Source organism: Arthrobacter sp. B0490, assembly GCF_002929355.1.
Classification (GTDB): Bacteria; Actinomycetota; Actinomycetes; order Actinomycetales; family Micrococcaceae; genus Arthrobacter_D.
Genome location: NZ_PJIR01000010.1, coordinates 1 through 54,993, shown reverse-complemented (window position 1 = coordinate 54,993; position 54,993 = coordinate 1). Strand labels below are relative to the sequence as shown.

Sequence of the window (54,993 nt, the reverse complement as noted above, 5' to 3'; positions counted from 1 at the left end):
GCGGCCACCCGCCTCGTGCAGGGCATCGAGACGATCGGTCAGGCGCGGTCGCGGGACCTCGCGCTCGTCGCGCTCCGGGACCCTGGTCTTGCGCCCCACCACGCTGGTCACATCCATCCACCCCTCCCCGCGATGTCGTCGTGCACCGGGTCGGCATCAACCCCGATGCGAGGGTGCATCAAGTGTGATCCCGATGCCGGGGGTTGGCCAGAGGGGTCGGCCGAGGAGGACGACCGGATGCCTCACCCCGCATGGGCCCGGTTGCTTCTCATTCGGGCGCGAAGGCCGCGCGCAGCGCGTCCTCGTCGTCGCGGCTCAGGTTGGTCTCGAGCAGTTCGGCCCGCACGCCCTGGAACGCCTCCGCGACGCGATCCGGCACGGCATCGGAGCTCAGGAGGAACAGTGCCGAGGTCCCGGGCGTGACCTTCTCCCGGATCCGCTTGATGAACGAGTCGTCGATCCCGACGTCGGCCAGGGAGCCGCTGAGGGCGCCCACCGCCGCGCCGATCGCGACGCCGAGCAGCGGGACGAAGAAGAGGATGCCGAACAGGAAGCCCCAGAAGGATCCGCCGAGCGCGCCCACCCCGGTGAGGTTGTGGAGTTGCCGCGTCTTCGGCTTCTTGGCGTCCGAGGGCCAGGACACGACCGCGGCGTCGTGCACGCGGATGAGTTCCTTGCTCTGCAGTTCGAGCAGCACCTGCTCTGCCCCGCTCGCGCCGTCGGCGTCGTCGAACTTCCACACGGAAAGGGTTGCCATCGTTCTTCCTCCTCGAGGCGTGCCGGAGCTTTTCCGACCCGCTGACCAACCTGCCCCCTTCCCGAGCGGGGAGTATCACCCGTAGGGGGTGAGACCCGCGGGCGGCCCGCCTGATGCTGCCGCAAGCCCCGACCGGCGCCCGTCGGTCCGGCCGGCCGGACCACCCGGTGGGGGTGAGGATCCGGCGGAGCGGACGAGCCGATGATGGAGGGATCACCCCACGGAGCAGGAGGTACAGGCAGCATGAGGGTTGGACCCGTCGACGTCTTCGTCTACACCTTCCCGGGTGCCGACGTAGCACCGGCCGTGCTCGAATCCTTCGGTGATGCCGTGCGCGTGGGTGCCGTGGCCCTGATCGACGTGGTGGTGCTCAGCAGGGCCCCCGACGGGGTGCTCACCGTCTCCGACCTCGACTCGGGGCTCCGGGAGGAATGGAAGGACCTCGTGGTCGACGGGGAGGCCATGACCCTGCTGAGCGAGGCGGACATCACGCTCGCGTCAGGGCATGTGGGCGCAGGCGAAGTGGGCCTGATGGCTGCCGTCGAGTACCGCTGGGCCGAACGCGTCGCCGAGCAGGTGCGCCACAGTGGCGGAACCACAGCGCTCCACACCCGGGTCCCCCACGAATCCGTGATCCAGGCCTTCCTCGCCGACGGCGCCGCGGCCACCTGACCCATCCCGATCCGGAGGCACAGATGTCCGCCAGTCGCCGCCATCGCCCTGGGCTGCTCGCCCCGGCGTCCTCGGGTGCGCCCGTGTGGCCGCCGGCGGTCCCCGACCCCGCGACGTCCCCGCTGCACGAGCCCGGTGGGGGCGACAGAGCAGGATCGACGATCCCGCTCCTCGAAAGTCTCGCCCGGCTGGCCGACCTCCGGGACCGCGGATTGCTCACGGACGCGGAATTCGCGGCCGCGACGGCATATCTCCTGCAGTGACCCTGCTTTTGTGTGTAAGAACACATCCGTCGTCCACCGTCACGGCTTTATGTCGAAATACCGGCGGGTAAGCGATAAGGTCGGAATCTGGGGCCAACGAATTCGTCCGGACAATACAGGAGAATGAGATGTCACAGCGGGTACAGGTCCATCTGGTGGATGACCTGAATGGTGAAGAAGCACAGGAAACGGTTCGATTCAGCCTCGACGGCACGAACTACGAAATAGACCTCACGGAACAGAATGCGGAGTCGCTGCGCTCTGCCCTCTCCGGGTATGTCGACAAGGGGCGGAAGGCGGGCTCGGGCAAGCAGCCGTCCGCGAGCCCGAAGGCGTCCTCGCGTGCGAAGCGGGAGGACACCCAGCAGATCCGCCGGTGGGCGCAGGACAACGGCTACAACCCGAGTTCCCGCGGTCGCATCACCCAGTCGATCATCGACGCCTACAACGAGAGCCGCTGACCGAGGGGGAGCCCGATGGTCACCGTCCACCTCCGCTACGAGATCGACCCCGACAAACTCGCCGACTTCGAGGAATACGGCAGGCGCTGGATCCGGCTCGTGGGGAGACTGGGCGGTAATCACCACGGATATTTCCTTCCGAGCGAGGGCGACAGCGATATCGCCTATGCCCTGTTCACGTTTCCCTCGCTCGCCGATTACGAGCGGTACCGCGAGGAAGCGGCGACGGACCCTGAGTGCATCGGCGCCTATCGCCTGGCGCAGGACAGCAAATGCATCCGCCGGTACGAGCGCCGTTTCCTCGCGCCGATGTTCGGCTAGGCCGGCACTAGGGGGACCGCGCCCACGCCATCGCCTCCGGGGCGCTCTCGAAATACTGCGTCTCCGACAGGGCCTGCTCCAGGAACCCCGCGATGACCTGGTCCACCGGTCCGGTCCCCACGAGCGCGATGCGTGAGGCCAGGGACGCTTCGAGGAGGAGGGAGCGGGCCTGTGGGGCGATCCCGACCAGTCCCTGCAGATGCACGACGAGGGGCATCCGGTGGCCGTCGGACAGGTCACGGACCCCGTCGTAGGAGCCGAGGACGTCCGTCGGGGCGAGCAGTGAGCCGGGAGCCCACCACAGGACGAGCAGCCCTCCCCGGTCCTCCACGCAGTGCTTGCCCGCACAGTGCCGGCGCGAGCCGGGCCGGTGCGGTGGGCCGGGGCAGAGCCGCGACAGCGCGGCACTCCCGAGAACTGTGTCACTCACGTCATGCCTCCAGGGACGAACGGATCCTCGCTCCCAGCGACCGAATGTCTTCACTCTGGCACGGCCGAATCGCCCGCCCGGCGATTACGGACAGAAGCGGGTAGTCGACCCTGTACAAATCGAGTGGTCGGTGACATCATCCCGAGTGATCCGCACCACACCGCCGGTCAGGAACCGGGTCGACGCCAACGGGGGCCACCATGCCAGCATCAGGAACAATCGTCCTCGCCATCGGCACGAAGAAGGGCCTCTGGCTCGCGTCGAGCCCCGACCGGGAGACCTGGACGCTCTCCGAACCGAAGTTCCTGATGGAGGAGATCCCGAGCGTCGGGATCGACACCCGCGGCGGGCGCACCCGACTGTTCGCCGGCCGCATGTCGTGGCACTTCGGGCCCTGCATCGCCCACTCGGACGACCTCGGCGAGACCTGGGCCGAGCCGCAGGAAGGCGGCATCCGCTTCGACGCGGACGAGGGCGTGGCACTGGAACGCATCTGGCAGATCCAGCCCGACGCCGATCACCGCCCCGGCGTCGTCTGGGCCGGCTGCCAGCCCATCTCGGTCTGGAAATCGACCGACCACGGCGAGACCTTCGAGCTCAACCGCGGCCTGTGGGACCACCCGCACCGGAGCGAGTGGGGCGCCGGCTTCGGCGGGGCCGCCGCCCATACGGTGCTGCCCAGCCCGGCCGACGAGACGCTCCACGTCGCGATGAGTACCGGCGGCGTGTACCGTTCCGACGACGGCGGCACCTCCTGGCAACCGCGGAACAAGGGCATCAGCGCCTACTTCATGCCCGACCCGAACCCGGAGTTCGGCCAGTGCGTGCACAAGGTGGCCCGTGACGCCGTGGACCCCGACCGCCTCTTCGCCCAGAACCACCACGGCGTGTACGCGAGCACCGACCGCGGGGACTCGTGGCAGTCCATCGCCGAGGGGCTGCCGGCGGACTTCGGCTTCGTGATGCTCACCCACCCCCGCCGCACCGGCACCGCGTGGGTCATACCCTTGAAGGCCGACGGCGAGCGCATCCCGCCCGGGGGCCACCTGCAGGTGCACCGGACGGACGACGGCGGCTCCACCTGGCAGGCCGGCGACGCCGGCCTGCCCCGGGCGGAGTACAACGCGGTGCTCCGCGATGCCGCGTGCGTCGATACGGCGGACATCCCCGGCGTCTACTTCGGGACACGCGGCGGCACCGTCTATGCGAGCGCCGACGAGGGCCGCACCTTCCGGGAGGTGGCGAGGAACCTGCCGGACGTGCTCTCGGTCCGCGCCGCCGTCGTCCCGGCCTGAACGGCATCCCGTGACCGCGACGAGCCCCGTGACCGTCCTGATCCCGACGCTTCTCCGCCCCTACCTCGGCGGGCTGAGCGAGGTCAGCATGAGCCTGCCCGGCCCCGGCGACGTGGCCTCGCTGCTGGACAGCCTGGGTGAGGGGCGTCCCCTGCTCGAGCAGCGCATCCGCGAGGAGACCGGTGCGCTGAGGCGCTACGTGAACATCTACGTGGACGGTGAGGACGTGCGTCGGCTGGACGGTCTCGGCACGCCGGTCCCGGCGGGCGCGACCGTCATGATCATCCAGTCCGTCGCCGGGGGCTAGGGCTGGGACACCGCGTAACCCAGAGTTAACGGCGCCCGCCGGATGCCGAAACGTGGCGCTGCCTACCATGACTCAGCGCTGCGTGCCATACCCGGTCCAGCACCCCACCAGGTGCAGCCCCGGCTCAGTCCCGTCCGGCACGCGCAGGCGCCATCACGGAAAAGGACTTCCCATGGACTCTGGAAACGTCGCCTGGATTCTCGCCAGCTCCGCGCTCGTCTGTCTGATGATCCCGGCCCTGGCCCTGTTCTACGGAGGAATGGTGGGCTCCCGCCGCATCCTCAACATGATGATGATGTGCTTCGGCGGTGCAAGCCTCGTCGCGGTGTTGTGGGCCATGTTCGGCTACTCGATGGCCTTCGGCAACTCGGTGGGCGGGCTCGGGCTGATCGGGAATGTCGCCGAATACGCCGGCATGGGCCAGCTGCTCGCCGAGGACCAGGCCGCCTCGATCCCGCCCATCCTCTTCGCGGGCTTCCAGCTCTTCTTCGCCTGCGTCACGACGGCACTCGTGGCCGGCGCCGCGGCGGGCCGGATGAAGTTCGGTGCATGGATGATCTTCGCGGGCGTCTGGGCCACCCTGGTGTACTTCCCGGTCGCCCACTGGGTCTTCGCCTTCACCTCCGAGGACGGGTCGGTGGTCGGCGGGTGGATCGTCAACAACCTGGGTGCCGTCGACTTCGCCGGTGGCCTGGCCGTGCACATGAACGCCGGCATCGCAGCACTCGCCCTCTCCCTCGTGCTCGGTCGCAGCCACGGCTGGCCCAAGGTGGACCACGCCAAACCCCACAGCCGGCCGCTCGTCCTCGTCGGTGCGGGCCTGCTGTGGGTGGGCTGGTTCGGCTTCAACGCAGGGTCGGCCCTGTCCGCAGGGCAGGCCGCGTCCGTGGTGTTCCTCAACACCGCGGTGGCCGCCGCGGCCGGACTGCTCGCCTGGGCCCTCGTGGAGCGGGTCCGCAACGGGGCCGCCACGAGCATGGGTGCGGCCTCCGGCCTCATCTCAGCACTCGTCGCCATCACCCCGGCCTGCGGGGCCGTCAGTCCCATGGGCGCCCTGGCCATCGGCGCGATCGCCGGAGCCGTCTGCTCGCTGGCGATCGAACTCAAGTTCCGGCTCGGCTTCGACGATTCGCTCGACGTCGTCGGCGTCCACCTGATCGGCGGCATCCTGGGCACACTGCTCATCGGTTTCTTCGCCACGCCGGACGCACCGAACGGCGTGGCAGGCCTGTTCTACGGCGGCGGGTTCGAACTGCTCGGCATCCAGTCGCTCGCGACGGTCGCCGTGCTCGCGTACTCCTTCGTGGTCACCTGGGTGATCGCCCAGGTCATCCAGCGGACCATCGGCCTCCGGATCGAAGAGGAGGACGAACTGCGCGGTATCGACATCGCCGCCCACTCCGAGTTCGCCTACCTGACCGACGAGGACCCCGTGGACCTCGGAGCGCCCCGCAAGTAGCCCTCAGCGCTCCCCCAGAGGACCGCCCGACGTCCGGAGACGTCGGGCGGTCTTCTGCGTCCGGGTGCGGGCCTCCGGCCCGTCCCGTGCTAGAGCCGCAGGGCGCCCAGCCGCTCGAGGGCGCCACTCGGACCCACCGCGGCGATGCCGTGCGCCCGTGCCCAGGACGCCAGCTCCTCCGTGATGGCCTGTGAGACGCCGGACCAACGGGCGTACGGCAGGACATAGACGGAGTCGACGTCGGCGCGGGTCGCATCGAGGAGTCGCAGGCCGCCACAGCCGACGGGCTGTCCCGTGGCCAGCTCGTAGGCGATGAGGAAGACGGCGATACCGGCTCCGTCGTCGGCCGCTGCCGGCAGGGGTGCGGGCGACTGGCCGCGGTCGGTCTCCGCACGCAGCGCCTCACGCAGCCCGACGGCCACCGGATTGGTCCAGGGGACGTATCTGACCCTCAGCGTCTGCATCGCAGCCTCCTATGGAAGTGGTCTGCTGGTCCACGTTACGCAGCGGCGGTTTCGGCAGCATTTCCGCCCGCGAAACTTCAGGTGCACTGCTCTCCCGGATCAGGGCGTTCTAGACTGGCCCGCAGAAGCCCCACTACCGACATCGACGGGACCGGCAGTGACCTCGCGCACGTCCTTCGTGGAGAACGAGCTCCTCGCCCTGGAGGAGCGGGAGCGACGCGCGCTCCGGATCCTGGACGCCTTCCCCTCGGCACGGGCGCGTGAACAGTACCGGCGCGCCGCCTTCGACGTACTGCTGTACCGGCTCGGGCACCAGGCGATCGGGCGCTAGGGTCCGACGCGGAACCGCACCGTGGATCCCGGTGCGAGCTGCGCTGCCCTGTCGAGGTCCGCGGCTACCACGACGGCGATCACCGGGTACCCACCCGTGACCGGATGATCGGCGAGGAACAGCACCGGCAGGCCCGACGGCGGGACCTGCAGCGCGCCGCGCACCGTACCTTCGCTCGGAAGCTCACCGTCCCGGGCCCGGACGAGGGCCGGCCCGTCGAGGCGGAGGCCGATCCTGTTGGACCGGGCCGTCACCGTCCAGTCCGTCCCGTACAGGCGGGCCGGTCCGTCGTCGAACCAGTCGTCGCGCGGACCGGGGATGACGCGCAGCACCTCGGGCCCCGCGGTCGGCCTCGGCTCCTCGGGGTTCCCGACCGTCGATCCCCGCGCCGGCCGGCCCACTGCCAGATGCGTGCCGGCCGTGAGGGCGGGCGGCCCGAGCCCCGACATCGAATCGGTGGACCGGCTGCCCAGCACCTCCCCGGCCTCGAACCCGCCGCGCACGGCCGTGTAGGTGCGCAGCCCCGACACCGGGGGCGACTGCCGCAGCACCTCACCGGCCCGCAGGAGGAACGGAGCGCAGAGGGCGGGCCCGCGCTCCCCGCCGTCGGGTGGGGAGACGGTCAGCCCGACGTCGGCGCCGGTGACCGCCAGCACCTGGTCCTCCTCCGCGGCGAGCACCAGACCGCCGTTGAGGCTCTCGATCACGGCGCATCCGGGTGCGTTGCCCACCAGCCTGTTGGCCTGCCGCAGGGCTGCGCGGTCCAGCGCACCCGCCCCCGCGACGCCCAGGGCCATGAGGCCGGGCCGGCCCAGGTCCTGCAGCGTGCTGTAGAGGCCGGGCCGGACGACGGTCAGCCCCGGGGGCGTCGGCGTCACACCCCTTCCAGGGAGCAGGGGAGCGGGCACGGGAACTGTCACGGGAGCGGGAGCGGCAGGCGGACCGGGGAGCGTGCGTGGTGGGATGTCGACGAGCTCGCGCACCGCGGTGAAGCGGACCCTGTTGCCGGGACCGATCAGCGCGGGCCCGCTCCGGCGGATGTCCCACAGGACCGCGTCGGTCCGCCCGATCAGCTGCCAGCCTCCGGGTGACTGCCGCGGGTAGACCGCCGAGAACGGCCCCGCAAGTGCCACGGACCCGGCCGGGACGGCCGTGCGGGGGGAGTCGCGCCGGGGGACAGCGAGGCGCGGATCGCCACCCGTCAGGTAGGTGAAGCCCGGCGCGAAGCCCCCGAAGGCGGCGACCCAGGGCGTGCCCGTGTGGGCCGCGACCACGGCGTCCCCACTCATCCCCGTCCGCTCCGCGACCTCGGCCAGGTCGGCGCCGTCGTACTGCACCTCGATGGTGATGAGCGTGTCGTCCTGCCCGGCGGGCTCGGACAGGTCGATCGTGCGGAGCCGGGCAGCGAGGGCGGGGAGCCGGCGGGCGTCCTCGACCGTGACGAGGACCGTCGTCGCGGCCGGCACCACGTCCACCTGCCCGTCGACCGGGTGCTCCCGCAGCTGTGCCTGCAGGCTGAGCACTTCCGGCAGGCCGGGCAGCTCGACGAGCAGGGCACGATCGCCGACCGGCCGCAGCGGGATGCCACCCGGGGCGTGCCTGCCGCCCGGAGCGGCGGCGTCAGGCGAAGGCACCGACGTCCACGCCGGCGGACGCCAGGGCCCGGCGCACCGCCGCAGCCATTCCGACAGCCCCCGGGGTGTCGCCGTGCACGCAGATGCTCTCGGCGGCGATGCGGATGCGGGACCCGTCGACCGCCACCACCTCTCCGGCCGTCGCGATGCGCAGGACGTGCTCGACGACGTCGGACTCCGCGTGCAGGACGGCGCCGGGCTCCCGCCGCGGCACGAGGGCGCCGTCGGGCTGGTAGGCGCGGTCGGCGAAGGCCTCCACCACGGTCCGGAGCCCTGTGGCGCGCGCCTCGGCCTCGATCACGGTGCCGGGCAGCACCAGCAGCGGCAGTGTGCCGTCGACCTCGTGGACCGCCCGGACGACGGCGCGGGCCTGGCGCTCGTGGACCGCGATCGTGTTGTACAGCGCGCCGTGGGGCTTCACGTACTTCACGGTCGTTCCCGCCGCGCGGGCCAGGGCCTGGAGTGCGCCGATCTGGTAGACGACGTCGTCGGTAAGCTCGCCGGGCTCGATGTCGATGAACCGCCGGCCGAATCCCGCAAGGTCCCGGTACCCGGGGTGCGCGCCGACCGTGACGCCGGCGGCCGCGGCTGCGGCGCAGGTTGCGCGGATGCCCGCCGGATCACCCGCGTGGAACCCGCAGGCCACGTTCGCGCTCGAGACCGAGGCGATGATGCCCGCGTCGTCGCCGAAGGTCCAGTTGCCGAAGGACTCCCCTACGTCGCTGTTGAGGTCGATTGCCATGTGGTCTCCTGGTTCGCCGGAGTGCCCGGGAAGGTGTCGCCCGCCGTCGTCGTGTCCTCAGGGGTCCGAGCGGAACCCGATGAGCTTGTGCGAGCCGTCGCAGTACGGTTTCAGGACCGACGCTCCGCAGCGGCACAGGGCCACGGTGCGGCGCGTGCGGGGCAGTTCGCTGCCGTCGGCGCCGACGAGCTGGAAGTCTCCGCGGATCAGCAGCGGGCCGTCGGGGCAGGCGACGACGGAGACGGGAGCGGCGTCGCCCGAGTTCAGCGGGTGCGCCGGGACGGGAGCTGCTCCGCCGCCCACCCCGTCGAGGGCATCGGCACTCACGAGGCCATCGCCCCGGCGGTGCGCAGGGACGAGCGATCCTCTTCCCACGCATCCATGATGTGGACCGTCATGAGGGAGCCGACGGCGAGGGCCGCCGCCGCGCCGAACAGGACGTCCCCCAGGAGGTGCGGATCGGACTCGACGAGCCCGCCCGCCATGTCGCGGCCGGCGATCTGCTCGTGGACGGCGTCGGCCTCGACGTGCTCGTCGAAGTATCCGGTGGCGTCCTCGCCGTACCCGTGACGCGTGAAGCCCCGCGAGTACAGCCGGTTGGGCTGGGAGGACGTCATCTCGTAGGCGGCGAGGTGCCCCACGATCGCACCGCGCAGCCGGCGGTTGAGCCCGAAGAGGGACATCAGGTTGTTGGAGGCGAGCGTGATGGCCGGCGCAGCGTCGAGATAGGCGCCATAGGTGTCGTCCATCCCCAGCTCGCGCATCGTGCGGGCGAAGAGGACCGAATGCATGCGCGGCAGCAGGCCGTTGCCGTACTCGTCGGCCTGGATCTCCACCAGCGCCGCCTTCGCCCTCCCCGTCAGGCGGGGGATGGCCCAGGTATGGGGATCGGCCTCCCTGAGCTGGGAGACGGATCTGTGCACGAGGAACTCGCGCAGCTGGTCGTGCGATGCCGACTTCGCCACGAAGCGGGACATGCTCGGACCGGAGTCCTCACCGGTCAGGCGGAACAACTCGGCGCAGACCGCCTCGCTGGTGGCGGCCGGCAGCGTCCCGACGACCGTTGCGGCGCGAACCCCGGCCTCGAAGGCCGCCTCGATGCGCTGCCGCACACCCAGCAGGTGGGGATTCCACTCCCAGTCGTCGCCCGCCTCGTCGATTCCGCTGTAGTGCAGCTCGTACAGGCAGAACAGGGTGAGCTGGAGGTCCTCGTCGTGCAGGATGTCCGGCGTGCGGGCCAGCGATGCCTCGACGACGGCATCGAGCCGGGAGAGGGATTCCTCCTGCGACGCGACGGTCTCGCCGATCACGGCCAGGAGCAGTGCGCTGGCGTCGCCGCGCGGTGAGGGTTGCTTCATCAGGGACCTCTTCTGTCGGTTCGACCCGCTGGGCCGGGCATCGAAACCAAGCGTACTTCCCTTCTCCGACATGACGCGGACCGGGACGGCACGACGACGCCGGCCCGCTCGTACCCGGGGGGCCTGCGGTCCGGCATCGTCGGCGATGCTCCCGGAATGGGGGTCCGGGACGGGATCCAGCGTCCGGGAGCGTGCCGCGCCTAGGCGCGTCCGGCCCTGTCGCGGGCGCCGCGGCTCAGTGCCAGGGCGAGCCCGATCATGCCGACGCCGAGGACGAGGTGCAGCCAGTTGTCGGCGCTGTTCACCGGGACGACGTTGGCAGCCGAGTCCTGGCCGATGACGAGGCCGTAGATCCACAGGACGAGGTAGATGACGCCTCCGCCCAGGAGGTATGTGCGCGACCCCGACACGGTCTTCGCCATCGCGAGGCCGGCGATGCCGAACAGCAGGTGGACGATATTGTGCAGGATCGAGACCTGGAAGATACCCAGGAGCTTCGCCTCCGACTCGTGTCCGGCGAACTTCATCGTGTCGTAGTCCGAGGTGATCCCGGGGATGAACCCCAGGATCCCGACGAGCAGGAACACGACGCCCACCGCCTGCGCGGCGCGCTGCAGGGTCGTCCGGCGGCCATCCGCCGTCCGATCGTCCGTATCTGCCATCAGACTCTCCTTCTTTCCGGGCCGCTATTCGCGGTTCAGTTTGTCCTGCACGGTACCGGCGAGCTTCTCGACGGTGTTGGGGATCTCCGTGGTCCCGTAGAACCGGGAATCCGGATGCGTGGGCGGGCCCATCGGCGCGGACGTCGTGGGCCCCTCGTGGTAGGTGAATTCGCCCTTGCCGTCCGGCGTGGGACCGGATGCCCAGCTGCCCTCGGATGCCGCCTTGCCGTCCGAGAAGTTGAGGTACTGGTAGGAGACCGCGCGGAGTTCCTTCTTGATCGGGAAGTTGCTCGGCACCGGCATCTCCTCCATCGTCGACTCCTGCAGCTCACGCGCCGCCGCGGTCCACTGGTTCTGGTGCATGGTGTCCCGGGCCAGGAGGAAGGACAGCATGTCCCTCACCCCGTGGTCATCGGTCATGTGGTAGAGCCGGGCGACCTGCAGGCGGCCCTGCATCTCGGCGTTGGCATTGGCGGTGAAATCCGCCAGGAGGTTACCGCTGGCGGTCAGGTAGCTGCCCTGCCAGGGGTTGCCGTTGCTGTCCACGGCGCGCGCACCGGCACCGGCGACGATGGCCTGCTGCATGTCGGTGCCGCCGATGACGGCCGCGACGGCCGGGTCGGCCTGGAGGGAGTCCTCCGTGATGCCCAGCGGCGCCTTCTCCAGCAGCCGGGCGATCATGATGGCGAGCATCTCGACGTGGCCCATCTCCTCGGCGCCGATCCCGAACAGCAGGTCACGGTACTTGCCCGGGATATGGGCGTTCCAGGCCTGGAAGCTGTACTGCAGCGCAACCGTGATCTCGCCGTACTGGCCCCCGAGGACCTCCTGCAGCTTCCGCGCGTAGATCGCGTCGGGCCTGTCGGGGGTCGCCTTGTACTGAAGCTCCTGCTTGTGAAAAAACACGGGTGGTTCCTCCCCACATCGGGTCCGCCCGGGTGAGGCCCCGCTTCTTCCGGAAGCGGCCGCGTGCGGTCCTCTTGCTTCGACGGTAGAAGCCCGCCTAGGATTTTCGGAAGATACTAAGTCTACTTATTTAGAAGTTGCGGAATCTTGCGAAAGAGCTTGCATCAATGAAGGTAAGCATGCTTAGCTTCAGTGATAAGTCCAGCACGAGATGCCGGACCATCGCATCGAGAACACGATGGACCGTCCGCTTTAACGGCAATATCAACGTTAGGAAGACCATGACTACGCAGAATTGGCCGAAGGATCCCCTGGTTCCCTCCACGACCGGCAACGAGTCGTCCACATCGAACCTCGGAGCCACCGAGCTCGGCACCACGGGAACCACCGGCGGCACCTCCGGTTCGGGCGACTCCAAGAAGTCCGTCGCCAAGGATCAGGCCAAGCAGGTCGGGCAGGACGGCAAGGAAGCGGCGAAGAACGTCGCCGGAACCGCCGCTACGGAGGCGAAGACCGTGGCCGCCGAGGCCGGGACGCAGGCCAAGAACCTGCTCGGCACCGTGACCTCCGAGGTCAAGAACCAGGCGGGCTCGCAGCAGCAGAAGATCACCGAGGGCATCCGGAGCATCTCGGACGAGCTCAAGTCGATGGCCGAGAAGTCCGACAACCACATGGTCTCCAACCTCGTGCAGCAGGCCTCCCAGCGCACCGGCTCGGCTGCCGGTTGGCTCGAGGGCCGCGATGCCTCCGACATCCTCGAGGACGTCAAGGCCTTCGCCCGCCGCAAGCCCGGCACCTTCCTCGCCATCGCCGCCGGGTCCGGCCTCGTCGTCGGCCGCCTCACCCGCGGCCTGACGGGCAACCCTTCGTCCGGTAACACCTCGGGCGGTCAGGGCCGCACCTCGACAGGCACGCCGACGGGCACCTACGCCGGGTACACCGAGGTCGGTTCCGACGCCTACAGCGGCACCCCCGCCTCCGCCGGCTTCGGCGAGTCCACGCGTGGACAGCACGTCGCCCAGTCCAGCCCTGCCTTCGTCGATCCGACGGACGACTACCCCACCATCCCGCCGGGAACCCCTCCCGTGGGCACCCTCCCGAATGACGGGAGCCTTCGCTGATGACTGAGGCATACACGGGCGGCGCCCACCAGGCCGCCGCACCCCTGCCGACGGAGGCCGAGCAACGCTCCGCCAACGCCTCGGTGGGCGAGCTCCTCGGGGAGGTGACGAAGGACCTCTCCAAGCTCATGCGCCAGGAGGTGGCCCTGGCGAAGGCCGAGGCGACCGAGTCGGCGAAGGACGCCGGAAAGGGCGCGGGCATGTTCGCCGGCGCCGCCGTCGGCGGCCACTTCGTACTCCTCTTCCTGTCCCTCGCGCTCATGTGGGGTCTCGGTGCCCTCATGCCGCTGGGATGGGCCGCCGTCATCGTGGCCGTCCTCTGGGGCATCATCGCCGCGGTACTGGCCTCCCGGGGCAAGAAGGAAATGAAGAAGGTCAAGGGTCTCCCGCTGACAGCGGAGACCGTCAAAGAGATCCCGCCGACACTGAAACCAGGTGAGCAGACACGATGAGCCAGACGCCAGATGAGATCCGCGCAGACATCGAGCGCACCCGCCAGGAGCTGGGGACCGACGTCGACGCCGTCGCGGACAAGGTCAACCCGGCCAACATCGCGCATCGCCAGACCGAGAAGGTCAAGCACAGCTTCAGCAACGTGAAGGAGACCGTCATGGGCAAGGCCGAGGACGTCAAGGATTCAGTGCTCGGAAAGGCCGAGGACGTGAAGGGAACCGTCGCCGACAAGGCCGGTTCCGTCAAGGACAGGGCAGGAAGCGGTGTGGGCAGCGCCCAGTCCGCCACCGGCTCGGCCAAGGACAAGGCGCACCATGCAGGCCAGGTCGTCCAGGGGGCGCCCCGCCAGCTGAGCAACAAGGCTGCGGGCAACCCGCTGGCCGCGGGCCTCATCGCGTTCGGCCTCGGCCTGCTCGTCGCCAGCGTCATCCCGGCCAGCGAGAAAGAGCAGCAGGCAGCATCGCAGCTCAAGGAGCAGGTCGCTCCCCTGAAGGACAAGGTGACCGAAGCGGCCAAGCAGGTCGTCGAGGACGTCAAGGAGCCCGTGCAGGAGGCCGTGCAGTCCGTCAAGGAGACGGCCGCGGACTCCGTGCAGACCGTGAAGGACGAGGGCCAGCACGCCGCCAGCGACGTGAAGGGCAGCGCGCAGGACGCGAAGTCGAACGTCCAGCACAGCTGATCCCCGTGCAATGAACGGAAGGCCACCGGTTCCCGGTGGCCTTCCGTCGTTCCCCGGCCCACACGGCGGAGGGGGCCCTCCGCGGGCCGGTCCTGCCCACGCCGCCCGACCGGTCAGGCGAGGAGTGCTTCGGCCACCGCCTGCGCGACGACGGCCTGCCGGTACTCGACGGACAGGCCGTTGCAGGCGTCGATGAGCGAGCGCCGGACGCCGGCCAGCTTGTCGTCCTCGAAGAATGCGTTCTGCATGTCGATGACCAGCAGCGCCGTCCCGCGTCCTCCGGCCATGCCGGAGGCACCATCAGAGGACGGCATCGTCTTCACGCAGCGCGCTGTGAGACGGTCCGCTCGAGGTGCCGTCCTCCTGCGGCTCCGTCACGCCCGCGGAGCACGGCGCGAGGGCAGCGACGTCCCCGAGGACGTCCGGTCCGACCGGTGGGGCCTCCGCATGGCGGCGGACCTCGGCCTCCGTCATGTCGGCCGCCCGCGCGATCTGCAGGTGCGAGAAACCTCCCTCGAGCGCGTCCCGGATCGCCTCGCCGCAGGCCAGTGCGAGCCGGTCGCGCTGGAACGCGGCATCTTCGAGATCGGCGGCGGCGATCAGGACGTGATGGATATGTGGGGGCCGTGCTGTTGGCATGGTGGCCTTTCCGGGGATCTGCGAAGCGGCCTGCCGGCGGTCCAGGAGAGGCTTTCGTACCTGCCGCACGCACCTGTCCGAGTGGCATTGCCCAGGGTCGGCGCAGGTCGTCGTACGGGGTGGATGCGCATGGATCGCATGCATGGGCTTGATTCGGGGATGTTCGGCCGGTAGCTGGACCTGTTCGTCATCATACGGAAGCACGCGCCGGCTCAGAACCCGCGGGATCGCGATCTCCGGTACCCCTGGACAGCCCGGATCCGGTGCCGGAGGGGCGCCCGGACGCTAAGCCTGCTTCCAATTAACTACTAAGTATGCTTACTCTAGAGGCCGGTGGTTCACAGGGGCTCCGACCCCTGCAGGACCTACAGCCGAGAATTCCACACCCCTCGCAGTGAGATTACTCAGAAGGAGAAGGAAATGATTACTCAGGAACACATCGATACCCTGCTCGGCAATGGCGGCCACGTCCTCGGTTCCGACGGCGAGAAGATCGGATCGATCGGCCAGGTCTACCTGGACGACCAGACCGGCGAGCCCAGCTGGGTCACCGCCAAGACGGGCCTCTTCGGTACTTCGGAGTCCTTCATCCCCCTGCAGGGCGCAGACGTCGCAGGCCATGACGTCCGCGTGCCCTACTCGAAGCACCAGGTGAAGGATGCGCCCCGGGTCGAATCCGACGGCAACCTGAGCCCGGAGGAAGAGGACCGCCTCTACCGCCACTACGAGATCGGCGGCGGCACGAGCGGCTACACCGACACCACCACGACCGGCACGACCACCGGCACCGTCGGCCGCGGGGATCGCGACGTCGACATCGACACCACCTCGGGCCGCCACGCCGACGTGTCCGACACGTCGAGCACCTACTCGGACACCGACGCCAGCACGGGTCGCGCCACCGTGGGCCACGACACCTCAGGTCCTACGACGGACGATGCCATGACCCGCTCCGAGGAGCAGCTCCACGTCGGCACCGAGCGTCGCGAGGCCGGCCGTGCACGCCTGCGCAAGTACGTCGTCACCGAGAACGTCACCCAGACCGTTCCGGTCAGCCGCGAGGAAGTCCGCGTGGAGCGCGAGCCCATCACCGACGCCAACCGTGGCGACGCGTTCGACGGCCCGGCCATCAGCGAGGAGGAGCACGAAGTGGTCCTCCACGCCGAGCGTCCCGTCGTCGAGAAGGAAGCCGTCCCGGTCGAGCGTGTACGCCTCGACAAGGAGACGGTGACCGAGAACGAGACGGTCAGCTCCGATGTCCGCAAGGAAGAGATCGAGATCGAGGGCGCGGATGACACGCGTCACGGCAAGAACCTCTAACTAGCACTGGTATGCGAGGAGGGCCCGGAGCTGCGCTCCGGGCCCTCCTCGGTTTCCGGTCCGTTGCCGTCGGGCAGGTCCGCCGGCAGGCATCCGGAAGGCCCGGGACAGCTCACCTCGCGATAATAAGCATGCTGTCTATTTCGGGTAGAGTTGTCTACAGTAAGTAGTAGGTACACAAGGAATTCACCGCGCAAGACTCAAGGGGAAGGACATGCCATCGTGCCGGAGTTGAACGATTGGTCGACCAGCCGCCTGCTGACGACCGCGGCCCGCATCGTCGAACACTCATGGAATGAGAAACTCCTGGGCATCGGCATCACGCACGCCGGACTGACCACACTGGGTGTGCTGGAGCGCGAGGGCACCCTCACGGGCGTCCGCCTGGCGCAGCTCGTCCATGTCCAGGCACAGACCGTCGGACGCACGCTCGACCGCCTCGAGAAGCGCGGACTCGTGACCCGGCTCCGCAACACGGCCGACCGCCGCAGTCAGCGGATTACCATCACCTCGGCGGGGCTCAAGGCGCTGGAACGGGCCAAGAACATCGAGAATGAGCTGATGGCCGAGGACGGCCTCGCATCGGAGGACCTGCGGGACCGCCTCAAGACCGTCATCAACGAACTCGGTCCGAAGAAGGACTAGTAGCCGCCACCATCCGCGGCCATGTTGTTGAAGCGTGAGTAGTGGCCCTGGAAGCCCACCACGATGGTCTTGGTGGGCCCGTTGCGGTGCTTGGCCACGATCACGTCGGCCTCACCCGCCCTGGCCGACTCCTTGTCGTAGACGTCGTCACGGTGGAGCAGGATCACCATGTCGGCATCCTGCTCGATCGAACCGGACTCGCGGAGGTCGGAGACCTGGGGCCGCTTGTCCGTTCGCTGCTCGGATCCGCGGTTCAGCTGCGACAGGGCGACGACGGGCACGTTGAGCTCCTTGGCCAGCAGCTTGAGCGCTCGCGAGAATTCCGAGACCTCCTGCTGGCGGGATTCCACGCGCTTGCCGGAGGACATCAGCTGCAGATAGTCCAGTACGACGAGTTTGAGGTCGTGGCGCTGCTTGAGCCGGCGGCACTTCGCCCTGATCTCCATGAGGGACATGTTCGGGCTGTCGTCGATGAAGAGGGGCGCATCGTTCATGCGTCCCATCGTCGTGGCGATCTTCCCCCACTGCTCGTCCTTGATGGTCCCCTTGCGCAGGTCCTGCAGCCCGATGGTCGCCTCCGCCGACAGCAGGCGCATGGCGATCTCGTTCCGGCCCATCTCCAGGGAGAAGAACACGGTGGCCATGTTGTGCTTGATGGCCGCGGAGCGCGCCCAGTCGAGCGCGAAGGTCGACTTGCCCATGGCGGGACGCGCCGCGACGACGATCATCTGGCCGCCGTGGAGCCCCTGCGTGAGCTCGTCGAGCTCGTAGAACCCGGTGGGCACCCCGGTCATGCCCTCGCCGCGGTGGCCCGCGGACTCGATCTCGTCGACGGTCCCCTCGATGATGTCCTTCAGCGCCACGTAGTCCTCGGCCGTACGACGCTCGGCGACAGCGTAGACCTCCGCCTGCGCCGCGTTGACGAGATCGTCCACTTCGCCGTCGTTCGAGTACCCGAGCTGAACGATCTTCGTCCCGGCATCGACGAGGCGGCGGAGGACGGCGCGCTCGCGCACGATCTCGGCGTAGAAACCGGCGTTCGCAGCCGTGGGCACGGACTGGATGAGCGTGTGGAGATAGGCAGGGCCGCCGATGCGGGAGATCTCGCCGCGCTTGGTCAGCTCGTCGGACACGGTGACGGCGTCGGCCGGCTCGCCCCGCCCGTAGAGGTCGATGATCGCCTCGTAGATGCTCTCGTGGGCCGGTCGGTAGAAGTCGAGCCCGCGGAGGACCTCGACGCAGTCGGCGATGGCGTCCTTCGAGAGCATCATCCCGCCGAGCACCGACTGCTCCGCGACGAGGTCCTGCGGGGGCGTACGCGAGAACTCCGGGCTACGTGTGTCCGTCGATGAATCTGCATGTGCCAGGGACACTGAAGGGCCTTTCTCCTGCTACTGAAGCGGTGTTCGCCGGAGCGGACCACCGGATGCCCGGGGTGGGTCTGACAGGTAAGGCCTATCACCCGTCACCCTCACTATTGGGAATCTCCGGCAACGGTAGTCGCCCGGCGCGGGGCGGCAAAGCGCCATCCCAACAGGGGGTGTGGGTAAGTGGCAAGATGCTGTGGATAGCGGGGCGTATCTTGTGCACAGGATGGGGACAACCCTGTGGACAGTCAACTTCTTTCTCCTGCAAACCGCCTCTGACCTGCGCAGACGTTATCCCCCGGGTGTGGATCGAAACTATTTCTCGGACCCGTCCGTCCACAGGTGTGCTGTTGACAACTCGCCCTGCGACGGTCCGTCGGGTCCTGTCCGGCTCGTATGCCCTCGGCGCCACATGTCCGGAGGAGACCGGCCGGGAGCTTGGCAGGCCGGACGAGCGCATATGAACGCCGGGGCACTCCTCGATCCGCTGACGCTCCCCGAGAAGTCGCTGCCGGGCATGTCTTCCGGAGGATATGCGCGCGGAGGGATGGCGGAGATCGCGGCCCGCGCCCGTCACCGGGCAGTGCGCGAAGGACGCGATGGAGGGACTCAACGCGAAAGCCCCCGCCGATGGCGGGGGCTTCCTCGTGGATCCGGACCTGCCACCGACGCCTCGCAGCGTCGGCAGCTCGCAGGCGACTAGCTGGCGACGACGTCCAGGTCGATGACTGCTGCTACGTCCTCGTGGAGACGGACGTTGGCCTGGTACGAGCCGACCGACTTGATGTGAGCCGGCAGTTCGACCTTGCGCTTGTCGATCTTGCCGAGACCGGCGGCCTCGACGGCCTTCGCGACGTCGTCGGCCTTGACCGTGCCGAACAGGCGGCCGGAGCCACCGGCCTTCACGGTCAGGGTGACGGGCTTGGCCGACAGTGCGGCCGCCTGGCGCTGGGCGTCCTCGAGCGACGCGTGCTCGCGGGCGGAGCGGGCAGCCTTGATCGAATCGACCTGCTTCTCGCCACCCTTGCTCCATATCAGGGCGAAGCCGCGGGGCAGAAGGTAGTTACGTGCGTAACCGTTCTTCACCTCGACGACGTCGCCTGCGGCACCGAGTCCGGTGACTTCCTGGGTCAAAATGAGCTTCGACATAGTGTGTCCCTCTCCCTAGCCGCGGCCAGCGCCGGAGTACGGCAGCAGCGCGACTTCGCGGGCGTTCTTGATTGCCTGGGCGATCTTGCGCTGCTCCTGGACGGTCACGCCGGTGACGCGGCGGGCACGGATCTTTCCGCGATCGGAAATGAACTTACGCAGCAGGGCTACGTCCTTGTAGTCGATGACGGTGACGTCAGCGGCCTTCAAGGGGTTGGACTTTGGTTTGGGCTTACGGAGTTCAGCCTTAGCCATCGTGGTGCTCCTTTTACTGTTGGAGCCCGCAGAACGATTCTGCGGGATGGGAGATGCCAGTCACGTGCGTGACTGCGGCAGGGGTCCCGGGAACGGAACCCCTGCCTGGGAAGTGCCTAGAAGGGCGGCTCGGAGTCGGGGCCGTTGCCCCAGCCCTGCGAGTTGCCGCCTGCGGGCGCACCCCAGGGGTCGTCCGCGGGCTGCTGGGCCTGCTGGCCCCCGCCCCCGCCGCCGCCCCAGCCCGAACCGGAGTTCGAACCGCCGGAGTTGCCGCCACCGGAGTTGCCGCCGAAGCCGCCGCCCGCGTTGGAGTTCCCGGCGCCGGAGCGCTGGGTCCGGGTGACCTTCGCCGACGCATAGCGCAGGGACGGACCGATCTCGTCCACCTCGAGCTCCATGACGGTGCGCTTTTCGCCCTCTTTGGTGTCGTACGAACGTGACTTGAGTCGGCCCTGGGCAACCACGCGGGTTCCCTTGGTCAGGGTCTCGGCGACGTTCTCCGCAGCCTCACGCCATACCGATGCACGGAGGAACAGCGTTTCGCCGTCCTTCCAGTCGTTGGTCTGGCGGTCGAACGTGCGAGGAGTGGACGCGATGGTGAAGTTGGCCACCGCCGACCCGGACGGCGTGAACCGCAGCTCGGGGTCGTTGGTGAGGTTGCCGATCACCGTGATGACTGTTTCGCCTGCCATGGTGCCTCCTTGAGTCACTGCCCGCCGGAGCGGGGTGGATGGATGAGGGATCTGCCGAGACTACTCGGCGGAAACCTTCTGCTCCTCGGGGCGGATGATCTTGGTGCGCATGATCGTCTCGTTGAGGCTCAGCTGGCGGTCGAGCTCGGAAGCCACGGCCGGGGTCGCGGTGAAGTTGACGACGGCGTAGATGCCCTCGGTCTTCTTCTGGATCTCGTACGCGAGGCGCCGGCGTCCCCAGATATCCACCTTGTCCACGGTGCCGCCGCCATTGCGGACGACATTGAGGAACTTCTCGAGTGTTGGGTCGATGGAGCGTTCCTCGACATCGGGGTCGATGATTACCATCAATTCATATGCACGCATGTGTGAACCCACCTCCTCTGGGCTAAGCGGTCGCGGTCTTTCCGCAACAGGAGGTTCTTTAGCGTTGATCCGGCCGCCGTCCGCGGTATTTACCACCGACGGCCTCTGGCACAGACGTACCAATGTTACCGGACGATCCGACGGGGGCGAACACCCGCCTACCGGACGCCGCGGAAGAACGCGGCAGTGGCGGCGGCGAGGTACCCGGGGTCGTCGACGCCACAGAGTTCCCGCGCGGAATGCATCGACAGCAACGGCGTTCCGACGTCGACGGTCCGGATACCCAGCCTCGTAGCCGTCAGCGGTCCGATCGTGGACCCGCAGGGCATGACGTTGTTCGAGACGAACTCCTGGTAGGGCACGCCGCCGGCGCGGCACAGTTCGGCCCAGTAGGCGGCGCCCGGCGCGTCCGTGGTGTACCGCTGGTTGGCATTGATCTTCAGGAGCGGACCCCCGTTGAGGACCGGCAGGTTCGCGGGGTCGTGCCGCTCCGCGTAATTCGGGTGCACGGCGTGGCCGGCGTCGGCGGAGACGCAGAACGACGACGCCAGCGCACGCAGGCGCTCCTCCGTGCCCGCCCCGAGACCGAGCGAGATGCGCAGCAGCATGTCCTCGAGGAACGGTCCGCTCGCACCGGACCGGGAGCCGCTGCCCACCTCCTCGTGATCGAACGCCGCGAGGACGGCGACCGGTCCGTCGGCGTGCTCGTCGGACGCAGCGGTGATGATCGCCGCCAGGCCTGCATGCACCGAGGAGAGGTTGTCGAGCCGGCCCGACGCGAAGAACTCGCCCTGCGCGCCGAAGACGCGGGGTTCCTGCGTGTCGGCGACCACGACGTCGAACCCGCCCACCTCGCGCGGGTCGATCCCGGCACTGCCGGCGAGGAGCCCGAGGAGATCCGCGTCCGCAGGATCTCCGAGCCCCCATACCGGGTTCATGTGGCGTTGCTTGTCGAGGGCGAGGCCGTCGTTGACCGCGCGGTCGAGATGGATGGCCAGTTGCGGGAAGCGCAGCAGCGGTCCCGTGGCGACGAGGTGCTCGCTGCCGTCCCGCAGCGTCAGCCGGCCGGCGAGCGCGAGCTCGCGGTCGAGCCAGGAGTTCAGGAGCGGCCCGCCGTACACCTCGACGCCGGCCTGGAGCCAGCCGTACTTGCCTGTGGTGGGTCTGGGCTTGAGCTTGAACGACGGCGAATCGGTGTGGGCTCCGAGGATGTGGAACCCGGTGGTGGGGCCGGCGCCCGAAGGCACGGTCCACGCGATGAGCGCGCCGTCGCGGCGGACGAAGTACCGGCCGGCCCCGCCCTCCCAGGCGTCCTGTTCCGCCAGTTCGCGGAAGCCGGCGGCGGCGAGCCGACGGCCACCCTCGGCCACGGCGTGGAAACTCGACGGCGACGCCGCGACGTAGGCGCCGAGGTCCTGGATGTGCGCGGGTGCTGGGGTCATCCTCCGATTGAACCAGATCGGCAGGGGCGGCATCCGGCGAGCGGCACCGAACCTCCGCTCCGGTTCGACTTCGCCATTCCTTCGGGTTCTCGCCGGGTCTTCGGTCTTCCTTCGAGGTTCACCCAGTGGTGGGTTCAGCTTCCCCGAGCAGAGTGGGTCCCAGAAGAACCGGGGCCCGCTGGGGGTGCCGGAGGGCACGCCCCGAAGTCACAGGAAAAGGGTCTCACCATGGCACGCACCGCAACCAGCGCTCGCTCCTCGCGCATCGGCCTGACGTCCACCTCCGGCAAGGTCCTGGCCTCCGTCGCCCTGCTCGGCGTCGCGGCCTCCGTCGCGGGCCTCGGTACGTACGGCTCCTTCACCTCCACCACCTCCGCCAGCGAGACCGTCACCGCCGGCACCGTCGACGTCCAGCTCGGCGCCGCCGGCACCACGGCCAACCGCCTCACCGTCGCCGCGACCGGCGTCATCCCCGGCGACACCATCCAGCGCGCCGCGACCCTCACCAACGCCGGCAACCAGAACTTCGGTGCCGTGACCCTCAGCACCACCGCCGTCGGCACCCCCACCCTGCTCACCACCGACGCCCTCAACGGCCTCCAGGTCGCCGTCGACGCCTGCACCGTCCCCTGGACCGAGACCGGCACCGCCCCCGCCTACACCTACACCTGTGCCGGCACCACCACCACGGTCCTGCCCACGCGCCCCATCATCGGCACCGACATCGCCCTGACGAACCTCGCCTCGATCACCACCGCCAAGGCCGACAACCTCCGCGTCACCGCGACCCTGCCCACCACCGCGGGCAACACCTTCCAGGGCCTCACCAGCACCGTCAACCTCGCCTTCACCGCCACCCAGCGGGCGGCCACCAACCGCTGACCCCTGCCACCAGCACCCGTCCGGGTGTCCCGCCGAATCGCGAGAACCGCACGAGGAAGGAGGACCATGGGCCGGCGCCGCAGACCGCGCCGCGTCCGCTTCCTCGTGCGGGTGCTGATCGGCGTCGTGCTCTCCACCTGGCTGCCGACGGCGGCGCAGGCCGCGTTCACCGACGCGGACGCCGCCCCGGTGGCGGTCGGGACCTACGCCGTTCCCGCGCCGGCAAGCATCACGGGTACCTTCAGCTGCCAGAACAACCGACTCTCCATGTCGGTGACGCTGACCGACTTCGGCGCGGTTCATCGCGCCACGGCCTACACCGTCACGCTGACCGCCCCGAACGGGCAGGTGACTGCCAACAGCCTCCCGGCCGGGACGCGGGCGACCACGATCACCCGTACGTCCACGACGGTCGGCACCTACACGCTGCGCGTCCGCGCGAGCGTCGGCACCTGGACGGGCCAGAACCTCGAGCGCGTACTCGCCTGCCCCTGACCGACCGGCGGCGCGGCGTCAGTGGGCCGGCCCGGGCACCACGATCCCGTTCTCGTAGGCGTACACCACGGCCTGCACGCGGTCGCGCAGGTCCAGCTTCGTGAGGATGCGCCGCACGTGCGTCTTGATCGTCGCCTCCGACAGGAAGAACAGGGCTGCGAGCTCGGCGTTGGAGAGGCCTCCGGCGATCGCCTCGAGCACCTCACGCTCCCGCGGCGTCAGCTCGGCGAGCCGCCGGTCGGGGACCGCCGTCGCAGTATGTGCCGGTGGCAGGGATCGCACGTAGGTCTCGAGCAACCGCTGGGTGACCCGTGGGGCGACCACGGCGTCCCCGCTCGCGACGATCCGGACGGCGTGCACCAGCTCCTCCGGCGCCACGTCCTTCAGCAGGAACGCCGATGCACCGGCCTGGAGGCCGGAGAACGCGTACTCGTCGAGGTCGAACGTGGTGAGGATGATGATGCGTGCGCCGGAGCCGGACGCGGTGATCCGGCGGGTGGCCTCGATGCCGTCGCCGTGCGGCATGCGTACGTCCATCAGCACGACGTCGGGCCTCAGGTCCGCAGCGAGACGCACGGCCTCCTCCCCGGTCGAGGCCTCGCCGGCGATCTCGAGGTCCGCCTCGCCCTCGAGGATGAGCCGGAAGCCCATCCGCAGCAGGGGCTGGTCGTCAGCGAGCAGAACCCTGATGGGCGTGCCCGGTGTGCTGTGCTGCGCGGTCATCTTTCTCTTTCCCCCGTTGGGTCCCCGGTCCACCATCGGTGCCGGGGGCTGTCAGTTGCACCTCCACGATCCAGCCGCCGGAGGGGCGGGCTCCGCATTCGACCGAACCGGCGTAGATGGCGGCGCGTTCCCGCATGCCGGCGATCCCCTGCCCCGAGCCGAGGGACACGGCAGGCCCCATGGCGCCCCTGCCGTCGTCGGCGACGCGCAGGGAGACCGCGTCCCCGGTCCGGGCGATCGAGATGTCCACCAGAGTAACCCCCTTGCCGTACCGCAGGACATTGGTCAGCGACTCCTGGAGGATCCGGTACACCGTCAGCTGGAAGGCCGGGTCGTCCGGCAGCCCCGGTCCGCTGGTGGTCACCCTGAGCGGCAGGCCCGCGGCACGGAAGCCGTCGAGGAGTTGCGCGAGGGAGCTCGATGCCGGGAGCGGGGCGAGGGACTCGCTGGGGGCCTCGGCCCGGAGGACCCCGAGGACCCGCCGCATGTCGGCGATGGCCGTGCGGCCCGTGCCGGACAGCTCGCGCAGCACGGCGGCGGCCCGGCCGGGGTCACGCTTCATGACGACGGCGGCGCCGTCGGACAGGGCCACCATGACCGTCAGCGAATGCGCGACGACGTCGTGCATCTCGCGCGCGATCCGGTTCCGCTCCCCCGCGGACGCCAGCTCGGCATTGCGGGTGGCCCATTCGCGCAGTTCGCTCTCGTGTTCGCGGTCCCGCCGCACGGTGACGCCGACGCCGACGGCGACGGCGAGGAACATGACGATGAAGCCGCTGAGGAGCCACATCACGCCCGGTGCGCCGTCGAACGCGCTGGAGGGCAGGAGGAACAGGGTGCTGACCGAGAAGACGATCGCCGCAGCGGCCGCGACGAGCGCCGTCCGCAACGGGTAGATCGCGGCCACCGTGTACAGGGCGAACATGGTCGCTATGCCGCTGCTGCCCCCACCCTCGGTCAAGACGCTGACGGGGACGTCGAGGACGGAGACGAACGCGAGGACCAGCAGCGGCCGGTCGCGGCGGAAGGCCAGCGCCGCGGAGGCGAGGACCACGCCGGGAAGGCCGAGCCAGTTGTCGGAGTCGATGATCAGGAACAGCGCGCCGGGGAAGGAGAAGAGGACGAACACCAGGACGACGGCGGCGTCCATGGCCCTCGGATGCTTGCGGAAGTACCTCCGGAACGGGCCCAGGCGGCGGGCGTTCAGTTCCGTGAAGGAGACCGCGGGCGTGCGCTCCGCGGCCTCCCTCACCGGGGGGATCTCATTCAAGGGTCGGGTCCATGGGTGTCGGGCCTGCCTAGACGTCCCGCTTCTGGGTGACCACGAGGGACACCACGAGGAGCACGAGCGCCCAGGCGCCCATCACGAGGCCGCCCTCCCACTGGGTCAGGGCGTCGCTCTGCGTCGTGATGGCGACGAGCTGGTCGCCCGCGTTCGTGGGCAGGAAGCGGGCGGCGTCGGGAATCCAGTCGGCCAGTCCGGAGAGGAGGTTCACGATGATCAGGGGGACCACGAAGAACAGCGCGACGGCGGTGACCACCCCGCCGGCCGTGTTGCGCAGGAGCGTGCCGATGGCCATCGAGATGATGGCGATGAGCGCGAGGTAGGTGCCCGTGTTGACGATGCTCGGGAGGACCCCGTCCGTGGTGAGGCCGAAGTCCAGGTCCCCGCCGAGGATGGGCTGTGCCACCAGGTAGGAGAGGAACGCGGATCCGGCGCCGATGACGAAGGCGATCGCCGCGATGATGACGTTCTTGGCCAGCAGGGCCGGCATGCGCTTGGGCACGGCGACCATGGTGGAGCGGATCATGCCGGTCGCCCACTCGGACGCGATCAGCACGACGGCCAGCGACGCGATGAGCAGCTGCCCGAAGATCAGTCCGGACGAGGGGATCATCCACGCCTGCTCGGCGGCATTGAAGCCCTCCATGCCGGGGCCGCCCGGGCCCCCCTGCGGTGCTCCGGCCGACTGGATCTCGTCCTGCGTGATCGAGATGGCCCAGGACGCGAGTGCGGCGAGTCCTACCATCACGACGACGGTCGAGACGATGAGGATGACGGTCGAGGGGACGGTGGTGACCTTGATCCATTCGGACTTCAGGACCCGGCCGAAGTTCACGCCCGATCCGGAGTCGCGGTTCTGCCGGGGCCGCTGCTGGGCGGGGGCCGGTGAGGTCGACGTTGCCATGGTCAGCGTCCTTCCAGTGGTGCGGCAGCCTGGTCGGCCGTCGGCAGGTCGTGCGAGTGGTACTCGACTTCGGTCTGGGTGAGCTCCATGTAGGCATCCTCGAGGGATACCTGGAGCGGCGTGAGTTCGTACACGAGGACGCGCTCGCGCAGGGCGATCTCCGCGATGCGGCGGGGGTCGACGCCGGTGATCTCGACCAGTTCGGGTTCGAGGACCTGCGCCGTGACTCCCTCGCCGGCGAGGCTGCCGAGGAGGTCCTGCGGCCGGTCGGCCCGCACCCGGACCCGGGCCTTGCCCTGTCCGTCGATGATCGACTGGATGGGGGCGTCGGCGATGATCCGGCCGCGCCCGATCACGATCAGGTGGTCGGCGGTCAGGGCCATCTCCGACATGAGGTGCGAGGAGAGGAAGACCGTGCGGCCCTCCGCCGCGAGACCCTTGGACAGGTGCCGGACCCACTGCACGCCCTCCGGGTCGAGGCCGTTCACCGGCTCGTCGAGGATCACCGTGTGGGGGTCGCCGAGGAGGGCCGCCGCGATTCCGAGGCGCTGTCCCATGCCGAGGGAGAAGCCGCCGACACGCTTCTTCGCCACGGGTCCGAGGCCGGTGAGTTCGATGACCTCCTTGACCCGGCTGTTCGGGATGCCGTGGGTGGCCGCCATGGCGCGGAGGTGGTTGTAGGCGGACCGCTTGGTGTGCACGGCCTTTGCGTCGAGGAGGGCGCCGACCTCGCGCAGCGGGGCCCCGTGCTGGGCGTAGGGCCGACCGTTGACGGTGACGCGTCCACCGCTGGGATTGTCGAGGCCCACGATCATGCGCATGGTGGTGGACTTGCCCGCGCCGTTCGGGCCGAGGAAGCCCGTCACCTTGCCGGGCTGCACGGTGAAGGAGACGGCGTCGACGGCGGTCTTCGCGCCGTATCGCTTCGAGAGGGCCTGGGCCTCGATCATGGTGCGTCCTTCGACTGGAGGTGGGGGTCGTCCCGCAGCTGCGGGCCGGTACCACCAACAGTAGGCCTGGGGCCGGTTCCGATCACCGGCCCCAGGGATGATCACGGGGGAAGGGCCCGTACCCCTTTCGGACGACGCCCTCCGGCTAGCGGCTGCTGATGAGCGTGAACTTCCGGATGCACAGGGGCACGAAGACCACGAGCATCAGGGCGGCGCCGATCAGGACGGTCAGGACCGCGTTCTGCATCGGCCAGACGTCGGGGGCCGGCACCGTGCCCGTGTTGCCGAACAGCTCGCGTGCGGCCTGCACGAGGGCCGAGACCGGGTTCCAGTTGGCGAAGGTCTCGAGTGCGCTGGGCAGGTTCTGGGACTGCACGAACGCGTTCGAGATGAACGTGAGCGGGAACAGGATCATGAAGGACGCGTTGTTGATGACCTCGGGGGACTTCACGGACATGCCGAGCAGCGCCATCACCCAGCTGAAGGCGTAGGAGAACAGCAGCAGGAGGCCGAGGCCGGCGAAGAAGCTGCTCATGGACGCGTTGACCCGCCAGCCCACCGCGAATCCCGTGGCCATCATGATGACCACCGAGAGCGCATTGAGCACGAGGTCGCTGTTGGTCCGTCCGATCAGCACCGCGGAGGAGCTCATCGGCAGCGTCCTGAACCGGTCGATGATGCCGTCCTTCAGGTCCTGGGCCATCGCGGACCCCGAGAACGTGGAGCCGAAGATCACCGTCTGCGCGAAGATGCCGGCCATCAGGTACTGCGTGTAGTCGCTCCCCTCCACCTGGATGGATCCGCCGTAGATCTGGCTGAAGAGCAGCACGAACATGATCGGCTGCAGGACGGCGAAGATCAGCATGTCCGGCGAGCGCTTCAGCTTCGTCAGGTTGCGCTTGGTGACGGTCCAGCCGTCGGAGAACCACATGGACAGTTCCGACGGAGCCTCGGAGGCGGGACCCCCTCGGGCCCGGGACCGTGAGTTCTCGGGCTGCCGGCCCTCGGGTGCCAGGACACTCATGCCGCCGCCTCCTTCTGTGTCGCGGGTTCCTGCGTCTCCTCGGTCCGGTGGCCGGTCAGTTTGAGGAAGACGTCATCGAGGCTCGGCCGCCTCATGCCGGCGTCGTGCAGGTCGATGCCGCCCTCGCCGAGATCCGACAGGATGTACTGCAGGGCGCGGGGCCCGTCGGTGACCGCGACCTCCACGGTGCGGCCGTCGCCGCCGACGCTCGGCTCGCCGTCGCCGTGGCGCCCGAGGATCTCGAGGGCACGCGGGGCATCGGCCGAGTCCACGAGCGACACGACGACGCGATGACCGCCGATCTGGGCCTTCAGCTCGTCCGAGGTCCCTTCGGCGATGGTCCTGCCGCCGTCGATCACCGCGATGTCGTCGGAGAGCTGGTCCGCTTCCTCGAGGTACTGGGTGGTCAGGAGCAGGGTGGTGCCGTCATTGACGAGGTCCTTGATGATCCCCCAGAGAGCCAGGCGGCTCCGGGGGTCCAGCCCGGTGGTCGGCTCGTCCAGGAAGAGGATCTTCGGGTTGATCACCAGTGCGCCTGCGAGGTCGATCCGGCGCCGCATGCCGCCGGAGAAGCCCTTGACGGGGCGGTTGCCGGCTTCCGTCAGCTCGAACTGGTCGATGAGCTGCTGCGCCCGGCGCCTCGCCTCGCGGGCGCCGAGGTGGTAGAGCCGGCCCACCATCTCGAGGTTCTCGAGACCGGTCAGTCCTTCGTCGACGGCCGCGTACTGACCGGAGACGCCGATGATGCGCCGTGCGGCCTTCGGGTCCCGCAGCACGTCGATGCCGTCGATGTGCGCGGTGCCGGCCGTCGGCTGGATGAGGGTCGTCAGGATCTTGACCACTGTGGTCTTGCCTGCGCCGTTGGGCCCGAGGAGGGCCTTGACTGTTCCCTGGGGAACGGAGAGATTCATGCCGTCGAGCGCGTGGACGGGTCCGCTCTTCGACGAATAGGTCTTCTTCAGACCTTCTGCCTCGATGATCGCCATTCCAAAAGGGTAGGGCCGGCGGTTCGGGGATCCTAGGGCAGTCGGTCAGTTCCTGTCCGCAATGGGTCGGCGGTCGCCATCGGCCGTTCCCGGGCGGCCGGCGCCACGAGGAAGGAGGCGAGGACGGCGACCCCGACGGCCAGCAGTGCGTTGCGGATACCCACCACGTCGCCGAGGAATCCGATGAGGGGCGGGCCTGCGAGGAATGCCGTGTAGCCGATGGTGGCGACCACCGAGACGCGCGCGGCGGCGTGGTCGGGATCGTCCGCCGCGGCCGACATGCCCATGGGGAATCCGAGCGCTGCGCCCGCGCCCCACAGGATCGCCCCGACGGCGGCGAGCGGCACGTTCGGTGCGGCGACGAAGACCACGAGGCCCGCGAGGGAGGACCCCAGGCTGGCCTGCAGGACGCGGACGCGGCCGAACCGGTCGATCAGGGGGCCGCCCAGGAAGCGCAGCGTCGTCATGGCCGCCACGAACACCGCGAACATGATGGCACCGGTGCTCTCCGAGGTGCCGAGTCCGTCGACGCTCGCCTTCGCCACCCAGTCGTTGGCGGCGCCCTCGGTGAGTGCGGCGCCCAGCACCACCAGGCCGATCAGCAGGGTGCGGGGTTCACCCCATGCCCCGAGCCGCCGCCCGGGCGCGCCGGCGGGACCGCCGTCGGAGGCGCCCTCGGGGACCCCGTCCGCCGTCGTCGTCTCGGGCAGGAAATGGCGGGGCGTCCACAGGGAGACGGCGAGGCTGAGGACGGCCACGGCGACGAGGTGCGCGGAGAGGGACACGCCGACGGCCGACAGTCCCGCGCCGATGAGGGCGCCCACGAACGCACCGCCGCTGAAGGCGGCGTGGAAGCGTGGCATGATCGTCCGCCCCACGAGCCGCTCGACGTCGGCACCCTCGATGTTCTGCCCGACGTCCCACAGGGCGACACCGCAGCCGAAGAGGAACAGCCCGACGGCGACCACCGGCACCGAGACGGTGGTCAGGCCCAGCGCGACGGCGGTTGCGGCGACGGCTGCGGCGGTCCCGCCGATCCGCACGGTGTTCCCGGTGCCCAGGCGTGCCGCGATGATCCCCGCGAGGGGGAGGGACAGCACCGAACCGACGGCGCCCACGAGCAGGAGGCCGCCGATCTGACCGGCCCCGAGTCCCAGCGTGTCCGATGCGGCGGGGATGCGGGCGGCCCAGCTCGCGAAGACGAGACCGTTCAGCCCGAAGATGGAGTAGGTGGCGATCATGGCGGCGCGGACGGCGGGGTTCACCCTGCAACCGTAGGCGGCGGCCGCCGTGCGCCACAATCGGGGCCGTCCGGGACACCACAGGGTTGTCCACAATTTGTGGACAACCCTGTGGACGGGGCTGTGGAAGAGGGGCGGGCGCAGCTCAGCGCGCCCTGACGACCCTGCTCTCGTCCCAGACGGGCTCCTTCGTCTCGTACACCTTGCCGTCGGACCCGAACACGAGGAACCGGTCGAAGCTGCGGGCGAACCAGCGGTCGTGCGTCACGGCCATGACCGTTCCCTCGAACGCGCCGATGGCCCGCTCGAGGGCCTCCGCGGAATGCAGGTCCAGGTTGTCGGTGGGCTCGTCGAGCAGCAGGAGGGTGGCGCCGGAGAGTTCCAGGAGCAGGATCTGCAGCCGTGCCTGCTGGCCACCGGACAGGGAGTCGTAGGGCTGCTCGGCCTGTGGCGCCAGGCCGTAGCGGTCCAGGACGGCGGACGCGGCCTCGCGGCCCAGCCCCGACCGGTGCTCGTCGCCGCGGTGGAGGATGTCCACGAGGGTGCGGCCGAGGAGGTCGGGCCGTGAGTGCGTCTGCGCGAAGAACCCGGGCCGGATGCGCGCGCCGAGCTTCACGCTGCCCTCGTGCGGCACCTCGGCGATGTCGACCTCGGACACCGGCAGGTGCTCCTTGTCCGGGTCGGATCCGCCGGCGGCGAGCAGCCTCAGGAAGTGGGACTTCCCCGAGCCGTTGGAGCCCAGGACACCCACGCGGTCCCCGAACCAGATCTCGGTGCTGAAGGGCTTCATCAGTCCGGTCAGTTCCAGCTTCTGGGCGACGACGGCGCGCTTGGCGGTACGCCCGCCCTGCAGGCGCATGGTCACCTTCTGTTCGAGGGGGATGGCCTCGGGCGGCCCGGCCTCGAGGAACTTCGCGAGGCGCGTCTGCGCGGCGTGGTACCTGTTGGCCATGTCGGAGCGGAACGCGGCCTTGTTCTTGTACATGTTGACGAGTTCCTTGAGCTTGACGTGCTCCTCGTCCCAGCGCTTGCGCAGCTCCTCGAACCGCGCGTTCCGGTCCTCGCGTGCCTTCAGGTACGTCTCGAACCCACCGCCATGGGTCCAGGACGACGCCCCGAGGACCCCGGGCTCAAGGGTGACGATGCGCGTGGCCGCGTTGGCGAGCAGTTCGCGGTCGTGGCTGACGAAGAGCACGGACTTCTTCGACTCCCGCAGCTTCGCCTCCAACCAGCGCTTGCCGGGGACGTCGAGGTAGTTGTCCGGCTCGTCGAGGAGCAGGAACTCGTCGGGGCCGGAGAACAGGGCCTCCAGCACGAGCCGTTTCTGCTCTCCGCCCGAGAGCGAGGACGCCGCCCGGTACTGCGCGCGGTCGAAGGGGATGCCGAGGGCCGCCATGGTGACCTCGTCCCACGTGGTCTCGAGCTCGTAGCCGCCGGCGTCGCCCCAGTCGGCGATGGCCTGGGCGTACTTCATCTGCGTGGGCTCGTCGTCGGCCTCCATCATGGCGAGTTCGGCGTCGTCGATCCGCTGGGCGGCCGCGGAGAGCGCGGGCGGCGCGGCGGACACCAGCAGGTCCCGGACGGTCGTGTCGTCGCGCACCTGGCCGACGAACTGCCGCATGATGCCCATGGACCCGGAGCGGCTCACCACTCCCTCGTCCGGTGCGAGGTCCCCGGAGATGATGCGCAGCAGGGTGGTCTTGCCGGTGCCGTTCGGTCCGATCAGGGCCGTCTTGTGGCCGTCGCCGACCTTGAAGGCCACGCCGTTGAGCAGTTGCCTGCCGTCGGAGAGGAAGTAGTCGATACCGGAGACGTCGAGATGGGCCACGCGTCCAGTCTTCCATCCGGGCACAAACCGGCGGAACCGCGCCGGTCAGTGTGCTGTGTCGCCCGGCATCATGCGGTACCCCACGCCGCGCACCGTCCGGATGAACCGGGGGTTGCTCGTGTCCTCGCCGAGTTTCTTGCGGAGGTTGCGGATGTGGACCTCGACCAGGTGGTGGTCCTGGCTCCAGCCGTCCCCCCACACGCGATTCAGGAGCGCCTCCCGCGTCCACACCCGCTGCGCCCCGGTCAGCAGGGTCTCGAGCAGGTCGAACTCGATGCGTGTCAGCGCGAGTTCCTGCCCGTCCAGGGCGACCACGCGCCCCTCCACGTCCAGGGTCAGTTCGTTGTGGCGCAGCAGGTCGTTCCCGGCCGGTTCCTGCTGCTGCGCCGCAGGGGCTCCCCTGCCGTTGCCGAGGCCGGTGCCGAGGCCGGTGCGGGGCCTGCGGAACATGGCCGAGACGCGTGCCGAGAACTCCCGGGGGCTGAACGGCTTTCCGATGAAGTCGTCCGCGCCGATCTCGAGGCCGATCAGCCGGTCGATCTCGTCCTGCCGGGCCGTCACCATCACGATGTAGGCGTCGCTCACGGCACGGCACTGCCGGCACACCTCGACGCCGTCGAGATCCGGCAGGGTGAGGTCGAGGGTGATCAGGTCGGGCTCGTGCTCCGCCAGGGCGGCCAGTCCGTCGAGCCCCGACCCGGCCTCGATGGTCGTGAAGCCGTTCATGCGCAGCGTGGTCGCCAGCAGTTCACGGATGTCCGGATCGTCCTCGATGATCAGCGCCGTGCGCTGGGAGGTGGGGGCGGACATGGCACAAGAATTCCACAGTCCGGCGCTTTCGGCCGCCCTGAACGGCCGATTTCCTTGAACGAATCTTGAGAAACCGTGTCCTGACGCCCATAGACTGCCGGGATGCCATCGACGACCCTCCGCACGGTGCAGGTGGACGGCCTCACGGTCCGCATCCGCACCACACCGGGACCGGACATCCCGGCCCGTCCGCGCAGCCCGTACGTGCTCGTCCATGGGCTGGGCATGACGCATCGCTACTACGACCGACTCAGCGCGGAACTCGCAGCCGACGCTGCCGTGCTCTCCGTCGACCTGCCGGGGTACGGTCCGTCCCCCCGGCCCCGCACCCACCTCGGCGTCGAGGACCACGCGGGGCTGATCATCAAGGCCCTGGCCGCCCTCGGTATCGACTCCTGCACGTTCGTGGGGCACTCGATGGGTGTGCAGTTCGTCACAGCGGCAGCGTTGAGGGCGCCGGCACTCGCCGAACGGCTGGTCCTGATGGGCCCGGTGGTCGACCGGCAGCGCCGCACCATCCTGCAGCAGGCGGTCTCCCTCGGCCACGACACGTTCCGCGAGAGCCCGTCGGCCAATGCCATCGTCCTCTCGGACTATCTCCGCACGGGGGTGCGCTGGTACGTGCGGCAACTGCTGCCCATGCTGGAATACCCGCTGGAACGCGCCGTCGAGCAGCTCGACCGCCCCGTCCTGGTGCTGCGCGGCGGGCGTGATCCGGTGGCTCGACGGCGGTGGAGCCGGGAGCTGGCGGACTGCGCACGCGACGGTGCGCTGGTGGAGGTCGACGGGCAGGCGCACGTGGTCCAGCACTCCGCGGCGCCCGCCGTCGCGGCGGAGATCATCGCCTTCACCAGGCGTACGACGCGCGTCGGGACGGCGGTCTTGCCACAAGCTTCGGACGGCCCATCGGTAAAACTTGAAGATAGAAGAGCATGATGGAGGTATTGCGGCTGATCCCGTCCCTCTGTTCCACCGGTCAGCGGCAAGGACACGACACCCGGCCGGCGCTGGTCAGCAGTACCGGCCGGGTGTTTCAGCCCCGGAAGGAAAATCTCATGTCTGAACTGGAAGAGTGGTCGACCAGCCGCCTGCTCACCACTGCCGCCCGCCTCGTGGACCACGCGTGGAACGAGAGGCTGCTCGACATCGGGATCACCCATGCCGGTTACACCACCCTCGCCGTCCTCTCACGGCAGGGCACCATGACGGGCGCCAAGCTCGCGCTCGCCGTCCATGTCCAGGCGCAGACGATCGGCAAGACGATCGAGAAGCTCGAGCGGCAGGGGTTCATCTCCCGCATCCGCGACAGCATCGACCGCCGCAGCCAGCGCATCACCATCGCCCCGGCCGGCGTCGAGGCCCTCGCGAAGGCCGAGGACATCGAGCGGACCCTGATGATGGGCGAAGGACTCGAATCCCACGAACTGCGCAACCTCCTGCGCGGCATCATCGGCGAGCTCGCCCCCCAGCGGCAGAAGCCGACGGCCGCCGTCGTCTGAGCGTCCGGCCGGCGGTGACCCCCGCGCCCCGCCTGACCCTCCGGGTCGTCCCGACCGATGGAGCCCATCATGACCGAGCAGATCGTGACGATGGACGGCACGGATCTGTGTTTCGAGACGTTCGGTGATCCGGCCGACGCGACCGTGCTGCTGATCGCCGGAGGAGCGCAGTCCATGGTCTGGTGGGAGACCGGATTCTGTCTCCTGCTGGCCGCGGCCGGCCGGCACGTGGTGCGCTACGACCACCGGGACACCGGCCGGTCCGCCTGCTCACCACCAGGATCCCCGTCGTACGCCGCCCGGGACCTGGTCATCGATCCGTTGCACCTCCTCGACGTACTCCGGGTGGACCGCGCGCATCTCGTCGGCCTGTCCCTGGGCGGGGGCATCGCGCAACTCCTCGCCCTCGGGCATCCCGGCCGCGTGCGGACCCTGTGCCTGGCCTCGACCAGCCCGGCGGTTCCGGCGGAGCGGCCCCGGAACCTGCCCCCGCCCGATCCCCGGGTGAGGGCCGCGTTCTCCGACCCGTTGCCGGAGCCCGACTGGACGGACCGGGACGCGGTGGTCGCCTACCGGGTGGAGGTGGAACGTCCGTACGCGGGAAGCCTCGGGTTCGATGAGGCGCGCTGCCGACGGCTCGCGGCCGAGGAGGTCGACCGGACGCGGGACATGGCCGCCTCGATGACCAATCACTTCCTCCTCGACGAGGAGCCACCCACCTCTGCCCGCCTCGGACAGATCACGGCCCCCACCCTCGTCCTGCACGGCACCACCGACCCGATGTTCCCTCTCGGGCACGGCGAGGCCCTTGCTGCCGAGATCCCGGCCGCCCAGCTCGTCCCGCTGCCGGGGGCCGGGCATCAGCAGCCGCCTCCGCCGCTCTGGGAGCTGGCCGTCGGGGCGATCGGCGAACACACCGGGGAGGCCCGGCCCCGTCGGTCCTACAGGTAGGGCTCCACGTTCTGCTCGAAGGAGCGCTGGATCGCGGTGCTGGCGGTGGCGAAGGCCTTCTCCGGATCACCCTGCTGCAGGATGATGCTCTCGAGCGCCGTCGTCAGTTCCTTGTCGCCGCCGGGGATGAACACGCGGCCCCAGTCCTGGACGCGGGTGGTCTCGAGCTGGTCGACGGCCGTTCGGAACTGCGGTGACTTGGCGTAGACCTCGGTCATGATCTCGCTGTCGCGTGCGGACGTCCGTACGGGCATGTAGCCCGTGTTGGAGGAGAAGTAGGACGTGCTCTCCGTGCTCGTGAGGAACTTGAGGAACATGCCCGCGGCGAGCTGCTGCTCGGGGGTGCGGTCGGCGCTGATGGCCACGCCGGTGCCGCCCGTGGGGCAGGCGGGTCCCTCCGGACCCGCGGGGAGGAACCCGGTACCGACCTCGAACTTCGCGGCCTCGAGGATCCCGGTCAGCGATCCCGTGGAGCCGATCGTGCAGCCCGTCAGGCCTGCACCGAAGTCGGCGACGTTGTCGGTCGCGGCGATGTCGGCGATCCTGTCGTCGAAGATCATCGACTGCACGAACTTCGCGGCGTCGATGGCCTCGGGGGTGTCGAGCGTCATGGTCCACTCGTCCGAGTACGCACCACCGCGGCCCCAGAGGAAATTGCAGAACCACCAGGCAGCCCAGGAGGTGCCCTTGCCGAGGCCGAGCGGCGTGACCGACCCGCCGGCGAGCTTCGGCGCCCACTCCAGGAACTCGTCCCACGTCTCGGGCGAGCGGTCGGGGAGGCCGGCGGCGGCCCAGACGTCCTTGTTGTAGTAGAACAGCGGCGTGGAGCGGGCATACGGTACGGCCCAGTGCGCGTCCTTGAACTCGTAGTCGCCGTACAGGGTCTCGTTGTAGTCCGTGGTGTCGATCTCGAGGTGCTCGGCGAGCTGGTCCACGGGCAGGACCTGCCCGTTGATCATGTAGCGGAACCACCACACGTCACTCGCGACGACGACGTCGGGCCCGTTGCCGGTGCCGGTCGCGGCCTGGAACTTCTGTGCCACCTCGTCGTAGTTGGCTCCGGCCGTCACGAGGTTGACCTTGATGCCGCTCTCCGCCGTGAAGCGCCTGATGAGCTCCTCCTCGACGGGTCTGGAGGCGCCGGGGTGGTTGCTCCACCAGGTGATCTCCTTCGCCGGGGTGACGGCCGCCCAGTCGGTGGCCGCCTCGGTGGCGGCACCGCCGGAGACGTCCGAGCTGACGGACGGGCCGCTGCAGGCCGCCAGTGCTGCGGCGCCGCCGAAGAGTGCTGTGAACTGGAGGAGCTGACGGCGGTCGAGGTCGAGCTGCGGGCGCGGTGACATGGGGACTCCTTGGGAGGTGGGACGGAGGGAAGGGAAGGTCGGGTCAGCCGGTGACGGCGCCGGCGGTGAGTCCGGAGACGATGCGCTTCTGCAGCGCGAAGAACGCGAGGAGGACGGGCGCGGTCACGAGGACCGTCGCCGCCATGAGGACGCCCCAGTCGGCGATGCCGTCGTTGTTCTGCAGCAGGGTCAGCCCTACCGGCAGGGTCATCATGTCCGCGCGGTCGACGACGAGCAGTGGCCACAGGTATTCGTTCCACTCCGCGACGATCGAGACGAGCGCCACGGCGGCGATCGTGGGGGCGGAGATCGGCACGATGAAGCGCCACAGGCGCGTCCAGTGGCCGGCGCCGTCGAGTGCGGCCGCCTCGAGGATGGAGGCGGGCAGCGTGAGGAAGTGCTGGCGGAAGAGGAAGGTGCCGAAGGCGCTCGCGAGGCCGGGCACGATGATGCCCTGGTAGGTGTTGATCCAGCCGAGCTCGGCCACGAGCGTGTAGTTGGGGATGATGACGATCTGCTGCGGCACGAGCAGCGCGAAGATCACCACACCGAAGATCAGCTTCTTGAGCGGGAACTCGAGGAAGACGAGCGCATACGCGGTGGTCAGTCCCAGCATCATCTTGACGCCGGCGCCGATCACCGTGGTGATCGCGCTGTTGAGGAAGAAGTCCCCGAACGGCACGGCACTCATCGCCGATGCATAGTTGGAACCGTCCACCGTGGCGGGCAGCCACTGGATGGGCGAGGTGTAGATCTCGTCGCGTTCCTTGAAGCCTGCCAGGACCATCCAGACCAGCGGCAGGACCATGACGCCCACCGCGAGAAGCAGCGTGAGGTAGCTGCCCCACGGGGTGGGGGTCCGCCGTCGTACGGTGCCCGGTTGTGCTGTCGTGGCACCCATCAGTAGTGCACCTTCCTGTCGACGTACTTCAGTTGGGCGAAGGTCACGAGGAGCAGGACCACGAAGAGGATGGTGGCGACGGCGGACGAGTAGCCGGCACGTCCGCTCTGGAAGCCCTCCTGGTAGATCTGGTACATCATCGTGGTGGTACCCCCGAGCGGCCCGCCCTTGGTCATGGCCTGGATGATGTCGAAGGACTGCAGGGACGTCAGGAGCGTGGTGATGGCGAGGAAGAACGTGGTGGGTCCGAGCAGCGGCAGCACGATGGAGCGGAAGGACCGGAGCGGGGATGCCCCGTCGATGGACGCGGCTTCAACGAGGTCCTGCGGCACCGATTGCAGCGCGGCCAGGTAGATGAGGGCCACGTAGCCCACGTTCTTCCACAGGTACACGATGATCACCATGACGAGCGCCCACTGCGGGTCGTTGTACCAGTCGGGCGAGGCGAGGCCCACGAGCCGCAGCAGGGCCGCGGTGACGCCGAAGTTCGGGTCGAACACGAAGAGCCAGAGGAGCCCGACGGCCACACCGGAGAGCACGTAGGGCGCGACGACGACGGTCCGGGCGGCGCCCGTCCCGCGCAGCCTGCGGTTGAGGACGAGCGCGAGGAGAAGGCCGATGACCATCCCGCCGCCCACGGTGGCGAGGGTGAAGACGAGCGTGACGGCGACGATCCCGGGCGTCGTCGGGTCCGTGAACCAGTCGAGGTAGTTCTGGAACCCGACGGGCATCGCGACGGCGGACCCGATGTTCCACTGCAGCGTGGAGTAGTACAGGGACTGCAGGAGCGGCTTGTAGGTGAAGACCACCAGCAGGGCGACGTTGGGTCCCGCGAAGAGGAGGAACAGCAGCCACGCCTTCCAGGGGGTCCGGCGGTTCCGCCGGGCGGGTTCCGGGAGGGCACGGGTGCCGGGCGACGGCGGCATCCGGTCGGGAGACCGTCCCGTCCGCACCCCGGGGACCAGGGTGGTGTCGGCCACTTGTTCCATCGATCGTCCTTCGCTCTGCGTCATGAACTTCTGCAAGGCTAGGGGCGGCGGATCCCCGGGAAGCCCGGAAAGGCGGCTCTGCACGGAGTTGTGCGGCAGAGTTCACGCGGCATTAAAGGCTCCGACCTGCTGTTCTCCTGCTGGTCATCCGGGTGGACCGGACCGTGGAGGTCCCGGCCTTTCATGGGTCCGCGGTGATCGCGACGCCGATGCAGTTCGAGGACGCGGTGCCGCGTACACGGCAGGAAGCGCCGGGTGGATTGTCGGTCCACCCGGCGCTTCCGTGATCTACCGGCGGCCGGTACGGGGCGCCAGGCGCTGTACCGGGATGTCTACCTGTAGGAGATGGCAGACCCGGTGGCGGCCGACCAGGTGATGCGTCCTCCTTCGAAGTCCTGCGCCCGGACAGTGGGGCTGACCACGATCTCGTTGCTGGTCGGGTAGCCGAGCCGGCCGTTCTCCCAGCCCTGCGAGGCGTAGGCGTTGCGGATGGCCCCGTGGTTGCTGTGCGCCCCGGTAGCGGGGGACCAGTAGATGACCCCGCCCTCGAAGTTCTGGTAGACGCCGCCCTTCCTCAGTCCGACGATCTCGTTGCTGGTCGGGTAGCCGAGGAATCCGTTCTCCCAGCCCTGGCCGGCCCAGGTGGCACCGATACCGCCCCTGGTGATGCGGGCCCCGGTCGCCGGGGACCAGTGGATCGACCCGCCCTGGAAGGTCTGGTAGGCGCCGCCGTTCTTCAGTCCACCGACCTCGTTGCCGGTCGGGTAGCCGAGGCCACCGTTCTCCCAGCCCTGACCCGCCCAGGTGGAGCCGATGGCGCCGGTGGTGATGCGGGCACCGGTCGCCGGGGACCAGTGGATCGACCCGCCCTGGAAGGTCTGGTAGACGCCGCCGTTCTTCAGTCCACCGATCTCGTTGCTGGTCGGGTAGCCGAGGGACCCGTTCTCCCATCCCTGACCGGCCCAGGTGGCACCGATGGCAGCCCGGGTGACGTGCGCTCCCGTGGCCGAGGACCAGTGGATGGAACCGCCCGGGTAGTTCCGGTAGCAACCGCCGGCGGCCAGGCCGCAGGTGATCGGACCGGTCGCCGTCCCGATACCGGGAGACGCGGCCGCCGCTGCGTTGATGGCCGTGGTGGCCGCCGCGGGAATGGTTGTCGGCGTCGGCGGTGGCGTCGTCGCCGCTGCGGTGGTGAAACTCCAGCTCACCGGGGCCAGGGCGTTCCCTGCGGCATCGGTGATCCCGGCCGTCAGGTTCACCGTGTACCGGGTGCCCACCGCCAGATCAGCGGTGGGGTTCAGCGTCGCCGTGCGCGTCGCGGCATCGTACGACACCGCACCGGCCACCGCGGCGCCAGCAGGATCGGTCACCCGCAGGCTCGCTCCACTCACCCCGGACACCGCCTCGCTGAACACAGCACGGGCATCGGCCCCCACAGCCACACCGGTAGCGTCAGCCGCCGGCGTCCGTGTGCCTACCGTCGGCGCCGTCGTATCGGCCGGCACCGTCGGTGGCTCCGGCTCCGGCTCCAGGGTGGAGACCTCGACGGTTCCGTCGGTGAACTCGAGCAGCTCGACGTTGGTGATCGTGTCCGTGCCGTCATCCGTGGACCCGCCGGTGTGGGTCACCGTGGTGACTCCACCGGGGGTGGTGGTGATGTCGTACTCGGACTGCGCGCCGGAGAACACGGCGGTGTCGACCCCCGTTGGCGCGGACGGGGTGAGGATCTCTCGGACGACCTCCACCTTGCCGGGGTCCGTCCTGCCGGCCATGATGTCCGCCTGGATCTCCGTGAGGGTGTTCGCCGTACGGATCTCCGCTCCGGCGTCGTCCCTGACACTCAGGCGTACGTTGAGCCATTTGTCGCCGTCGATGACGTCGTCGGCGCCGTTGCCCCAGATCTTGTCGCTTCCGGAGCCGCCGATGATGATGTTGCCGGCATCGAACGTGGTCGCACCCTCCGGCAGGAGGTCCCTGAGTCCGCTGATCCGGGCGATGCCTTCGGCGTCGAGCACGTTGGTCAGCTCCGGGGCGTTCACCTCGACGTCCTCCTCGTCGGGGGTGGTGTCGGTGCCGCGGAGCACATCGTCCCTGTCCCAGCCCGACAGTCCTTCCACCTGGAGGAACCGGTCCCTGATCGCGTCGGGACCGTCCACCACCAGCATCCGCATGTCGGAGTCACCAGGTTCGATCGACCTGGCGTGGGTCACCCAGTCGAAGCCGTACACGCCGTGGTTGCGTTCGACACCCGGGCCGGCGACCATGACGTCGTCCCCGCCTTCGGCGTCGTAGTCGTCCTCCCCCGAGTCCCCGATCATCACGTCGTGGCCGGGGCTGTTGATGTCGTCGAAGAACGGTGCCCCGCTGTCGCCCTGCAGGAGATCGTTGGCGTTGCCACCCTCCATCCAGTCGTCTCCGCCGCCGCCGAACACCGTGTCGGGGCCGTCTCCGGCGATCACGAGGTCATCACCCTCACCGGCGAAGTGCTCGTTCCCGTTCAGGCCGCCGTTGGAGAAGTCGTCCCCGTCGGCGGACATGATGATGTCGAGGCCCGGTCCTGCATCGATGGCGTCGTTCCCGGAGCCTCCCTTCAGGACGTCGTCCCCATGGGAGTCGGTGATGCGGTCGTTGCCCTTGCCGCCGAGGACCGTGTCCGCGCCGTCCGACCCTTCGAGGATGTCGTCGCCGTCATTGCCCCAGAACGTGTCGTTGTCGATACCGCCCCAGATCCGGTCGGTGCCGGCGGTGCCGTTGTAGGTGGACTGGGCGTTGAGGCCCGGGCGGTCCACCGAATTGCTGACCCGGTACCGGATGGTCCCGTCGGCCATCTTCATCAGCAGGGCGGACTCGTTGCAGGCCGAGGCGGGGTCGTCCGCGACATTGTTGCCTGTGGTCCCCGTGATGCCGGCCAGTTCGAACTCGCAGTCCGCAACCCCGAAGACCTCGGCCTTGAGGGCGGATGCGTCGGTGTTCCTCATGATGAGTTCGGCGAAGGAGTTGCCCTCGAGTTCGGTGCGCAGGTTAAGTCCTGAGGTGCGGGACAGGTAGTACAACCGGTCGCCGTCCTGCAGGTCCGTCATCTGGCGTTCGAAGATGTAGTTGAACGTCGATCCCAGCAGGCCACCGAAGAGGTTCTGCATCTCGGCGAGGCCACCGACCCAGAGGTCGACGTCGTCGAGACCCGAGGCCGTGGTGGCCCACGTCCCGGTGCTGTTCACGAAGTCGTAGGCGTCGGCGGGCGTCGCCGGGTCGGCCACGTCCATGTCGAACAGCAGCTGGGCGGCGGCGCGCTTGCCGTCGATGGATGCCGCTCCCTTGATCGTGGGGTGCTGCCCATAGGCCGCCATGAAGTTGACGACCGAATCGGGGTGCTTCAGCCCCTGGCCGAAGTCCACCCAGCTGGTGTACGGCTTCAGGGACGACTCCCCGGTCTCCTCGTAGAGCCGGCTGCGGAGATTGTTGAGTGAAGGCACCCCGGTCTCCCGTCCGCGGGCGATGTTGAGGGCCGCGAGGTCGAGGGGCAGCCCGAGCACGTTGTTCCGCAGGGTGCTGGTGACGAACTCGTCGAGCTCGGCGCCCACCTGGTCGGTCATGCCCATGGCGATACTCCCGGCAGCCTGTTCCGGTGTCAGCGTGGCACTGCCGTTGGCGTAGTAGGCCGGCGGGTTCAGGAAGGCATCGAGGAGCGGCATGCCGATGTCCTGCCCGGTGTCGGTCTTCCTGTCCACCGTCTCGGTGAGCATCGAGTGGCCGAACCGGTAGGTCGCATGCGCGAATTCCGCCGTCACCGCGGGGTCGATCCCCGTGTCGGCCTGGGTGAAGGGATTGAAGGGGTTGAGGCCCGGCTGGATCTTGCGGGCGAACTCCTCGAAGACGAGGTGCTGGTATTCCATCTCGGTCACATACCGGGCCGCCTGGAAGAGGCGCTCACCGTTCCATTCACCGGAGCTGAGCTTCCACTCGGACAGGTCGAGGTTCAGGGAGGTCAGGAGGTCCTCCATGTACGTCACGAGGCGGTTGTGCTCGGAGTGGAACACCTGGTGGATCGCCGTCAGGCCGATGTTCTCGTTGACGCGTCCGTCTCCGGCGATGAAGTGCCTGTTCAGCATCTCGTCGTCGTAGGTGCCGGCCGGCTGGGGGCTGGTGACGGGTGTGATCGCGGTATCGCCGTCTGCGCGGAGGAGAGCGCCGGACCGTGAGTCGAACGGCGAGGCGGTGTGGGCGATGTCGTCGAGGAAGGCGATGCCGATGCGCTGGACGTCCGCCGGGGGTGCGACGGGAGCTGCGATGTCGCCCTCGACCATCGTCTTGTCCTGCTTCACGTACTGCGGAAGCCCGTTGGGGCCGCGGAGGAAGCGTCCGTACTGGTCGGTGGCGATCATGGGGATGTTCCCGATGTCGGCATCCGTCAGCTTCAGGCCGAGGAGCGTCGCCGCCTGGTCCTTGATGTCCTGCCAGGTGGCCAGGCCGCCCGGAGCGCCTTCGATGAGGTCGCCGGTCGAGGCTGGGTCGCCGTCGGCGTCCAGTGCGTATTCGCGGAGGAACACCTGGTGTGCCGGGTGCGAGGAGTAGGTCTGGCTCTGGTCCACCCACGGGGAGTTGGTGTTGGTACCGTCCTGGACGTCGTCCGCGGTCCCGAGGACGCCGTCCGGGCCGGGCTGGTTCTCGGCGCGGCTCAGCATCATGAAGTTCGTACGCCCGCCCGGGACGTAGAGCGGATCATCGGCGGCGAGTGGCATCATCACCACGCTCTTCGACTTCCTCGTGGAGTCGACGCCGTGGTCGAAGAACTGGCCGAACAGGGCGAACATGCCGTTGTAGGGCGGTGACAGGCCGAAGTCGGTGGTGACGTTGGGGATGTCGAGCGTCTCCCCTTCCTCCACGCAGTCCACGGGTACGCCGGGGGACTCGCAGGGTACGGCTGTCGGCTCGTCGTTCACCGTCCGGTGCGCGCGGCCGGCGGAGGCGATGGCCGCCGGGTTGGTGGAGGTCTGGTCGACGATCACATTGCTGATGAAACGGGCCGCCCCGTCCGTGATGTTGGTGTTGACCGACTGGTAGGACTTCCCGTCCTGGGCGGTGCGCCATTGCGGTGCTGCGAGGCGTGGGAAGGGGAGGTTGGTGGAGCCGAAGTCCTCCTGCCCCTTGATGAGGTTGTTGTCCGAGCCGTCCACGGTGCGCAGCCCATAGGGCAGCAGCGGGTTCGCGATCTGATGAGGACCTGTTCCGACCAGTGGCGCTCCCGGCACGATGTTGCCCTGGGCGTCCTCCTTGGTGGCGTGGTTCTCGGCGATCTTGATCTGCTTCAGGATGAAGCGCATGTCCCCTGCGTTGAGAGTCAGCCCCTGTCCGACCGGAGCGGCGGAGACTGCGGGTGCGAGGACCGCCGGCAGGACGCCGGAGCCGAGGACCAGCGCCACCAGCCCGGCGGTCAACCGGGTAGGGATGCTCGTCCTGGGTTGACGGCGGAACCCGCCGCCTCCTTGTTGGTCGGTGCGATGGGAACTGGACATAGTGGCTTCTCCCGTAGAGTCCCCGGCTATCCCCTTTGAGCGCCGGCTGGCTCAACCTTGGAGAAACCTTCTTGGGAAAATCTTGGGACCCCGCGGGAACGGCCCTTTCGTCCATGCCCTGCGGAGCGGACACGTGCACGGTGATCGCGGGATGCGGGATGCGGGATGCGAGGGCGCAGGATCGTCGTGCGGGACGTCGACGCACGCTCACCGGCCGGGCTGGACCAGCCCGGACGCCGCGAGCCCCGCGAGGTCGTTGAAGCTGTACAGGTGGAGCCCCGCGTAGCCCGCGCCGTCGACCGCGTCCACGAGCGGCGCCGGGTCGTAGGTCGCCGAGGAGATGAGCTGCCGCAGCACGGAGCCGGTGTCGGCGCTGCCGGCCGAGCGTTTCAGGAACCCGAGGGACTGTCCCACGCCGATCGTGCGGGCGAGCCGGAGCAGGCGCGTCATGCGCACGGGCCCGGGGATGCCAGCCCAGACGGGCAGCGTGATGCCTGCGAGGCGGAGCCGGGACGGGTAGGCGTGGACGATGTCCGGGGAGAAGCAGAGCTGCGTGACGCACCAGGACGCGAGCTCCTGCTTCGCGCGCAGCGTCCTGGCCAGCTCGTCCTCCGCCGTTCCGGGGTGGCCCTCCGGGTACGCCGCGATCCCCATGCGGAGGACCCCGCCGGAGAGGTCGGCGATGTCCTCCATGAGGGCGCCGCTCCACGCGTAGGGACCGGTGGCGGTGGCCGCGTCCCCGCCGATCACGAAGACGTCGCCGATGCCGGCGTCCAGGCACTGCGCCACGTAGCGGGAGAGTGCGGCGCGGTCCGGGACGGACCGCGCCGCGAGATGGGGGATCACGGCGTAGCCGGCGGCGGCCAGCTCCACCGCCACCTCGACCGCCTCACGCGGACCGTGGTGCGGCAGGCACGTGACGGTGACGGCGGCGGGAGCGGGCAGGTGGGCGCCGAGCCGCTGCGCGAGACCCTCCGCCGGGACGACCTCGACCCGCACCGGCAGCTCGACCGCGCTCAGATCAGCACTCCACGACGTTCAGGGCCAGGCCGCCGCGCGCGGTCTCCTTGTACTTGTCCATCATGTCCGCGCCCGTCTCGCGCATCGTCTTGATGGCGACGTCGAGGGACACGTGGTGCTGCCCGTCGCCGCGTACGGCCATCCGGGCCGCCGTGATCGCCTTCATCGCCCCGACGGCGTTCCGCTCGATGCAGGGGATCTGGACGAGCCCGCCCACGGGGTCGCACGTCAGGCCGAGGTTGTGCTCGATCCCGATCTCCGCGGCGTTCTCGACCTGCTCGGGCGTGCCTCCGAGCACCTCGGCCAGCGCTCCGGCCGCCATGGCGCACGCGGAGCCGACCTCGCCCTGGCAACCCACCTCGGCACCCGAGATGGAGGCGTTCCGCTTGAACAGCGAGCCGATCGCGGTCGCGGCGAGCAGGAAGCGCACGACGCCGTCGTCGTCGGCCCCCGGCACGAAGTCCACGTAGTACTTCAGGACCGCCGGGATGATCCCTGCGGCACCGTTGGTCGGCGCCGTGACCACGCGTCCGCCCGCCGCGTTCTCCTCGTTGACGGCGAGGGCGAAGAGCGTGACCCACTCCATGGTGCCGAGCCGGTCCGTCGGGTCGTCCGCCTTCTCCAGCAGCTGGCGCTGCCGCTCGGCCCGCCGGCGCACGCTGAGGCCCCCGGGGAGGATGCCGCCCGTGGTGGTACCACGCCGGATCGTGTCCTGCATGACCGCCCAGATCTCCAGCAGACCCGTGCGTACCGCGGCCTCCGAGCGCCAGGACAGCTCGTTGGCGAGGACGACGTCGGAGAAGGACCATCCCGTGACCCGGCAGATGCCGAGCAGCTGGTCCGCGGTGTCGAAGGGGTGGGAGAGCGGTACGGGCGTCAGATCGGCGATCTCGGCTCCGATCTGGTCCTCGTCGAGGACGAATCCGCCCCCGACCGAGAAGTATTCCCTTGTCCGCATAATTGCCCCCTCAGGCGAATATGCCGTGAAACGCATGCCATTGGTGTGGTAGTCGAGGCGCTGTCCGCGGTGCAGCACCACATCCGTCTCCGGGTCGAGGCCGATCGGGTGCTCCGCCGCGAGATTCAGGGACCGATACTTCCCGATGTGGGCGACGCGCGCATCGGCCGACGTCGGATCCACGAGGTGCGGCTGCTCCCCCTCGAGCCCGAGGAGCACCGCCTTGACCGTGCCGTGGCCGTGGCCGGTCACGCCGAGCGAGCCGAAGAGGTCCACCTGCACGCGGTGCACCCCGGGCAGGAGCCGGTCCGCGCGGAGCAGTTCCGTGAAGAGGTAGGCGGCGGTCATCGGCCCCCCGGTGTGTGAACTGGAGGGCCCGATGCCGATCTTGAAGAGGTCGAACGCGCTGATGGTCACTGCCCGGTACCGGCGGCCTTCTCGCGCTTGTAGAACGGCGTGGGGATGACGGTGAACGGTTCGGGGCGGCCGCGGAGGTCCACCTGCACCTCCGTGCCGACCGCGGCATAGGCCGCGTCCACGTAGGCGAGCGCCACGGGGTAGCCCAGGGTGGGGCTCGGCAGGCCGGACGTCACGGTACCGACGCGCGTACCGTCGACGACGACGTCGTACCCGGCGCGCGCGGAGCGGCGGCCCACGGCACGCAGGCCCACCAGACGCCGCGCGGGCTCGACGGACTTGAGCGGCTCGAGTACGGAGCGTCCCACGAAGTCGTCGGTCTTCCTGGTGCTGACGACGGGCCCGAGCCCGGCCTCGAAGGGATTCAGGTCGAGGCCGAGCTCGTGCCCGTAGAGGGGCATGCCGGCCTCGAGCCGGAGGGAGTCGCGGGCCGCGAGGCCGCACGGCAGCAGCCCGTGCTCGGTACCGGCCTTCAGCGCGGCGTCCCAGAGGCGGACGGCGAGGTTGCTGCCGATGAAGATCTCGAAGCCGTCCTCGCCCGTGTAGCCCGTGCGCGCCAGGAGGACGGGCAGCCCGGCGAGCTCGAGCTCCACGGCGGCGTAGTACCTGAGGTCACGGATGGCCTCGGCATCCTCCGGCAGGGCCAGGTCGAGGAGCACCGCCTCGGCCGTGGGACCCTGCACGGCGATGAGGGCCGTGGCCTCGGACTGGTCCTCGACGGCGACGTCGAAGCCCTTGGACCTCAACCGCAGTTCCTCGGCGACGACGAGCGCGTTGGAGGCGTTGGGCACCACGAGGAACGTGTCCTCGGCGAGCCGGTACGTGATGAGGTCGTCGATCACCCCTCCCTCGGCGTTGCAGATCAGGGAGTACTTGGCCTTGCCCACCGCGATGACCGCGAGATTGCCGACGAGGGCGTAGTTCAGGAACGCGCCGGCCTGGGGTCCGCTGACGAGGACCTCACCCATGTGGGACAGGTCGAAGAGGCCCGCGGCCTTCCGGACGGTGTGGTGCTCCTCCAGTTCGCTCCGGTACTTCAGGGGCATCTGCCACCCGCCGAAGTCGGTGAAGGACGCTCCGTGCGCCTCATGCTGGGTGTACAGGGCCGTGTGCTTGCTCTGCTCGCTCATGGGGGCTGGGTTCCTAGTCTTCGAAGGCTTCGATGGGCGGGCAGGAGCAGACGAGGTTGCGGTCGCCGTGGGCGCCGTCGATCCTGCGCACCGGCGGGAAGTACTTGTCGTGGCGGAGGGACCGCAGCGGGTACGCGGCGAGCTCCCGCGGGTATGCCTGCGTCCACTCGTCGGCGACGAGCACCTGCGCCGTGTGGGGTGCCTGGCGCAGGGGGCTCTCCTCGATGCCGAACTCGCCGGACGCCACGCGATCGATCTCGCCCCGGATGGCGATCATCGCGTCGACGAAGCGGTCCAGTTCGGCGAGGTCCTCAGACTCCGTCGGTTCGACCATGAGTGTTCCCGCCACGGGGAAGGACAGGGTGGGAGCATGGAAGCCGTAGTCGATGAGGCGCTTGGCCACGTCCTCGGCAGTCACCCCGGTGGCCGCGGTGAGGGGGCGCAGGTCCAGGATGCACTCGTGCGCCACGAGGCCCTGCGCACCGGTGTAGAGCACGGGGAAGTGCTCGGTCAGGCGTGCGGCCACGTAGTTGGCGGCGAGCAGGGCGTGCGCCGTCGCGCTCGTGAGGCCCTCGGACCCCATGAGAGCGACGTACGCCCAGGAGATCGGCAGGACGCCGGCGGAGCCGTACATCGACCCGGAGACGGGCGTGCCACCCTCGGCGTCGGGTCCGCCGTCCGTGGCGATGTCGCGGTTCGCGTCGCCCGGCAGGAACGGGGCCAGGTGGGCGGCGACGGCGACCGGGCCGACACCGGGGCCGCCGCCGCCGTGCGGGATGCAGAACGTCTTGTGGAGGTTCAGGTGGGAGACGTCGCCGCCGAACTCGCCGGGCTGGGCGAGGCCCACGAGTGCGTTGAGGTTGGCGCCGTCGATGTACACCTGGCCGCCGGCGTCGTGCACCTTCTCACAGACCCATCGCACGTCCTCCTCGAACACGCCGTGCGTCGAGGGGTAGGTGATCATGATGGCCGAGAGGTTCTCGGCGTGCTGCTCGATCTTCGCGAGCAGGTCGTCGTGGTCGATGTTGCCGTTCGAAGCGGTGCCGACCACGACCACCTTCATGCCGGCCAGCACGGCGGACGCGGCATTGGTGCCGTGCGCGGAGGACGGGATGAGGCAGATGGTCCGGTTCTCGTCGCCGCGCGAGCGGTGGTAGCCGCGGATGGCGAGGAGCCCTGCGAGTTCGCCCTGCGAACCGGCATTGGGCTGGAGCGACACCTGCGCGTAGCCGGTGATCTCCGAAAGCCGTTCCTCGAGGTCGGTGATCAGCTCACGCCAGCCCTCCGTCTGGCTCTCGGGCGCGAAGGGGTGGATGGACGCGAACTCGGGCCACGAGATGGACTCCATCTCCACCGTGGCGTTGAGCTTCATGGTGCAGGAGCCCAGCGGGATCATGGTGCGGTCCAGCGCGAGGTCCCTGTCCGAGAGCCTCCGCAGGTACCGGAGCATCGCGGTCTCGGAGCGGTGCCGCGAGAACACGGGGTGGGTCATGAAGGCGGAGGTGCGATGCAGGTCCCCGGGGATACGCTCGCCGTGCGTCGCCGTGGCGTCGGCGGTCCCGCCGAACACGCCGGCGATCGCCGCGACGTGCTCCGGCGTCGTCGTCTCGTCGCACGAGATCCCGAGGTGGTCGGCGTCCACGCGGCGGAGGTTGTAGCCCTGCGCCTCGGCGGCGTCCGCGTACTCGGCGGCCCTGCCGGGTACGCGGACCAGGACGGTGTCGAAGAACGCCTCGTGCACGACGGCGGCGTCCGTCCCGTCGAGGGCCGCGGCGAGCGCGGCGGCGCGCTGGTGCGCGGTCCGGGCGATCGCCTTCAGACCCTCGGGGCCGTGGTAGACGGCGTACATGGACGCGACGATCGCGAGCAGCGCCTGCGCGGTGCAGATGTTGCTCGTGGCCTTCTCGCGGCGGATGTGCTGCTCGCGGGTCTGCAGGGCGAGGCGGTAGGCCGGTGCGCCGTCGGCGTCCTTCGAGACACCCACGAGGCGGCCGGGCAGCATGCGCTCGAGGCCCTTCCGGACCGCCATGTACGCGGCGTGCGGACCTCCGAAGAAGAGGGGCACCCCGAAGCGCTGTGCCGAGCCGACGGCGATGTCCGCGCCCTGCTCGCCCGGCGCGGTGATGAGGGTGAGGGCGAGGAGGTCGGCGGCCACTGTGACGAGAGCGCCGCGCTCCTTCGCCGCGCCGATGACGGCGGCGTGGTTCCGCAGGGCGCCGGAGGCACCGGGCTGCTGGAGGACGACACCGTTGATGTCACCGTCGGGCAGTCCGTCCGAGAGGTCGGCGATCTCGACGTCGAACCCGAGGGCCTCGGCGCGGCCGCGGACGACCGCGACCGTCTGCGGGAGGGCGTCGGCGTCGATGACGGTGCGGCCCTTGTTCTTGCCGGAGCGGCGCATGAGGAGCACGGCCTCGGCGACGGCGGAGGCTTCGTCGAGCAGTGAGGCGTTGGCGATGTCGAGGCCCGTGAGGTCCTGCACCATGGTCTGGAAGTTCAGGAGGGCTTCGAGGCGGCCCTGCGAGATCTCCGGCTGGTAGGGCGTGTAGGCCGTGTACCAGGCGGGGGACTCGAGGACGTTGCGGCGGATCACCGGCGGGGTCACGGTGTCGAAGTAGCCCTGGCCGATCATCTGGACGGCGGTGCGGTTGCGGCCTGCGATGCGCCGGAGCTGTGCCAGCACCTCGGTCTCGCTCAGGGCACCGGGCAGGTCGAGCGGCCGGTCGAGGCGGATGCTGGCGGGGACGGCCATGTCCACGAGCTTCTCGAGGCTCGGGTACCCGAGGACCTCGAGCATCTTCCCGGCATCGGACGTGCGCGGACCGATATGGCGATCGGCGAAGGTCGAGGCGATGCCGGATGCGGGATCGGTGGCGATACCGGATGCCGTGTCGGGGGTGGCGGTCATGGGAACTCCGTACGTCAGATGGGAGCGCGGGCGCGCGTGCCTGGTCGGGTTCCTCCCCGCTCTGTGTGGGACCTGAGAGTTTCCGCAGGGCTCCGCGCCTGCTTGCACCGTCGGTGAGCGCCGGTGGATACCCGGGCTGCTTTCCAGAGTTGCCTAGCCGCAGCGGTACTTTCGCCTGAGAGATTCCTGGGGAGGATTTGCTCCTACGGCGCCTACCGGTGTTGAGTCAACGGCAGAACTCTCCCGCTGCAGATCGATGGCGTATTCAGTTGGGTGGTGCGCGGCTGTGAGCCGCCCCACAGCTTACCGCGCCGGACGGACGCGAGGCAAAGGTGCCGGTGACGGCGGCGGAACACTACCCGAGGCTGCAGCGTCCGGGGAAGAGGCGCCCGGAAAGCCCGGCAGAGGCCGCCTCCGGGGAACCGGCACTAGCGTGAGATCATCCGCACCTCCAGCACCAGGAGTATCGATGATGATCTTCCGCCGCCGTTCGGCCGCCGCCGTCGTCCTGATGCTCGTCGGCGGGATCCTGTCCGCACCGCCGGCGAGCGCGGCCGGGCCCTCCTACGTCGCCCTCGGGGATTCCTACTCCTCCGGTACGGGCACGCGCGCGTATCTCGTGGACGGCTCGTCCTGCCAGCGCTCCGTGTACGCGTACCCCTCGCTCGTCGCGAGCGCCAGGGGCTACGTCCTGAACCTCCGCGCCTGTTCGGGAGCCACCATCGCCGACGTCGCCGCCACCCAGCTCGGCGCCCTCACCCCGACCACGGCGTACGTCTCCCTCAGCGTCGGCGGGAACGACGCCGCCTTCGTGGACGTGCTGACCGAATGCGCGAAGCCCGCCTGGATGAGCGACTGCACCGCCGCGATCGACCGGGCACAGGCCGTCATCACGAGTCGGCTGCCCGCCGGCCTCTCCTCGCTCTACCGGCAGATCCGGACGCGGGCCCCGCAGGCGAGGGTCGCCGTCGCGGGCTACCCGCGGATCTTCAACGGTGAGGACTGCAACGCGGCCACCTGGTTCTCGCCCGCCGAGGAGGTACGCCTGAACGCGACGGCGGACCTGCTGAACCACACGACGGCGACGGCCGCTGCCGCCGCGGGCTTCACCTTCCGCGCGCCGGCGTTCACCGGGCACGCGGTGTGCGACGACGTCGAATGGGTGAACGGGCTCTCGAACCCCGTCTCGGATTCCTACCACCCGAACCGGGCGGGGCACGCCTCGGGGTACGTCCCCCTGATGGGTTCATCGCTGACGGGGAGCCCGGTCGGCGTGACGCCGGGGACAGTGCAGGCCGCCGAGCTGTCGGCACCCGCGCTCGCACGGCAGCAGGCCGCCCACGCCGTCCAGGACTCGCGCATCCGGCCGGAGCGGTTCGTCCTGCCGGACCTCAAGAGCGCTGCGGCCCGGACTGCGGCGGCGCGTGCCGGCGTCGATCTCGCCGATCCTGCGAGCATCGATCGGGCCGACCGTGCGGTGGAAGCCCGGCAGCTCGCCCGCCAGGGCCGCCCGGACCGATGAGTTCCGGGGCCCCGACACGTCCGAAAGGTACCGACGAGGGAGACGAGGGACGAAATGGACGGACGGACAGCCGTGGACGCGGTTCTGGAGGGCTACGCGGCGGCGGTGCTGGCGAAGGACCGCGACGGACTCGTGGCCCACTACAGCGACGACGCCCGCGTCTTCGACCTGTGGAGCACCTGGAGCTACGAGGGCAGGGAATCGTGGCAGGGCGCGATCGACGAGTGGTTCGGGTCCCTGGGTGACCAGGAGGTGCACGTCGGGTTCGACGACGTACGGTCGGTGGTCACGGACGACCTCGCGACGGTCTCCGCCATCATCACCTACCGGGAGGTCGACGACGGCGGCGCGATGCGGGACTCCCTGCAGAACCGCCTGACCTGGGTGCTGCGGCGCTCCGGCGACACATGGCGGATCATCCACGAGCACACCTCGGCACCGATCGACGGCGGGACGATGAAGGTCATCCTCCAGCGCTGAGCCCTGTTCCGTGGGGCTGCCGGAGGGTCGATCGGTGGAGCGCAGGAGTAAAATATGCCTCCCGAGAGGAATCAGGTGCCTGATGGACATCCATCGCAACCACCGTAAGCAAGCTGACCGCACCCGCACAGCGCCCTCCCCCTCGCAGCAGAGGGCGAAGGCCCGGACCTCGTTCTTCGACGGGCTCGATACTGCTGCCCGGTCGTTCCTCGGACCGGCGGACCGCACGGACGGGGATCGTCCGGTCGTCCACCTGCACGACGCCGCCGAGGACACCGCGGACGCGACGCTCGAGTCCATCGAGATCCGAACGGATTCCGCCGGCCACCACTACGGCCAGCGCAAAGCGCCGCTGCACCGTCCCGGGCCCGGATAGCACGGGCGGATCCCGGGCACGACGTCCCGGTCAGCGGACGACGAGGACGTTCCCCTTGGCGTGGTGCAGCACGGCGTGGACCGTGGATCCGAGGCGGGCGCCGAGGGTGTTGTTGCCCTTCGCCCCGAGTACCACGCACAGGGCCCCGCGCGTGTGGTGGACGATGACACCGGGTACCGAGTGTTCGGCGAACGAGTCCTCGATGACGGTCAGATCGGTGTCGCCGGGCAGGAGGTTCAGGGCCCGCTGGATGACGGGGTCGCTCTCGAGGTCGGCGAGCCGGGCGGCGGCATGTCGACTGTAGGGGCGGACGTGCAGGATACGCAGCTGGGCGTGCAGGGTGACCGCCAGCTGTGCTGCCGCGACGACGGCGCGGTCGCTCTCGGGGGATCCGTCGACCGCCACCAGGACGTCGCTCCCGGCGGGCCGATCGTCGCGGATGACCGCGATGGGGCACGACGCGGTGGCGGCCAGATGCAGGCTGACCGACCCGAGGAGCAGGCCGGCGAAACCTCCGAGCCCGCGGGTGCCGGTGACGAGCAGGGAGGCTCCCGCCGATAGCCTGGTGAGCACCTCCGAGGGGAAGCCGACGACGAGCCGTTCGCGCGCGTGGACGTCGGGCTCGGCCTGTCGGGCGAGGTCGAGGCCCTCGACGGCCATCCGCTCCGCGGCGCTCTGCAGGCCGCTGTCCTTCACGGCCGGGACCGGGCCGAGGTCCTGCGTGAAGAACGGCCAGACCCAGCAGTGCACGACGACGAGGCCCAGGCCTACGGCCGCTGCGTGGTGGGCCGCCCACTGGACGGCGAGCCGGGAGCCGTCCGAGCCGTCGTAGCCGACGATCACTGGTTCGGCCGGGATGCCGGCCGGGTTCATGCTGATGTTCGGGCGGGCGGCAGGGGTGTGGTGGCACCCTCGGCGAGGTGGAGGGCGCCGTGGGAGACGAGGACCGGGCACTGCGCCCGCTCTGCCAGGGCGGAGCTGACGGACCCCAGGAGCAGCCCGGCGAACCCGCCGTGACCGCGGGAGCCGACGACGACCATCGCGGCATGCCTGCTCTCCTGGACGAGGACCTCCACGGCGAGGCCGCGCACCACCCTGCGCTCGATGGGAGGAGTCCCCTCGGGGAACGCCTCGGTCACCGCCTGGTCCAGTGCCTTGCGGGCGAGTCCCTCGTAGTCGTGCTCCATGGGCGGTGAGTAGCGGCCGAAGGCGATGGGGTGCTGCCATACCGCGAGCGCGTGGATGGTGTCACCGGCGAGGGGCATGAGGCTGACGGCGAGCTGCAGTGCAGCGATCGACGACGGGGAACCATCGACCCCGACGACGATGACTCGCGCGGGGGAGGTGGCGGATGCGTCCATGATGGCTCCTTTGCTGGGCGGGATGCTGCTCCTTCGATCGTCACGGGTTCCGGAAGGGGCAGGTAGGGCCATACGTCCCCTCAATGCAAGGGGACGCAAGACCCTGTCGGACCCGGCCGAGGGGGGTCATGCTGTTAGTCGGTGCCATCGGTGCCATCGGGGGATCAGGACGGGCCACGAGCTGGATGGGACTGCAGGGATGCGCGACGCGGACGATGTGGATCAGCAGATGAAGGACGTCACGGTGTTCATCCTCGATGACCACGAACTGGTCCGGCGGGGCTTACGGGAACTGCTGGAGGCCGAA

At 69.4% G+C, this 54,993-nt stretch carries 58 protein-coding genes and 1 riboswitch (1 of these 59 only partly in view); of the genes, 21 read left to right on the top strand and 37 right to left on the bottom strand.

Annotated features, from left to right (window positions below; genetic code table 11):
• Both CXQ97_RS14560 and CXQ97_RS14555 read right to left on the bottom strand, forming a co-directional pair.
• On the bottom strand, positions 1–117 hold the 5' end (the start) of the coding sequence (locus tag CXQ97_RS14560) for a LuxR C-terminal-related transcriptional regulator (RefSeq protein WP_104181590.1). The gene continues 2,508 nt to the left of window position 1, outside the view; only the first 117 of its 2,625 coding nucleotides appear in the window; the start codon lies at positions 115–117; its stop codon lies beyond the left edge, outside the window.
• A gap of 151 nt (positions 118–268) precedes the next feature.
• Positions 269–757 (bottom strand): DUF1269 domain-containing protein, encoded by a 489-nt coding sequence (locus tag CXQ97_RS14555; protein WP_104181589.1) that lies wholly within the window; start codon positions 755–757, stop codon positions 269–271.
• Positions 758–1,000: 243 nt separating this feature from the next.
• Between CXQ97_RS14555 and CXQ97_RS14550 the strand changes: the two genes are divergently transcribed.
• The 4 genes from CXQ97_RS14550 (at position 1,001) to CXQ97_RS14535 (ending at position 2,474) form a co-directional block, all read left to right on the top strand.
• Complete coding sequence (locus CXQ97_RS14550; protein ID WP_104181588.1) at positions 1,001–1,429, top strand: DUF6325 family protein; 429 nt, start codon at positions 1,001–1,003, stop codon at positions 1,427–1,429.
• A 23-nt stretch (positions 1,430–1,452) separates the two neighbouring features.
• Positions 1,453–1,692, top strand: a complete 240-nt coding sequence (locus CXQ97_RS14545; protein WP_104181587.1) for an SHOCT domain-containing protein — start codon at positions 1,453–1,455, stop codon at positions 1,690–1,692.
• A gap of 128 nt (positions 1,693–1,820) precedes the next feature.
• Positions 1,821–2,153 (top strand): Lsr2 family protein, encoded by a 333-nt coding sequence (locus CXQ97_RS14540; RefSeq protein ID WP_104181586.1) that lies wholly within the window; start codon positions 1,821–1,823, stop codon positions 2,151–2,153.
• 15 nt (positions 2,154–2,168) lie between these two features.
• Positions 2,169–2,474, top strand: a complete 306-nt coding sequence (locus CXQ97_RS14535) for an NIPSNAP family protein (RefSeq protein WP_104181585.1) — start codon at positions 2,169–2,171, stop codon at positions 2,472–2,474.
• 7 nt (positions 2,475–2,481) lie between these two features.
• Here the strand turns inward: CXQ97_RS14535 and CXQ97_RS14530 are convergent, their stop codons facing one another.
• Positions 2,482–2,904 (bottom strand): hypothetical protein, encoded by a 423-nt coding sequence (locus tag CXQ97_RS14530; protein ID WP_146069655.1) that lies wholly within the window; start codon positions 2,902–2,904, stop codon positions 2,482–2,484.
• 200 nt (positions 2,905–3,104) lie between these two features.
• Here CXQ97_RS14530 and CXQ97_RS14525 point away from each other — a divergent pair, with 200 nt between their 5' ends.
• The 3 genes from CXQ97_RS14525 (at position 3,105) to CXQ97_RS14515 (ending at position 5,965) form a co-directional block, all read left to right on the top strand.
• Positions 3,105–4,199, top strand: coding sequence for a glycosyl hydrolase (locus tag CXQ97_RS14525; RefSeq protein WP_104181583.1), 1,095 nt, complete (start codon positions 3,105–3,107; stop codon positions 4,197–4,199).
• A gap of 10 nt (positions 4,200–4,209) precedes the next feature.
• Positions 4,210–4,506, top strand: coding sequence for a MoaD/ThiS family protein (locus CXQ97_RS14520; protein ID WP_258062614.1), 297 nt, complete (start codon positions 4,210–4,212; stop codon positions 4,504–4,506).
• 172 nt (positions 4,507–4,678) lie between these two features.
• Entirely contained in the window at positions 4,679–5,965 is a 1,287-nt protein-coding gene (locus tag CXQ97_RS14515; protein ID WP_104181581.1) for an ammonium transporter, read from the top strand.
• A gap of 89 nt (positions 5,966–6,054) precedes the next feature.
• Here CXQ97_RS14515 and CXQ97_RS14510 read toward each other — a convergent pair whose 3' ends face one another.
• Positions 6,055–6,429: a GNAT family N-acetyltransferase gene (locus CXQ97_RS14510; RefSeq protein WP_104181580.1), complete on the bottom strand. Its 375-nt coding sequence runs from the start codon at positions 6,427–6,429 to the stop codon at positions 6,055–6,057.
• Positions 6,430–6,586: 157 nt separating this feature from the next.
• On the opposite strand from CXQ97_RS14510, the gene CXQ97_RS19905 reads away from it, so the two are divergent.
• Positions 6,587–6,760, top strand: coding sequence for a hypothetical protein (locus CXQ97_RS19905; protein WP_181035083.1), 174 nt, complete (start codon positions 6,587–6,589; stop codon positions 6,758–6,760).
• On the opposite strand, the gene CXQ97_RS14505 is transcribed toward CXQ97_RS19905, so the two are convergent.
• From CXQ97_RS14505 to CXQ97_RS14480, 6 genes are all read right to left on the bottom strand, one after another.
• Positions 6,757–8,394: an urea amidolyase family protein gene (locus CXQ97_RS14505; RefSeq protein ID WP_258062611.1), complete on the bottom strand. Its 1,638-nt coding sequence runs from the start codon at positions 8,392–8,394 to the stop codon at positions 6,757–6,759. The two genes, CXQ97_RS19905 and CXQ97_RS14505, sit on opposite strands and share 4 nt — an antisense overlap.
• Entirely contained in the window at positions 8,381–9,136 is a 756-nt protein-coding gene (locus CXQ97_RS14500; protein WP_104181579.1) for a LamB/YcsF family protein, read from the bottom strand. Before CXQ97_RS14500 ends, CXQ97_RS14505 begins: the two co-directional genes overlap by 14 nt.
• Positions 9,137–9,193: 57 nt before the next feature.
• The gene (locus CXQ97_RS14495) at positions 9,194–9,463 is read right to left on the bottom strand and encodes a CDGSH iron-sulfur domain-containing protein (RefSeq protein WP_306740038.1); all 270 of its coding nucleotides are present in this window, start codon (positions 9,461–9,463) and stop codon (positions 9,194–9,196) included.
• Positions 9,460–10,494 carry an iron-containing redox enzyme family protein gene (locus tag CXQ97_RS14490; protein WP_104181578.1) on the bottom strand — a complete coding sequence of 345 codons (1,035 nt, stop codon included), beginning with the start codon at positions 10,492–10,494 and terminating at the stop codon, positions 9,460–9,462. Before CXQ97_RS14490 ends, CXQ97_RS14495 begins: the two co-directional genes overlap by 4 nt.
• Positions 10,495–10,694: 200 nt before the next feature.
• Positions 10,695–11,156 (bottom strand): DUF4383 domain-containing protein, encoded by a 462-nt coding sequence (locus tag CXQ97_RS14485; RefSeq protein ID WP_104181577.1) that lies wholly within the window; start codon positions 11,154–11,156, stop codon positions 10,695–10,697.
• Positions 11,157–11,180: 24 nt separating this feature from the next.
• A complete protein-coding gene (locus tag CXQ97_RS14480) occupies positions 11,181–12,062 on the bottom strand; it encodes a manganese catalase family protein (protein WP_104181576.1) in 882 nt (293 codons plus the stop codon).
• A 281-nt stretch (positions 12,063–12,343) separates the two neighbouring features.
• On the opposite strand from CXQ97_RS14480, the gene CXQ97_RS14475 reads away from it, so the two are divergent.
• From CXQ97_RS14475 to CXQ97_RS14465, 3 genes are read left to right on the top strand one after another with little or no spacing between them, the layout of a single operon-like run.
• Positions 12,344–13,183: a hypothetical protein gene (locus CXQ97_RS14475; RefSeq protein WP_104181575.1), complete on the top strand. Its 840-nt coding sequence runs from the start codon at positions 12,344–12,346 to the stop codon at positions 13,181–13,183.
• Positions 13,183–13,635, top strand: a complete 453-nt coding sequence (locus CXQ97_RS14470) for a phage holin family protein (protein ID WP_104181574.1) — start codon at positions 13,183–13,185, stop codon at positions 13,633–13,635. The genes CXQ97_RS14475 and CXQ97_RS14470 overlap by 1 nt, the downstream gene beginning before the upstream one ends.
• On the top strand, positions 13,632–14,315 hold the full coding sequence (locus CXQ97_RS14465; RefSeq protein ID WP_104181573.1) for a DUF3618 domain-containing protein: 684 nt from the start codon (positions 13,632–13,634) through the stop codon (positions 14,313–14,315). The genes CXQ97_RS14470 and CXQ97_RS14465 overlap by 4 nt, the downstream gene beginning before the upstream one ends.
• Before the next feature lie 113 nt (positions 14,316–14,428).
• On the opposite strand, the gene CXQ97_RS19545 is transcribed toward CXQ97_RS14465, so the two are convergent.
• Positions 14,429–14,629: a hypothetical protein gene (locus CXQ97_RS19545; RefSeq protein WP_146069654.1), complete on the bottom strand. Its 201-nt coding sequence runs from the start codon at positions 14,627–14,629 to the stop codon at positions 14,429–14,431.
• Entirely contained in the window at positions 14,616–14,954 is a 339-nt protein-coding gene (locus tag CXQ97_RS14460; RefSeq protein WP_104181572.1) for a hypothetical protein, read from the bottom strand. The genes CXQ97_RS19545 and CXQ97_RS14460 overlap by 14 nt, the downstream gene beginning before the upstream one ends.
• A gap of 420 nt (positions 14,955–15,374) precedes the next feature.
• Here CXQ97_RS14460 and CXQ97_RS14455 point away from each other — a divergent pair, with 420 nt between their 5' ends.
• Positions 15,375–16,274: a DUF2382 domain-containing protein gene (locus CXQ97_RS14455; RefSeq protein WP_104181571.1), complete on the top strand. Its 900-nt coding sequence runs from the start codon at positions 15,375–15,377 to the stop codon at positions 16,272–16,274.
• Positions 16,275–16,496: 222 nt separating this feature from the next.
• On the top strand, positions 16,497–16,919 hold the full coding sequence (locus tag CXQ97_RS14450; RefSeq protein ID WP_258062610.1) for a MarR family winged helix-turn-helix transcriptional regulator: 423 nt from the start codon (positions 16,497–16,499) through the stop codon (positions 16,917–16,919).
• On the opposite strand, the gene dnaB is transcribed toward CXQ97_RS14450, so the two are convergent.
• The 6 genes from dnaB to CXQ97_RS14420 form a co-directional block, all read right to left on the bottom strand.
• On the bottom strand, positions 16,916–18,292 hold the full coding sequence (dnaB, locus tag CXQ97_RS14445; RefSeq protein ID WP_104181570.1) for a replicative DNA helicase: 1,377 nt from the start codon (positions 18,290–18,292) through the stop codon (positions 16,916–16,918). The two genes, CXQ97_RS14450 and dnaB, sit on opposite strands and share 4 nt — an antisense overlap.
• Before the next feature lie 693 nt (positions 18,293–18,985).
• Positions 18,986–19,435, bottom strand: a complete 450-nt coding sequence (rplI, locus tag CXQ97_RS14440) for a 50S ribosomal protein L9 (protein WP_104181569.1) — start codon at positions 19,433–19,435, stop codon at positions 18,986–18,988.
• A 15-nt stretch (positions 19,436–19,450) separates the two neighbouring features.
• On the bottom strand, positions 19,451–19,690 hold the full coding sequence (gene rpsR, locus CXQ97_RS14435) for a 30S ribosomal protein S18 (RefSeq protein ID WP_005273147.1): 240 nt from the start codon (positions 19,688–19,690) through the stop codon (positions 19,451–19,453).
• 116 nt (positions 19,691–19,806) lie between these two features.
• The gene (locus tag CXQ97_RS14430) at positions 19,807–20,382 is read right to left on the bottom strand and encodes a single-stranded DNA-binding protein (RefSeq protein ID WP_104181568.1); all 576 of its coding nucleotides are present in this window, start codon (positions 20,380–20,382) and stop codon (positions 19,807–19,809) included.
• 60 nt (positions 20,383–20,442) lie between these two features.
• The gene (rpsF, locus tag CXQ97_RS14425; RefSeq protein ID WP_043442549.1) at positions 20,443–20,748 is read right to left on the bottom strand and encodes a 30S ribosomal protein S6; all 306 of its coding nucleotides are present in this window, start codon (positions 20,746–20,748) and stop codon (positions 20,443–20,445) included.
• A 158-nt stretch (positions 20,749–20,906) separates the two neighbouring features.
• Positions 20,907–22,190 (bottom strand): M18 family aminopeptidase, encoded by a 1,284-nt coding sequence (locus CXQ97_RS14420; RefSeq protein WP_104181644.1) that lies wholly within the window; start codon positions 22,188–22,190, stop codon positions 20,907–20,909.
• Between the two features lie 228 nt (positions 22,191–22,418).
• Here CXQ97_RS14420 and CXQ97_RS14415 point away from each other — a divergent pair, with 228 nt between their 5' ends.
• Both CXQ97_RS14415 and CXQ97_RS14410 read left to right on the top strand, forming a co-directional pair.
• On the top strand, positions 22,419–23,072 hold the full coding sequence (locus tag CXQ97_RS14415) for a TasA family protein (protein WP_104181567.1): 654 nt from the start codon (positions 22,419–22,421) through the stop codon (positions 23,070–23,072).
• A 66-nt stretch (positions 23,073–23,138) separates the two neighbouring features.
• The gene (locus CXQ97_RS14410; RefSeq protein WP_104181566.1) at positions 23,139–23,567 is read left to right on the top strand and encodes a hypothetical protein; all 429 of its coding nucleotides are present in this window, start codon (positions 23,139–23,141) and stop codon (positions 23,565–23,567) included.
• An 18-nt stretch (positions 23,568–23,585) separates the two neighbouring features.
• On the opposite strand, the gene CXQ97_RS14405 is transcribed toward CXQ97_RS14410, so the two are convergent.
• The 9 genes from CXQ97_RS14405 to CXQ97_RS14365 all read right to left on the bottom strand — a co-directional run bounded on the left by CXQ97_RS14405 (position 23,586) and on the right by CXQ97_RS14365 (position 33,318).
• Positions 23,586–24,290: a response regulator transcription factor gene (locus tag CXQ97_RS14405; RefSeq protein ID WP_104181565.1), complete on the bottom strand. Its 705-nt coding sequence runs from the start codon at positions 24,288–24,290 to the stop codon at positions 23,586–23,588.
• On the bottom strand, positions 24,238–25,560 hold the full coding sequence (locus tag CXQ97_RS14400; protein WP_258062607.1) for a sensor histidine kinase: 1,323 nt from the start codon (positions 25,558–25,560) through the stop codon (positions 24,238–24,240). Before CXQ97_RS14400 ends, CXQ97_RS14405 begins: the two co-directional genes overlap by 53 nt.
• 28 nt (positions 25,561–25,588) lie before the next feature.
• A complete protein-coding gene (locus tag CXQ97_RS14395) occupies positions 25,589–26,479 on the bottom strand; it encodes an ABC transporter permease subunit (RefSeq protein WP_104181564.1) in 891 nt (296 codons plus the stop codon).
• Between the two features lie 2 nt (positions 26,480–26,481).
• On the bottom strand, positions 26,482–27,429 hold the full coding sequence (locus CXQ97_RS14390) for an ABC transporter ATP-binding protein (protein WP_104181563.1): 948 nt from the start codon (positions 27,427–27,429) through the stop codon (positions 26,482–26,484).
• 145 nt (positions 27,430–27,574) lie between these two features.
• Positions 27,575–28,360 carry an ABC transporter permease gene (locus CXQ97_RS14385; protein ID WP_104181642.1) on the bottom strand — a complete coding sequence of 262 codons (786 nt, stop codon included), beginning with the start codon at positions 28,358–28,360 and terminating at the stop codon, positions 27,575–27,577.
• Positions 28,361–28,449: 89 nt separating this feature from the next.
• Positions 28,450–29,439 (bottom strand): ATP-binding cassette domain-containing protein, encoded by a 990-nt coding sequence (locus tag CXQ97_RS14380; RefSeq protein ID WP_104181562.1) that lies wholly within the window; start codon positions 29,437–29,439, stop codon positions 28,450–28,452.
• A 32-nt stretch (positions 29,440–29,471) separates the two neighbouring features.
• Complete coding sequence (locus tag CXQ97_RS14375; RefSeq protein WP_368784499.1) at positions 29,472–30,704, bottom strand: MFS transporter; 1,233 nt, start codon at positions 30,702–30,704, stop codon at positions 29,472–29,474.
• 121 nt (positions 30,705–30,825) lie between these two features.
• Positions 30,826–32,508: an ABC-F family ATP-binding cassette domain-containing protein gene (locus CXQ97_RS14370; RefSeq protein ID WP_104181561.1), complete on the bottom strand. Its 1,683-nt coding sequence runs from the start codon at positions 32,506–32,508 to the stop codon at positions 30,826–30,828.
• Between the two features lie 45 nt (positions 32,509–32,553).
• Positions 32,554–33,318, bottom strand: coding sequence for a response regulator transcription factor (locus tag CXQ97_RS14365; RefSeq protein ID WP_104181560.1), 765 nt, complete (start codon positions 33,316–33,318; stop codon positions 32,554–32,556).
• A 102-nt stretch (positions 33,319–33,420) separates the two neighbouring features.
• Between CXQ97_RS14365 and CXQ97_RS14360 the strand changes: the two genes are divergently transcribed.
• From CXQ97_RS14360 to CXQ97_RS14350, 3 genes are all read left to right on the top strand, one after another.
• Positions 33,421–34,254, top strand: coding sequence for an alpha/beta fold hydrolase (locus CXQ97_RS14360; RefSeq protein ID WP_104181559.1), 834 nt, complete (start codon positions 33,421–33,423; stop codon positions 34,252–34,254).
• 119 nt (positions 34,255–34,373) lie between these two features.
• Positions 34,374–34,817 (top strand): MarR family winged helix-turn-helix transcriptional regulator, encoded by a 444-nt coding sequence (locus CXQ97_RS14355; protein WP_104181558.1) that lies wholly within the window; start codon positions 34,374–34,376, stop codon positions 34,815–34,817.
• 69 nt (positions 34,818–34,886) lie between these two features.
• Positions 34,887–35,768 carry an alpha/beta fold hydrolase gene (locus CXQ97_RS14350; protein ID WP_104181557.1) on the top strand — a complete coding sequence of 294 codons (882 nt, stop codon included), beginning with the start codon at positions 34,887–34,889 and terminating at the stop codon, positions 35,766–35,768.
• Here CXQ97_RS14350 and CXQ97_RS14345 read toward each other — a convergent pair.
• The 8 genes from CXQ97_RS14345 to gcvP all read right to left on the bottom strand — a co-directional run bounded on the left by CXQ97_RS14345 (position 35,759) and on the right by gcvP (position 50,947).
• Positions 35,759–37,111, bottom strand: coding sequence for an ABC transporter substrate-binding protein (locus tag CXQ97_RS14345; protein ID WP_104181556.1), 1,353 nt, complete (start codon positions 37,109–37,111; stop codon positions 35,759–35,761). The genes CXQ97_RS14350 and CXQ97_RS14345 overlap by 10 nt on opposite strands.
• 43 nt (positions 37,112–37,154) lie before the next feature.
• The gene (locus tag CXQ97_RS14340) at positions 37,155–38,012 is read right to left on the bottom strand and encodes a carbohydrate ABC transporter permease (protein WP_104181555.1); all 858 of its coding nucleotides are present in this window, start codon (positions 38,010–38,012) and stop codon (positions 37,155–37,157) included.
• The gene (locus CXQ97_RS14335) at positions 38,012–39,001 is read right to left on the bottom strand and encodes a carbohydrate ABC transporter permease (protein ID WP_104181554.1); all 990 of its coding nucleotides are present in this window, start codon (positions 38,999–39,001) and stop codon (positions 38,012–38,014) included. Before CXQ97_RS14335 ends, CXQ97_RS14340 begins: the two co-directional genes overlap by 1 nt.
• A 332-nt stretch (positions 39,002–39,333) precedes the next feature.
• On the bottom strand, positions 39,334–44,514 hold the full coding sequence (locus CXQ97_RS14325) for a peroxidase family protein (protein ID WP_181035082.1): 5,181 nt from the start codon (positions 44,512–44,514) through the stop codon (positions 39,334–39,336).
• Positions 44,515–44,721: 207 nt separating this feature from the next.
• Positions 44,722–45,513, bottom strand: coding sequence for a methylenetetrahydrofolate reductase (locus CXQ97_RS14320; RefSeq protein WP_181035081.1), 792 nt, complete (start codon positions 45,511–45,513; stop codon positions 44,722–44,724).
• Positions 45,514–45,535: 22 nt separating this feature from the next.
• Entirely contained in the window at positions 45,536–46,909 is a 1,374-nt protein-coding gene (locus CXQ97_RS14315; RefSeq protein ID WP_104181552.1) for an L-serine ammonia-lyase, read from the bottom strand.
• On the bottom strand, positions 46,906–48,039 hold the full coding sequence (gene gcvT / locus CXQ97_RS14310) for a glycine cleavage system aminomethyltransferase GcvT (RefSeq protein ID WP_104181551.1): 1,134 nt from the start codon (positions 48,037–48,039) through the stop codon (positions 46,906–46,908). Before gcvT ends, CXQ97_RS14315 begins: the two co-directional genes overlap by 4 nt.
• A gap of 13 nt (positions 48,040–48,052) precedes the next feature.
• On the bottom strand, positions 48,053–50,947 hold the full coding sequence (gcvP, locus tag CXQ97_RS14305; protein ID WP_104181550.1) for an aminomethyl-transferring glycine dehydrogenase: 2,895 nt from the start codon (positions 50,945–50,947) through the stop codon (positions 48,053–48,055).
• A 153-nt stretch (positions 50,948–51,100) separates the two neighbouring features.
• A riboswitch (glycine riboswitch) is annotated at positions 51,101–51,203 on the bottom strand.
• A gap of 213 nt (positions 51,204–51,416) precedes the next feature.
• Here gcvP and CXQ97_RS14300 point away from each other — a divergent pair.
• From CXQ97_RS14300 to CXQ97_RS14290, 3 genes are all read left to right on the top strand, one after another.
• Positions 51,417–52,469: an SGNH/GDSL hydrolase family protein gene (locus CXQ97_RS14300; protein ID WP_104181549.1), complete on the top strand. Its 1,053-nt coding sequence runs from the start codon at positions 51,417–51,419 to the stop codon at positions 52,467–52,469.
• A 54-nt stretch (positions 52,470–52,523) separates the two neighbouring features.
• Positions 52,524–52,949 (top strand): SgcJ/EcaC family oxidoreductase, encoded by a 426-nt coding sequence (locus CXQ97_RS14295; protein ID WP_104181548.1) that lies wholly within the window; start codon positions 52,524–52,526, stop codon positions 52,947–52,949.
• A gap of 82 nt (positions 52,950–53,031) precedes the next feature.
• Positions 53,032–53,325, top strand: a complete 294-nt coding sequence (locus CXQ97_RS14290; protein WP_104181547.1) for a hypothetical protein — start codon at positions 53,032–53,034, stop codon at positions 53,323–53,325.
• 30 nt (positions 53,326–53,355) lie between these two features.
• Here the strand turns inward: CXQ97_RS14290 and CXQ97_RS14285 are convergent, their stop codons facing one another.
• Together CXQ97_RS14285 and CXQ97_RS14280 are read right to left on the bottom strand one after the other, a co-directional pair.
• On the bottom strand, positions 53,356–54,198 hold the full coding sequence (locus CXQ97_RS14285; protein WP_104181546.1) for a universal stress protein: 843 nt from the start codon (positions 54,196–54,198) through the stop codon (positions 53,356–53,358).
• Positions 54,195–54,686 (bottom strand): universal stress protein, encoded by a 492-nt coding sequence (locus CXQ97_RS14280; protein WP_104181545.1) that lies wholly within the window; start codon positions 54,684–54,686, stop codon positions 54,195–54,197. Before CXQ97_RS14280 ends, CXQ97_RS14285 begins: the two co-directional genes overlap by 4 nt.
• Positions 54,687–54,993: the final 307 nt, after the last annotated feature.

Bases quoted from the DNA above. Each gene is read 5' to 3' on its own strand.
- CXQ97_RS14555 (WP_104181589.1), bottom strand. From the start codon at position 757: ATGGCAACCCTTTCCGTGTGGAAGTTCGACGACGCCGACGGCGCGAGC.
- CXQ97_RS14550 (WP_104181588.1), top strand. From the start codon at position 1,001: ATGAGGGTTGGACCCGTCGACGTCTTCGTCTACACCTTCCCGGGTGCC.
- CXQ97_RS14545 (WP_104181587.1), top strand. From the start codon at position 1,453: ATGTCCGCCAGTCGCCGCCATCGCCCTGGGCTGCTCGCCCCGGCGTCC.
- CXQ97_RS14540 (WP_104181586.1), top strand. From the start codon at position 1,821: ATGTCACAGCGGGTACAGGTCCATCTGGTGGATGACCTGAATGGTGAA.
- CXQ97_RS14535 (WP_104181585.1), top strand. From the start codon at position 2,169: ATGGTCACCGTCCACCTCCGCTACGAGATCGACCCCGACAAACTCGCC.
- CXQ97_RS14525 (WP_104181583.1), top strand. From the start codon at position 3,105: ATGCCAGCATCAGGAACAATCGTCCTCGCCATCGGCACGAAGAAGGGC.
- CXQ97_RS14515 (WP_104181581.1), top strand. From the start codon at position 4,679: ATGGACTCTGGAAACGTCGCCTGGATTCTCGCCAGCTCCGCGCTCGTC.
- CXQ97_RS14510 (WP_104181580.1), bottom strand. From the start codon at position 6,429: ATGCAGACGCTGAGGGTCAGATACGTCCCCTGGACCAATCCGGTGGCC.
- CXQ97_RS14500 (WP_104181579.1), bottom strand. From the start codon at position 9,136: ATGGCAATCGACCTCAACAGCGACGTAGGGGAGTCCTTCGGCAACTGG.
- CXQ97_RS14490 (WP_104181578.1), bottom strand. From the start codon at position 10,494: ATGAAGCAACCCTCACCGCGCGGCGACGCCAGCGCACTGCTCCTGGCC.
- CXQ97_RS14485 (WP_104181577.1), bottom strand. From the start codon at position 11,156: ATGGCAGATACGGACGATCGGACGGCGGATGGCCGCCGGACGACCCTG.
- CXQ97_RS14475 (WP_104181575.1), top strand. From the start codon at position 12,344: ATGACTACGCAGAATTGGCCGAAGGATCCCCTGGTTCCCTCCACGACC.
- CXQ97_RS14470 (WP_104181574.1), top strand. From the start codon at position 13,183: ATGACTGAGGCATACACGGGCGGCGCCCACCAGGCCGCCGCACCCCTG.
- CXQ97_RS14465 (WP_104181573.1), top strand. From the start codon at position 13,632: ATGAGCCAGACGCCAGATGAGATCCGCGCAGACATCGAGCGCACCCGC.
- CXQ97_RS19545 (WP_146069654.1), bottom strand. From the start codon at position 14,629: ATGCCGTCCTCTGATGGTGCCTCCGGCATGGCCGGAGGACGCGGGACG.
- CXQ97_RS14460 (WP_104181572.1), bottom strand. From the start codon at position 14,954: ATGCCAACAGCACGGCCCCCACATATCCATCACGTCCTGATCGCCGCC.
- CXQ97_RS14455 (WP_104181571.1), top strand. From the start codon at position 15,375: ATGATTACTCAGGAACACATCGATACCCTGCTCGGCAATGGCGGCCAC.
- rplI (WP_104181569.1), bottom strand. From the start codon at position 19,435: ATGTCGAAGCTCATTTTGACCCAGGAAGTCACCGGACTCGGTGCCGCA.
- rpsR (WP_005273147.1), bottom strand. From the start codon at position 19,690: ATGGCTAAGGCTGAACTCCGTAAGCCCAAACCAAAGTCCAACCCCTTG.
- CXQ97_RS14430 (WP_104181568.1), bottom strand. From the start codon at position 20,382: ATGGCAGGCGAAACAGTCATCACGGTGATCGGCAACCTCACCAACGAC.
- rpsF (WP_043442549.1), bottom strand. From the start codon at position 20,748: ATGCGTGCATATGAATTGATGGTAATCATCGACCCCGATGTCGAGGAA.
- CXQ97_RS14420 (WP_104181644.1), bottom strand. From the start codon at position 22,190: ATGACCCCAGCACCCGCGCACATCCAGGACCTCGGCGCCTACGTCGCG.
- CXQ97_RS14415 (WP_104181567.1), top strand. From the start codon at position 22,419: ATGGCACGCACCGCAACCAGCGCTCGCTCCTCGCGCATCGGCCTGACG.
- CXQ97_RS14410 (WP_104181566.1), top strand. From the start codon at position 23,139: ATGGGCCGGCGCCGCAGACCGCGCCGCGTCCGCTTCCTCGTGCGGGTG.
- CXQ97_RS14405 (WP_104181565.1), bottom strand. From the start codon at position 24,290: ATGACCGCGCAGCACAGCACACCGGGCACGCCCATCAGGGTTCTGCTC.
- CXQ97_RS14395 (WP_104181564.1), bottom strand. From the start codon at position 26,479: ATGGCAACGTCGACCTCACCGGCCCCCGCCCAGCAGCGGCCCCGGCAG.
- CXQ97_RS14390 (WP_104181563.1), bottom strand. From the start codon at position 27,429: ATGATCGAGGCCCAGGCCCTCTCGAAGCGATACGGCGCGAAGACCGCC.
- CXQ97_RS14385 (WP_104181642.1), bottom strand. From the start codon at position 28,360: ATGTGGTTCTCCGACGGCTGGACCGTCACCAAGCGCAACCTGACGAAG.
- CXQ97_RS14380 (WP_104181562.1), bottom strand. From the start codon at position 29,439: ATGGCGATCATCGAGGCAGAAGGTCTGAAGAAGACCTATTCGTCGAAG.
- CXQ97_RS14365 (WP_104181560.1), bottom strand. From the start codon at position 33,318: ATGTCCGCCCCCACCTCCCAGCGCACGGCGCTGATCATCGAGGACGAT.
- CXQ97_RS14360 (WP_104181559.1), top strand. From the start codon at position 33,421: ATGCCATCGACGACCCTCCGCACGGTGCAGGTGGACGGCCTCACGGTC.
- CXQ97_RS14355 (WP_104181558.1), top strand. From the start codon at position 34,374: ATGTCTGAACTGGAAGAGTGGTCGACCAGCCGCCTGCTCACCACTGCC.
- CXQ97_RS14350 (WP_104181557.1), top strand. From the start codon at position 34,887: ATGACCGAGCAGATCGTGACGATGGACGGCACGGATCTGTGTTTCGAG.
- CXQ97_RS14345 (WP_104181556.1), bottom strand. From the start codon at position 37,111: ATGTCACCGCGCCCGCAGCTCGACCTCGACCGCCGTCAGCTCCTCCAG.
- CXQ97_RS14340 (WP_104181555.1), bottom strand. From the start codon at position 38,012: ATGGGTGCCACGACAGCACAACCGGGCACCGTACGACGGCGGACCCCC.
- CXQ97_RS14335 (WP_104181554.1), bottom strand. From the start codon at position 39,001: ATGGAACAAGTGGCCGACACCACCCTGGTCCCCGGGGTGCGGACGGGA.
- CXQ97_RS14325 (WP_181035082.1), bottom strand. From the start codon at position 44,514: ATGTCCAGTTCCCATCGCACCGACCAACAAGGAGGCGGCGGGTTCCGC.
- gcvT (WP_104181551.1), bottom strand. From the start codon at position 48,039: ATGAGCGAGCAGAGCAAGCACACGGCCCTGTACACCCAGCATGAGGCG.
- gcvP (WP_104181550.1), bottom strand. From the start codon at position 50,947: ATGACCGCCACCCCCGACACGGCATCCGGTATCGCCACCGATCCCGCA.
- CXQ97_RS14300 (WP_104181549.1), top strand. From the start codon at position 51,417: ATGATGATCTTCCGCCGCCGTTCGGCCGCCGCCGTCGTCCTGATGCTC.
- CXQ97_RS14295 (WP_104181548.1), top strand. From the start codon at position 52,524: ATGGACGGACGGACAGCCGTGGACGCGGTTCTGGAGGGCTACGCGGCG.
- CXQ97_RS14290 (WP_104181547.1), top strand. From the start codon at position 53,032: ATGGACATCCATCGCAACCACCGTAAGCAAGCTGACCGCACCCGCACA.
- CXQ97_RS14285 (WP_104181546.1), bottom strand. From the start codon at position 54,198: ATGAACCCGGCCGGCATCCCGGCCGAACCAGTGATCGTCGGCTACGAC.
- CXQ97_RS14280 (WP_104181545.1), bottom strand. From the start codon at position 54,686: ATGGACGCATCCGCCACCTCCCCCGCGCGAGTCATCGTCGTCGGGGTC.